Annotated in this window: 56 protein-coding genes and 1 pseudogene (1 of these 57 only partly in view); 16 read left to right on the forward strand and 41 right to left on the reverse strand. The window is 73.3% G+C overall.

All coding sequences use genetic code 11. The features are described from left to right. Window positions 1-752, forward strand: a 752-nt coding sequence (locus tag AKI01S_RS51660) for a hypothetical protein (RefSeq protein ID WP_169813949.1), incomplete at its 5' end; no start/stop codon positions are given. A gap of 33 nt (window positions 753-785) precedes the next feature. Here the strand turns inward: AKI01S_RS51660 and AKI01S_RS11975 are convergent. From AKI01S_RS11975 to AKI01S_RS12010, 8 genes are all read right to left on the reverse strand, one after another. Beyond that, window positions 786-1,436 (reverse strand): bifunctional DNA primase/polymerase, encoded by a 651-nt coding sequence (locus AKI01S_RS11975; RefSeq protein ID WP_067815146.1) that lies wholly within the window; start codon window positions 1,434-1,436, stop codon window positions 786-788. A gap of 215 nt (window positions 1,437-1,651) precedes the next feature. Next, window positions 1,652-2,641, reverse strand: coding sequence for a porphobilinogen synthase (gene hemB / locus AKI01S_RS11980; RefSeq protein ID WP_067815149.1), 990 nt, complete (start codon window positions 2,639-2,641; stop codon window positions 1,652-1,654). Between the two features lie 31 nt (window positions 2,642-2,672). Beyond that, the gene (locus AKI01S_RS11985) at window positions 2,673-4,247 is read right to left on the reverse strand and encodes a bifunctional uroporphyrinogen-III C-methyltransferase/uroporphyrinogen-III synthase (RefSeq protein WP_067815319.1); all 1,575 of its coding nucleotides are present in this window, start codon (window positions 4,245-4,247) and stop codon (window positions 2,673-2,675) included. A gap of 115 nt (window positions 4,248-4,362) precedes the next feature. After that, window positions 4,363-5,310, reverse strand: coding sequence for a hydroxymethylbilane synthase (gene hemC / locus AKI01S_RS11990; RefSeq protein ID WP_067815152.1), 948 nt, complete (start codon window positions 5,308-5,310; stop codon window positions 4,363-4,365). Continuing rightward, window positions 5,307-6,650: a glutamyl-tRNA reductase gene (locus tag AKI01S_RS11995; protein WP_067815155.1), complete on the reverse strand. Its 1,344-nt coding sequence runs from the start codon at window positions 6,648-6,650 to the stop codon at window positions 5,307-5,309. The genes hemC and AKI01S_RS11995 overlap by 4 nt, the downstream gene beginning before the upstream one ends. Before the next feature lie 118 nt (window positions 6,651-6,768). After that, window positions 6,769-7,512: a redox-sensing transcriptional repressor Rex gene (locus tag AKI01S_RS12000; protein WP_067815158.1), complete on the reverse strand. Its 744-nt coding sequence runs from the start codon at window positions 7,510-7,512 to the stop codon at window positions 6,769-6,771. 324 nt (window positions 7,513-7,836) lie between these two features. Continuing rightward, the gene (locus AKI01S_RS12005) at window positions 7,837-8,097 is read right to left on the reverse strand and encodes a glutaredoxin family protein (protein WP_067815161.1); all 261 of its coding nucleotides are present in this window, start codon (window positions 8,095-8,097) and stop codon (window positions 7,837-7,839) included. Further along, on the reverse strand, window positions 8,094-9,407 hold the full coding sequence (locus AKI01S_RS12010; RefSeq protein ID WP_067815164.1) for a putative quinol monooxygenase: 1,314 nt from the start codon (window positions 9,405-9,407) through the stop codon (window positions 8,094-8,096). Before AKI01S_RS12010 ends, AKI01S_RS12005 begins: the two co-directional genes overlap by 4 nt. Before the next feature lie 289 nt (window positions 9,408-9,696). Between AKI01S_RS12010 and AKI01S_RS12015 the strand changes: the two genes are divergently transcribed. Together AKI01S_RS12015 and AKI01S_RS12020 are read left to right on the forward strand one after the other, a co-directional pair. Continuing rightward, entirely contained in the window at window positions 9,697-10,329 is a 633-nt protein-coding gene (locus tag AKI01S_RS12015) for a sigma-70 family RNA polymerase sigma factor (RefSeq protein WP_067815166.1), read from the forward strand. A gap of 291 nt (window positions 10,330-10,620) precedes the next feature. Beyond that, entirely contained in the window at window positions 10,621-11,493 is an 873-nt protein-coding gene (locus tag AKI01S_RS12020) for an HAD family hydrolase (RefSeq protein WP_083999423.1), read from the forward strand. Between the two features lie 13 nt (window positions 11,494-11,506). On the opposite strand, the gene AKI01S_RS12025 is transcribed toward AKI01S_RS12020, so the two are convergent. The 6 genes from AKI01S_RS12025 to AKI01S_RS12045 all read right to left on the reverse strand — a co-directional run bounded on the left by AKI01S_RS12025 (window position 11,507) and on the right by AKI01S_RS12045 (window position 17,092). Next, window positions 11,507-12,436: a lysophospholipid acyltransferase family protein gene (locus AKI01S_RS12025; protein WP_067815169.1), complete on the reverse strand. Its 930-nt coding sequence runs from the start codon at window positions 12,434-12,436 to the stop codon at window positions 11,507-11,509. 11 nt (window positions 12,437-12,447) lie between these two features. Further along, window positions 12,448-13,464, reverse strand: a complete 1,017-nt coding sequence (locus AKI01S_RS12030; RefSeq protein ID WP_067815172.1) for an NAD-dependent epimerase/dehydratase family protein — start codon at window positions 13,462-13,464, stop codon at window positions 12,448-12,450. 47 nt (window positions 13,465-13,511) lie between these two features. Continuing rightward, complete coding sequence (locus AKI01S_RS49085; protein ID WP_018654693.1) at window positions 13,512-13,610, reverse strand: 30S ribosomal protein bS22; 99 nt, start codon at window positions 13,608-13,610, stop codon at window positions 13,512-13,514. Window positions 13,611-14,480: 870 nt separating this feature from the next. Then, a complete protein-coding gene (locus AKI01S_RS12035) occupies window positions 14,481-14,684 on the reverse strand; it encodes a helix-turn-helix domain-containing protein (protein ID WP_026414196.1) in 204 nt (67 codons plus the stop codon). Between the two features lie 348 nt (window positions 14,685-15,032). Next, window positions 15,033-15,875, reverse strand: a complete 843-nt coding sequence (locus tag AKI01S_RS12040; protein WP_067815174.1) for a phosphatase — start codon at window positions 15,873-15,875, stop codon at window positions 15,033-15,035. Then, the gene (locus AKI01S_RS12045; protein WP_067815176.1) at window positions 15,875-17,092 is read right to left on the reverse strand and encodes an acetoin utilization protein AcuC; all 1,218 of its coding nucleotides are present in this window, start codon (window positions 17,090-17,092) and stop codon (window positions 15,875-15,877) included. The genes AKI01S_RS12040 and AKI01S_RS12045 overlap by 1 nt, the downstream gene beginning before the upstream one ends. A gap of 239 nt (window positions 17,093-17,331) precedes the next feature. Between AKI01S_RS12045 and AKI01S_RS12050 the strand changes: the two genes are divergently transcribed. Then, a complete protein-coding gene (locus tag AKI01S_RS12050; protein ID WP_245681587.1) occupies window positions 17,332-18,372 on the forward strand; it encodes an alpha/beta hydrolase in 1,041 nt (346 codons plus the stop codon). A gap of 76 nt (window positions 18,373-18,448) precedes the next feature. On the opposite strand, the gene AKI01S_RS12055 is transcribed toward AKI01S_RS12050, so the two are convergent. From AKI01S_RS12055 to AKI01S_RS12075, 5 genes are all read right to left on the reverse strand, one after another. Beyond that, window positions 18,449-18,925: a hypothetical protein gene (locus tag AKI01S_RS12055; RefSeq protein ID WP_067815182.1), complete on the reverse strand. Its 477-nt coding sequence runs from the start codon at window positions 18,923-18,925 to the stop codon at window positions 18,449-18,451. 45 nt (window positions 18,926-18,970) lie between these two features. Continuing rightward, entirely contained in the window at window positions 18,971-20,158 is a 1,188-nt protein-coding gene (locus AKI01S_RS12060; protein ID WP_067815187.1) for an ABC transporter permease, read from the reverse strand. Next, window positions 20,155-21,456 carry an ABC transporter ATP-binding protein gene (locus AKI01S_RS54655; RefSeq protein WP_083999404.1) on the reverse strand — a complete coding sequence of 434 codons (1,302 nt, stop codon included), beginning with the start codon at window positions 21,454-21,456 and terminating at the stop codon, window positions 20,155-20,157. The genes AKI01S_RS12060 and AKI01S_RS54655 overlap by 4 nt, the downstream gene beginning before the upstream one ends. Then, window positions 21,453-22,811 carry an efflux RND transporter periplasmic adaptor subunit gene (locus tag AKI01S_RS12070; RefSeq protein WP_157419790.1) on the reverse strand — a complete coding sequence of 453 codons (1,359 nt, stop codon included), beginning with the start codon at window positions 22,809-22,811 and terminating at the stop codon, window positions 21,453-21,455. Before AKI01S_RS12070 ends, AKI01S_RS54655 begins: the two co-directional genes overlap by 4 nt. Before the next feature lie 80 nt (window positions 22,812-22,891). Next, window positions 22,892-23,293 (reverse strand): hypothetical protein, encoded by a 402-nt coding sequence (locus AKI01S_RS12075; protein WP_174567374.1) that lies wholly within the window; start codon window positions 23,291-23,293, stop codon window positions 22,892-22,894. Window positions 23,294-23,856: 563 nt separating this feature from the next. Here AKI01S_RS12075 and AKI01S_RS12080 point away from each other — a divergent pair. Further along, window positions 23,857-24,762: an NADP-dependent oxidoreductase gene (locus AKI01S_RS12080; RefSeq protein WP_067815197.1), complete on the forward strand. Its 906-nt coding sequence runs from the start codon at window positions 23,857-23,859 to the stop codon at window positions 24,760-24,762. Window positions 24,763-24,967: 205 nt separating this feature from the next. Here the strand turns inward: AKI01S_RS12080 and proC are convergent, their stop codons facing one another. The 6 genes from proC to AKI01S_RS54230 all read right to left on the reverse strand — a co-directional run bounded on the left by proC (window position 24,968) and on the right by AKI01S_RS54230 (window position 30,009). Next, window positions 24,968-25,762: a pyrroline-5-carboxylate reductase gene (gene proC / locus AKI01S_RS12085; protein ID WP_067815201.1), complete on the reverse strand. Its 795-nt coding sequence runs from the start codon at window positions 25,760-25,762 to the stop codon at window positions 24,968-24,970. A 71-nt stretch (window positions 25,763-25,833) separates the two neighbouring features. Next, window positions 25,834-26,754 (reverse strand): proline dehydrogenase family protein, encoded by a 921-nt coding sequence (locus AKI01S_RS12090; RefSeq protein ID WP_067815204.1) that lies wholly within the window; start codon window positions 26,752-26,754, stop codon window positions 25,834-25,836. A gap of 92 nt (window positions 26,755-26,846) precedes the next feature. Next, complete coding sequence (locus tag AKI01S_RS12095) at window positions 26,847-27,974, reverse strand: LCP family protein (protein ID WP_083999405.1); 1,128 nt, start codon at window positions 27,972-27,974, stop codon at window positions 26,847-26,849. A 208-nt stretch (window positions 27,975-28,182) separates the two neighbouring features. Next, window positions 28,183-28,917: an ABC transporter permease gene (locus AKI01S_RS12100; protein WP_067815207.1), complete on the reverse strand. Its 735-nt coding sequence runs from the start codon at window positions 28,915-28,917 to the stop codon at window positions 28,183-28,185. Window positions 28,918-28,972: 55 nt separating this feature from the next. Continuing rightward, window positions 28,973-29,704 (reverse strand): ABC transporter ATP-binding protein, encoded by a 732-nt coding sequence (locus tag AKI01S_RS12105; RefSeq protein WP_218009649.1) that lies wholly within the window; start codon window positions 29,702-29,704, stop codon window positions 28,973-28,975. A 170-nt stretch (window positions 29,705-29,874) separates the two neighbouring features. Beyond that, window positions 29,875-30,009 (reverse strand): hypothetical protein, encoded by a 135-nt coding sequence (locus AKI01S_RS54230; RefSeq protein WP_281186070.1) that lies wholly within the window; start codon window positions 30,007-30,009, stop codon window positions 29,875-29,877. 323 nt (window positions 30,010-30,332) lie between these two features. On the opposite strand from AKI01S_RS54230, the gene AKI01S_RS50420 reads away from it, so the two are divergent. Continuing rightward, on the forward strand, window positions 30,333-31,079 hold the full coding sequence (locus AKI01S_RS50420) for a chymotrypsin family serine protease (protein ID WP_174567375.1): 747 nt from the start codon (window positions 30,333-30,335) through the stop codon (window positions 31,077-31,079). A 138-nt stretch (window positions 31,080-31,217) separates the two neighbouring features. On the opposite strand, the gene AKI01S_RS12115 is transcribed toward AKI01S_RS50420, so the two are convergent. Both AKI01S_RS12115 and AKI01S_RS12120 read right to left on the reverse strand, forming a co-directional pair. After that, entirely contained in the window at window positions 31,218-32,027 is an 810-nt protein-coding gene (locus AKI01S_RS12115; protein ID WP_245681588.1) for a TetR/AcrR family transcriptional regulator, read from the reverse strand. After that, window positions 32,024-32,908, reverse strand: a complete 885-nt coding sequence (locus AKI01S_RS12120; protein WP_067815214.1) for a sugar phosphate isomerase/epimerase family protein — start codon at window positions 32,906-32,908, stop codon at window positions 32,024-32,026. Before AKI01S_RS12120 ends, AKI01S_RS12115 begins: the two co-directional genes overlap by 4 nt. 262 nt (window positions 32,909-33,170) lie before the next feature. On the opposite strand from AKI01S_RS12120, the gene AKI01S_RS12125 reads away from it, so the two are divergent. Next, on the forward strand, window positions 33,171-33,788 hold the full coding sequence (locus AKI01S_RS12125; protein ID WP_245681593.1) for a class I SAM-dependent methyltransferase: 618 nt from the start codon (window positions 33,171-33,173) through the stop codon (window positions 33,786-33,788). 138 nt (window positions 33,789-33,926) lie between these two features. Further along, complete coding sequence (locus tag AKI01S_RS12130) at window positions 33,927-35,003, forward strand: alpha/beta fold hydrolase (RefSeq protein ID WP_067815219.1); 1,077 nt, start codon at window positions 33,927-33,929, stop codon at window positions 35,001-35,003. Here AKI01S_RS12130 and AKI01S_RS12135 read toward each other — a convergent pair. After that, window positions 35,000-35,932, reverse strand: coding sequence for an SGNH/GDSL hydrolase family protein (locus tag AKI01S_RS12135; protein ID WP_218009650.1), 933 nt, complete (start codon window positions 35,930-35,932; stop codon window positions 35,000-35,002). The genes AKI01S_RS12130 and AKI01S_RS12135 overlap by 4 nt on opposite strands. Window positions 35,933-36,143: 211 nt before the next feature. On the opposite strand from AKI01S_RS12135, the gene radA reads away from it, so the two are divergent. Continuing rightward, complete coding sequence (gene radA / locus AKI01S_RS12140) at window positions 36,144-37,610, forward strand: DNA repair protein RadA (protein WP_067815221.1); 1,467 nt, start codon at window positions 36,144-36,146, stop codon at window positions 37,608-37,610. 104 nt (window positions 37,611-37,714) lie between these two features. After that, complete coding sequence (gene disA, locus AKI01S_RS12145) at window positions 37,715-38,797, forward strand: DNA integrity scanning diadenylate cyclase DisA (protein ID WP_067815223.1); 1,083 nt, start codon at window positions 37,715-37,717, stop codon at window positions 38,795-38,797. Between the two features lie 44 nt (window positions 38,798-38,841). On the opposite strand, the gene AKI01S_RS12150 is transcribed toward disA, so the two are convergent. Then, complete coding sequence (locus AKI01S_RS12150) at window positions 38,842-39,489, reverse strand: hypothetical protein (protein ID WP_067815224.1); 648 nt, start codon at window positions 39,487-39,489, stop codon at window positions 38,842-38,844. 70 nt (window positions 39,490-39,559) lie between these two features. Between AKI01S_RS12150 and AKI01S_RS12155 the strand changes: the two genes are divergently transcribed. Continuing rightward, the gene (locus tag AKI01S_RS12155; RefSeq protein ID WP_245681590.1) at window positions 39,560-40,456 is read left to right on the forward strand and encodes an iron-sulfur binding domain-containing protein; all 897 of its coding nucleotides are present in this window, start codon (window positions 39,560-39,562) and stop codon (window positions 40,454-40,456) included. A gap of 23 nt (window positions 40,457-40,479) precedes the next feature. Here the strand turns inward: AKI01S_RS12155 and AKI01S_RS12160 are convergent, their stop codons facing one another. Then, on the reverse strand, window positions 40,480-41,685 hold the full coding sequence (locus AKI01S_RS12160; protein WP_067815228.1) for an MFS transporter: 1,206 nt from the start codon (window positions 41,683-41,685) through the stop codon (window positions 40,480-40,482). 74 nt (window positions 41,686-41,759) lie between these two features. On the opposite strand from AKI01S_RS12160, the gene AKI01S_RS12165 reads away from it, so the two are divergent. Next, entirely contained in the window at window positions 41,760-42,806 is a 1,047-nt protein-coding gene (locus AKI01S_RS12165; RefSeq protein ID WP_067815230.1) for an ROK family transcriptional regulator, read from the forward strand. Here AKI01S_RS12165 and AKI01S_RS12170 read toward each other — a convergent pair. Beyond that, complete coding sequence (locus AKI01S_RS12170; RefSeq protein WP_067815233.1) at window positions 42,797-43,504, reverse strand: B3/B4 domain-containing protein; 708 nt, start codon at window positions 43,502-43,504, stop codon at window positions 42,797-42,799. The two genes, AKI01S_RS12165 and AKI01S_RS12170, sit on opposite strands and share 10 nt — an antisense overlap. A gap of 185 nt (window positions 43,505-43,689) precedes the next feature. Here AKI01S_RS12170 and AKI01S_RS12175 point away from each other — a divergent pair, with 185 nt between their 5' ends. Together AKI01S_RS12175 and add are read left to right on the forward strand one after the other, a co-directional pair. Then, window positions 43,690-44,292 (forward strand): Uma2 family endonuclease, encoded by a 603-nt coding sequence (locus AKI01S_RS12175; RefSeq protein ID WP_067815236.1) that lies wholly within the window; start codon window positions 43,690-43,692, stop codon window positions 44,290-44,292. Window positions 44,293-44,342: 50 nt separating this feature from the next. Beyond that, entirely contained in the window at window positions 44,343-45,314 is a 972-nt protein-coding gene (add, locus tag AKI01S_RS12180) for an adenosine deaminase (RefSeq protein ID WP_067815238.1), read from the forward strand. Here add and AKI01S_RS12185 read toward each other — a convergent pair. After that, complete coding sequence (locus tag AKI01S_RS12185) at window positions 45,311-45,985, reverse strand: ArsR family transcriptional regulator (RefSeq protein WP_157419791.1); 675 nt, start codon at window positions 45,983-45,985, stop codon at window positions 45,311-45,313. The two genes, add and AKI01S_RS12185, sit on opposite strands and share 4 nt — an antisense overlap. Window positions 45,986-46,059: 74 nt before the next feature. Here AKI01S_RS12185 and AKI01S_RS12190 point away from each other — a divergent pair, with 74 nt between their 5' ends. Next, window positions 46,060-46,416: a hypothetical protein gene (locus AKI01S_RS12190; protein WP_067815241.1), complete on the forward strand. Its 357-nt coding sequence runs from the start codon at window positions 46,060-46,062 to the stop codon at window positions 46,414-46,416. Here AKI01S_RS12190 and AKI01S_RS12195 read toward each other — a convergent pair. Together AKI01S_RS12195 and AKI01S_RS12200 are read right to left on the reverse strand one after the other, a co-directional pair. Further along, window positions 46,401-47,216: an N-acetylmuramoyl-L-alanine amidase gene (locus AKI01S_RS12195; protein ID WP_067815244.1), complete on the reverse strand. Its 816-nt coding sequence runs from the start codon at window positions 47,214-47,216 to the stop codon at window positions 46,401-46,403. The genes AKI01S_RS12190 and AKI01S_RS12195 overlap by 16 nt on opposite strands. Before the next feature lie 60 nt (window positions 47,217-47,276). Next, a complete protein-coding gene (locus AKI01S_RS12200; protein ID WP_067815247.1) occupies window positions 47,277-47,753 on the reverse strand; it encodes a DUF2000 domain-containing protein in 477 nt (158 codons plus the stop codon). Window positions 47,754-47,873: 120 nt separating this feature from the next. On the opposite strand from AKI01S_RS12200, the gene AKI01S_RS12205 reads away from it, so the two are divergent. Next, entirely contained in the window at window positions 47,874-48,392 is a 519-nt protein-coding gene (locus tag AKI01S_RS12205; RefSeq protein ID WP_067815339.1) for an Lrp/AsnC family transcriptional regulator, read from the forward strand. On the opposite strand, the gene AKI01S_RS12210 is transcribed toward AKI01S_RS12205, so the two are convergent. The 7 genes and pseudogenes from AKI01S_RS12210 to AKI01S_RS12245 form a co-directional block, all read right to left on the reverse strand. Next, window positions 48,349-49,716: an alkaline phosphatase family protein gene (locus tag AKI01S_RS12210; RefSeq protein WP_157419792.1), complete on the reverse strand. Its 1,368-nt coding sequence runs from the start codon at window positions 49,714-49,716 to the stop codon at window positions 48,349-48,351. The genes AKI01S_RS12205 and AKI01S_RS12210 overlap by 44 nt on opposite strands. Next, window positions 49,713-50,840 carry a metabolite traffic protein EboE gene (gene eboE, locus AKI01S_RS12215; protein ID WP_067815250.1) on the reverse strand — a complete coding sequence of 376 codons (1,128 nt, stop codon included), beginning with the start codon at window positions 50,838-50,840 and terminating at the stop codon, window positions 49,713-49,715. The genes AKI01S_RS12210 and eboE overlap by 4 nt, the downstream gene beginning before the upstream one ends. Window position 50,841: 1 nt before the next feature. Continuing rightward, window positions 50,842-51,687, reverse strand: coding sequence for a TatD family hydrolase (locus AKI01S_RS12220; protein WP_067815253.1), 846 nt, complete (start codon window positions 51,685-51,687; stop codon window positions 50,842-50,844). Continuing rightward, window positions 51,688-52,305, reverse strand: a complete 618-nt coding sequence (locus AKI01S_RS12225) for an EboA domain-containing protein (RefSeq protein WP_169813950.1) — start codon at window positions 52,303-52,305, stop codon at window positions 51,688-51,690. Next, complete coding sequence (locus AKI01S_RS12230) at window positions 52,295-53,155, reverse strand: sugar phosphate isomerase/epimerase family protein (RefSeq protein ID WP_067815256.1); 861 nt, start codon at window positions 53,153-53,155, stop codon at window positions 52,295-52,297. The genes AKI01S_RS12225 and AKI01S_RS12230 overlap by 11 nt, the downstream gene beginning before the upstream one ends. A gap of 767 nt (window positions 53,156-53,922) precedes the next feature. Next, window positions 53,923-54,468: pseudogene (locus AKI01S_RS49100) on the reverse strand (UbiA family prenyltransferase); the annotation flags it as partial. Further along, window positions 54,465-55,281 carry the 3' portion of an inositol-3-phosphate synthase gene (locus tag AKI01S_RS12245; protein WP_067815263.1) on the reverse strand. Its footprint extends 326 nt past the window's final position, so only the last 817 of its 1,143 coding nucleotides appear in the window; its start codon lies off the right edge, out of view; the stop codon is at window positions 54,465-54,467. The pseudogene AKI01S_RS49100 and the gene AKI01S_RS12245, both read right to left, overlap by 4 nt.

Here is a 55,281-nt window from a genome sequence, read left to right on the forward strand (position 1 = left end):
GCGGGCGCCGGGGCCGCGTCCTGGTCGCGGCCGCCGCCGTGCTGCTGGTCGGCGGCGGCGTCGCCGGGGCCGCGACGCTGCTGAACGGGGACAAGAAGGGCGACGGCGTCGCCACCCGCCCCGCCACCAGCGGCGTCCCGGAGCCGGTGCGCACGCCGGCCGTCCCGCCGGAGGCGACGGCGCTGGCCCAGCAGATCGAGCAGGCGACCGCCGGCACCCCGAGCGTGTCGTTCGCGCTGAACGGCTCGGGCCTGGGCGGCCCGCTCAGGGCCAACGGCATGCTGGCGTCGGCCGCCGGGGCGCCCGGCTCCTACGCGATGTCGCTGGCGGGCGCGCGCGACACCCGGAAGTCCGCGCGGACCGTCCTGGTGCAGGACACCCTGTACCTGAAGATGGGCAAGCGGTGGCGGCAGGTGCCGGTCGCGGGCCAGCAGCGCGGTTACGCCGCGCTGGCGTCGCAGGTCCGGGCGGCCACGGCCCCGGCGCACGTGCTGACCCTGCTGAAGTCGGCCACCACGTTCGGCAAGGGCAAGATCGTCTACCACGGGACGGCCCCGGTCGGCGCGGTGCCCGCGCTGGGCGACCTCGCCCGGCAGACGGGGGCCCAGCAGGTGGAGTTCGTGATCAAATTGGACCGTGCGAACCGCCCCTCGGCCGTGAAGCTCACCATGGGGGCCAAGCCCCGCACCCGGACGCTGTTCACGAACTACTCGGGCTGGGGCAGGAAGACGGTCACGGCGCCGCGCGGCTGAGAGGGCCGCGCGGCCTCGGGGGGCCGCGGGGGCCTAGAGGGTCTCGCAGCTGTCCGCGAGGACTTCCAGGAGGCGCAGGGGGTCGGGCAGGGGGCTTCCGTCCGGCGGGAGCACCCAGACGACCTCGCGGCCGTACGGGAGCACCGAGGGCGGCGCCACCACGTAGCTGTCACGGCAGTGCCACCGCATGCCGGGGGTCTCGGTGACGGTCTCCGGGGAGCAGTCCAGATGGCAGGACCACCACTCGTCCTCGTCCACCGGGGCTCCCCGGGTGGCGACGAAGAACAGGTGGCGTTCGTCGCCGATCGCGGCGACCGGGCCCACCGGGAGGCCCTCGGCGCGGATGCGGTCCAGGGCGGCGGCCCCGGCCGCGGCGGGGACGTCGAAGACGTCGAACACGCGGCCCGTCGGCAGGATGATGTTGGCCTGGGGGCGCTTGGCCCACATGCCGTCCAGCACGTCGGTGTCGACGCTGGCCTGGATCGCCCAGGCCGCCGAGACCGGATGGGCGGCCGGGTCGGGACAGCCGATCCGGTCGCACGAACACGCCCGGTCGGTGCCGGCCCTCGCGCCGGGAGTGGCGGGCCAGCCGAGCGCCGCGTACGCGTGGACGGCCGTGACCATGCGGTCGCGTACCGCGCGTTCGCGGCCCTGCCGCTTCCTGTTCCCCGAGACCGTCAGCATCAGCGCCCCCCTTGGCCCAAGGTGGAAACCGGTCCCGTCACGTGCGCGCCTGCCCTGGGCGAGGAGACCGTGGACGGGCCGGTGGAAAACAGTTCCTTGATAGATGATGATGCCGCCGCGAACCCGCGATGGACACGGCACCCCCCGGAAACGGTCCCAAATGACTAGGGGGAACCGTCCTCCGGCAATAGATCACCGTCACCCGCCGGACAGCCTCACCGGGAGGACAGGCGGCGGGCGACCTCCGTCGCCCAGTAGGTGAGGATCAGGTTCGCGCCCGCGCGGCGGATCGCGACCAGGGACTCGTCGATGGTGCGCTCGCGGTCGATCCAGCCCTTCTCGGCCGCCGCCTCGATCATCGCGTACTCGCCGCTGACCTGGTAGGCCGCGACCGGGACGTCCACCGCGTCGCGGACGCGCCGCACGATGTCCAGATAGGCCCCGGCGGGCTTGACCATGACCATGTCGGCGCCCTCGTCGAGGTCGGCGAGGACCTCGCGCAGCGACTCGTCGGCGTTGGCCGGGTCCTGCTGGTGGGTGGCGCGGTCGCCGAACGTGGGGGCGCACTCGGCGGCGTCGCGGAACGGCCCGTAGTACGCCGAGGCGTACTTGGCGGAGTAGGCCAGGATCGGCAGGTCGGTGAAGCCCGCGCCGTCCAGCGCCGCGCGGATCGCCGCGACCTGGCCGTCCATCATGCCGCTGGGCGCGACGACGTGCGTTCCGGCCTCGGCCTGGGCCACCGCCAGCGAGGCGTAGCGCTCCAGCGTCGCGTCGTTGTCGATCTCGCCGTCCGCGGTCACGATGCCGCAGTGGCCGTGGTCGGTGAACTCGTCCAGGCACAGGTCGGTCATGATCACGGTCGAGTCGCCGAGCTCGGCGGTCAGCTCGCGCAGGGCCCGCTGGACGATGCCGTCGGGGTCGTCGCCGGCGGAGCCGACGGCGTCCTTGACGGCCGGGACGCCGAACAGGATCAGGCCGCCCACGCCCGCCTCGACGGCCTCGTGCGCGGTCTTGCGGAGGCTGTCGAGGGTGTGCTGGTGGACGCCGGGCATGGAGGCGACCGGCTGCGGCTCGGCGAGGCCCTCCTTGACGAACAGCGGCAGGATCAGGTCGGCCGGGGCCAGCCGGGTCTCGGCGACCAGCCGCCGCAGGGCGGGGGTGCGGCGCAGCCGCCGCGGCCGTGCCACGGGGAACTGGGCGGACATGGGAGTCTCCTCGGTGCTGCCGGTACGGGTGCTACTTGCGGCGGCGGGCGCCCCGGCGCATCTGGCTGGGCTTGCGCAGCGGGTCTCCGGCCTCGATCTGCGCGGCCCGCCGCTTCGCACCGTACTCGGCCAGCGCCTCCGCCAGTGCCGAAACCGACGGCTTCTCGGCCATCACGTCGACACGCAGTCCATACTCCTCGGCCGTCTTGGCGGTCTGCGGCCCGATGACCGCGATGACCGTCACATTGTGCGGCTTGCCCGCGATGCCGATGAGGTTCTTCACGGTCGACGACGAGGTGAACAGCACCGCGTCGAACCCGCCGCCCTTGATCGCCTCGCGGATCGGGGCGGGCGGCGGCGCGGCCCGCACGGTCCGGTAGGCGGTGACGTCCTCGCACTCCCAGCCCAGGTCGGTGAGGCGGGCGATGAGGGTGTCGGTGGCGATGTCGGCGCGCGGCAGCAGCACCCGGTTGATCGGGTCCAGGTCCTCGTCGTAGGGCGGCCACACCTCGGCCAGGCCCTCGCTGGACTGCTGCCCGGCCGGGACCAGGTCGGGCTGCACGCCGAACTCGACCAGCGCGCGGGCGGTCTGCTCGCCGACGGCGGCGACCTTCAGCCCGGCGAACGCGCGGGCGTCCAGCCCGTAGTCGGTGAACTTCTCGCGGATGGCGCGCACGGCGTTGGTGGAGGTGAACACGACCCACTCGTAGCGGCCGGTCACCAGGCCCTTGACGGCGCGTTCCATCTGCTGCGGGGTGCGCGGCGGCTCCACCGAGATGGTGGGGACCTCGTCGGGGACGGCCCCGTAGGCGCGCAGCTGCTCCGACAGATCGGCGGCCTGCTCCTTGGTGCGCGGCACCAGGACCCGCCAGCCGAACAGCGGCTTGGTCTCGAACCAGGCGAGCCGGTCGCGCCAGTTCACCACGTCGCCCACGATGATCAGGGCGGGGGCCTCCATGCCCTTGGTGTCGGCGGCCAGCCGCTTGAGGTCGGAGACGACGGTCTCCTGCTCGGTGGTGGTGCCGAGGCTCGTCATGGCGGCCGGGGTGGAGTCGGGGCGGCCGACGGCGATCAGGCTCTTGGCGACCTCGGCGACGGCGTGCTCGGCGCCGGTGATGACCAGGGTCGCGTCGGGGCCGGCGAACCGCTCCCACTCCACGCCGCCCGCGGCGGCGTCGATGACCCGCACCTCGCGGTGCCGGTCGTCGGTCAGCGGGATGCCCGCGTAGCCGGGCACCGCGGTGATCGATGACAGGCCCGGCACGACCTCGAACGGCAGCCCGGACCCCGCGATCTCCGCGCCCTCGGTGGGCAGCGCGCCCAGCGTCCCGGGGTCGCCGGGGACGAGCCGGACCACGCGGCGGCCCGCCCTGGCCTCCCGGACCGCGAGCCCGGCGGGGTCGTCGGTCTCGGCGACGTCGACGATCTCGGCGCCGTCGCGGACATGGGCGAGGATCTCGGCGGACACGGCGGCGCGGTCCACGATGACCAGGTCGGCACGGTCCAGCACGGCGGCGGCGCGCAGCGTCAGCAGCCCGGGGTCGCCGGGGCCGGTCCCGACCAGCGAGACCACTCCGGTCTCCGCCTCGGTCGGCACGGGCGACACCGTGGGGGCGGCACCGGCGGACTTCCCGGACGTCCTGCCGGACCTGCCGGCGGACCGGGCGGCCTTGGCGGCGGGCCGCCCGGCGGCCCGGTCGGTGCCCTGGGCCGCGTTCTGGCTAGCGGGGCTCAATGTCGCGCTCCCCCATCAACTGGTCGGCCCCCTCGGCGAGCATCCGCCGCGCGAGGTCGCGCCCGATCTGCTCGGCCTGGTCCGGGTGGCCGCTTGCGGACAGCCGGATCTCGCGGCTCCCGTCGTGCGCCACGACGGAGGCGGTGAGATGCAGCTTCTGTTCTACTTCGGCAGCGTATGCTCCCACGGGCGCGGAGCAACCCGCCTCCAGCACCGCCAGGACGGTCCGTTCGGCGGTGACCGCCGCGCGGGTCGCCCGGTCGTCCACCGCGCCGAGCAGCGCGATCAGGTCCGTCCGGTCGGAGCGGCACTCCAGCGCCAGCGAGCCCTGGCCCGGGGCGGGCAGCATCCGGTCGGGCCCGAAGACCTCGGCGACCGCGTCCAGCCGACCGATACGTTTCAACCCCGCGTACGCCAGCACCACCGCGTCGAGCTCGCCGTCGGCGACCTTGCGCAGCCGGGTGTCGGCGTTGCCGCGGATCGGCACCACCTCCAGGTCCGGGCGCATCGCCCTCAGCTGCGCGACCCGGCGCGGCGAACCGGTCCCGACGCGGGCGCCGGTCGGCAGGTCGGCCAGCTTGGCCGGGCCGCACAGGGCGTCGCTGGGATCGTCGCGCGGCGGCGTGGCGGCCAGCGTGATCCCCTCGCCGGGGCTGGTGGGCAGGTCCTTCAGCGAGTGCACGGCGAAGTCCACCTCACCGGACAGCAGCCGGTCCCGCAGGGCGTTGACGAAGACCCCCGTGCCCCCGATCTGCGCGAGCAGTGCCTTGGAGACATCACCTTCGGTGGTTACCCCGACCAGCTCCACCGCATACCCCGTACGCTGCGACAATGCGTCGGCGACCAGTTGCGACTGGGTCGTCGCCATCAGGCTCTTGCGGGTGCCGAGCCGCAGCGGGCGGGCGGGGTCGGGTACGCGGCTGGGTGTGGTCATGGGTTGCTGTGTCCTTCGGCGGATGGTGAGCTGGCGCCGGGCAGGTCCGCGCGGGTGACGGCCTCCGGCGCCTTCGGGTCGAGGTCGAACAGTTCGCGCAGCGCGTCGGCGTAGGCGTCGCCGCCGGGCGCGGCGGCCAGTTCCTTGACCCGGACGGTCGGGGCGTGCAGGAGCTTGTCCACCACCCGCCGGACGGTCTGGGTGATCTCCCTGCGGGCGCGGTCGTCGAGTTCGGGCAGGCGGCCGGTGAGGCGGGCCAGTTCGGCCTCCACCACCTCGGCGGCCTTGGAGCGCAGCGCCACCACGGTCGGCGCGACGGCCGCGGCGCGGGCCGCGCCCAGGAACGCGGTGACCTCCTCGGCGACGATCGCCTGCACGGCCCGTTCGGCCTCGGGGCCGATCGCGTGCGCGGCCTCCTGCGCGGTGCGCAGGTCGTCCAGGTTCGCCAGCCGCACGCCGGGCAGCTCGCGGACGCCGGGGTCGATGTCGTGCGGCAGCGCCAGGTCCAGCAGGAACCGGCGCCGGTCCCCGGCGGCGTCGGCCGCCGCGACCTGCTCGGCGGTCAGCACCAGGCCGGTCGCGCCGGTGCACGAGATCACAAGGTCGGCCTCGGCGAGCGCGGCGTCCAGCTCGTCGAGCCGGATCGCGCGGGCCGGGACCGCCAGGGAGGCGGCCAGGCGTTCGGCGCGGTCGAAGGTGCGGTTGGCGACGACGACCTCGCGGGCCCCGGCGCGGCTCAGCGTCGCGGCGGCCAGGCCGCTCATCGACCCCGCGCCGACGACGAGGGCGCGCACGTCCGCCACCGGGCCGAGGTAGCCGGCGGCGATGTCCAGGCCGACGCTGACCAGCGACAGCCCGGCCTTGTCGATGCCGGTCTCGGCGTGCGCGCGCTTGCCGACGCGCAGCGCCTGCTGGAGCACCTCGTGCAGCTCGCGGCCGAGGGTGTGCTCGTCCTGGCCGAGCCGGAACGCGGTGCGGATCTGCCCGAGGATCTGCCCCTCGCCGACGACCATCGACTCCAGCCCGCACGCCACCGCGAACGCGTGCTGGACCGCGCGCTCCTCGTAGTGGACGTACAGGTGCCGGGACAGGTCGTCCAGCGGGACGCCCGAGTGCAGCGCCAGCAGCTCGGTGATCGCGGTGACGCCGCCGTGGAACTTGTCGACGACCGCGTAGACCTCGACGCGGTTGCAGGTCGACAGGATCGTGGCCTCGGCGACGTTCGGGGCGTCGTGCACCGCGTGCAGGAGCTTGCGCAGGTCGTCGCCGGACGCCGAGACCCGCTCCAGCAGGGGCACCGGGGCGCTGCGGTGGCTGAGGCCCACCACCAGGATGCTCATCGCGCGCCTCCCGACCGCCGAGGGGACGCCGGGCGGGCGGCGCGGGGCCCGAGCCCGTCGCCGCGCCTGCTCGCCACCGAGTCCCTCGCCCGCCCGTCCATCCGCTCGCCGTTCCCGTTCACGCTTCCACCGCCTCGACATAGCCCGAGGCTCTCCCGTTCCCCGAGACGCCGCCGGCCATCGGGTCGTAACCGTCGGGCCCGCCGGCCTTGCGCTGCTCGTGGAACGCGAGGATCTGTAGTTCGATCGACAGGTCGACCTTACGCACGTCGACCCCCTCCGGCACCGTCAGCACGACCGGTGCGAAGTTCAGCACGCTGGTCACCCCGGCCGCCACCACCCGGTCGCACACGGTCTGGGCGGCGGCCGCGGGGGTGGCGATCACGACGATGGACACGCCGCGCTCGGCGATGATCTCCTCCAGCCGGTCGATGTGCTCGACCGTCATGCCGGAGATCTCCTGACCGATGACGGACTCGTCGGCGTCCAGCAGGCCCGCCACGCGGAATCCGCGGGAGGCGAACCCGCCGTAACCGGCCAGCGCCCGGCCCAGGTTACCGACCCCGATGATTGCCACGACCCAATCCTGGGTCAGGCCGAGTTCACGGGAGATCTGGTAGACGAGGTACTCCACCTCGTAGCCGACGCCCCGGGTGCCGTAGGAACCGAGGTGCGACAGGTCCTTGCGGAGCTTGGCGGAGTTGACGCCGGCGGCGGCGGCCAGCTCCTCGGAGGAGACCGTCGCCACACCCCGGTCCTGGAGCGCGTGCAGGGCCCGCAGGTACACCGGCAGGCGGGCGACGGTTGCTTCGGGGATGCCGCGCTCGGCGCGGTCGCGAGTGCGGTTCTGTCGAGATGTCACGGCCTGCTCTTCGGGGGCTCGACGCTGGGGACGGGGCCCGAAAACTACCCCTGACCGAGGCCGACTGGTCTCCCGGTCTCCCCCGGATTCGGTACGAGCCGGGGCCTCGTCGCCCAGGGCTGTCCACCAGATTAAGCCTTTGTGAATAGGCGCACAAAGTCACCCCCCGGTTGCGCATGTCGCCCAATGATCGGGAACGACAAGGAAACCGCAGGTCAGAGGGGTTCAACGGGGGTCCGGCGCGCTCCGGGCGGGCCGCCCGCGACGCCGGGGATGTGACTGACGAGACATTCGCGCTTTTCCGTCTCGGCCGCTACCGGCCGTTCACCGTGACCTGCGCAGTTCCTCGACGGCGGCGCGCAGCCGGGCCTCGTCCACCCGCCAGAAGTCGTGCTGGACACCGTTGATCAGCGTGACCGGGATCTGCTCCCAGTACTCGCGGTGCAGCTCCTCCGACCGGGTGATGTCGCGTTCCTCCCAGGCCACGCCCAGGTCGGCGGCGACCCGCTCGATGACCGCCCGCGCGTCGTCGCACAGGTGGCAGCCGGGCTTGCCGAGCAGCGTGATGGTGACGGGTCCGCTCACGGGCGCCCTCCCGCCGGCGGGGCGAGGGGGGTGCCGCCGGTGGACGAGGCCGGGGCCGAGGGGCCCGGGATCCCGGGGAGCTTGGCCGCGCCGAGCCGGAGCTCGATGACGTTGGTGGCCAGCACGTGCGTGCGGGACTCGGCCATGAACCGCTGGAGGTGCTGCTGGCGGCGGTGCGCGGCGAACGCGGCCTCGTCGCGGAACAGCCAGTAGAAGATCCGCTGCGTGGGCGCGCCGACCACCTCGTGGCAGGCGAAGATCAGCGTGTCGGGCTCGGCGGCGCGGGCCGCCCGCACCAGGTCGGCCGCCAGCCGGTCGAACGCCTCCTCGCGGCCGTCCAGCAGCGTGTAGACCGTGATCTGGCCGCAGGCCGCCGACAGGTCGGCCCCGGCCGGGGCGGGCAGCGGGGTCTCGCCGGTCGGGGGGCGCCGCCCGTCCACGGTGGTCGGCGGGGCGGGCTCGGCGGGGAAGCGCAGCTCCTCGGACTGGGGCTCGGGGAAGCGCAGCTCGCCGCGCTTGGCGCGCTTGCCGACCGGAGCCGGAGCCGGAGCCGGGGCGGGGGCGGGGGCGGGGGCGGGGGCGGGGGCAGGCCGGGGCGGCTCGGGCTGCCGCTGCGGGCCGGTGTAGCCCTGCTCCTCGTAGCCGGTGGCGGGCTCGTCCTCGTAGCCGTCGTCGGCGTAGCCCTCCTCGTCGTAGACGGGGATGGTCCGCATCGCGCCGTACCAGACCAGCCCGGCCGCGCCGCCGAGCGCCACGACCGCGACGAACCCGGGCAGCAGGCCGCGGGTGCCGCCGACCACCAGCGCCCCGGCCAGGGCGACCAGCGCGATCGGGATCAGCAGGTCGGCCGCCTCGCGGTCCTGCTTGCTCGCCAGCACCGCGGTGACCGCCGCGCACGCCACCAGGGCGAGCACCGCGACCACGTGGATTCCGTCGATCAGCAGCAGCGGGATCGCGTCGTAGGTGTCGCCCGGCTTGGGAAGGGCCTTGGTGAAGGCGCTCCTCTTGAACGGGTCCAGCGCCAGGATCACCATGGCGACCACGGTGTAGGACACCGAGAACAGCCAGGCGGCGAACCGCACCTGGACCGGACGGGCGATCAGCTCCACCATGCCCAGCGCCAGCCACAGCGGCGCGACCAGCGCGGCCCCGACCTCCGCCACGCGGAACAGCAGGCCGTTGAACCCCAGGAAGAAGCCCGCGGTCAGCGCGAGCAGCGCCAGGGACAGCCCGACCAGGGTCACCGACCACGCGATCAGGTAGAGGAGCCGTTCCTTGGAGGCGCGCTGAACCAGCAACCCGGTGGCCATTAAGGCACCAAGGGTCGCCACGAGCGCGATTAGAGCTTCCATCGCGCCCCATGGTGCCCGATGCGAGCCGTTGAGGGGTAACCGCTCCCCGGCGACCGGCCGGAACGGGCCGGACGGGGCCGGGCGGGAGCGGGCGGGAGCGGGCGGGAGCGGGCGGGGTCGCCGCCGACGGATCGTTCGTGCGGGCGGTTCCCGGACATACGAGGCGTCACACCATTGCCTGTCGTGGCCGCCGGTACCTAGAGTGGCAATTCACGTCGGAGGTCGCTTACGCCCCGAGGAGAACTGCATGAGCAGCTTGACCCTCGATGTCCCGGTAGCGGCGGTCCCGCGGCCCGCCCGACCGGGTGACACCCCGCTCTCCCGACCCGGCGACGCGATGAAGTCCCTGGTCCTGCGCGCCCGCGAGGGCGACGCCGAGGCGTTCGGCGCCCTCTACGACAACTACGTGGACCTCGTCTACCGGTACGTCTACTACCGGGTCGGCTCGCACGCGCTGGCCGAGGACCTGACCAGCGAGACGTTCCTGCGGGCCCTGCGCCGGATCGGCGACTTCCACTGGCAGGGCAAGGACTTCGGGGCCTGGCTCGTCACCATCGCCCGCAACCTGGTCACCGACCACTTCAAGTCCGGCCGCCACCGCCTGGAGATCTGCACGGCCGAGCTGCTGGAGCCCGACCTCCCCCAGGAGGGCCCCGAGCGCGCCGTGCTGGACGCGATGACCCGGCGCACGCTGCTGACGGCCGTCCGACGCCTGGGCTCCGAGCAGCAGGAGTGCGTGGTGCTGCGCTTCCTGCACGGGCTGTCGGTGGCGGAGACGGCGCTGATCATGGGCAAGAAGACCGGCGCGATCAAGGCGTTGCAGTACCGCGCGGTGCGGTCGCTGGCCCGGATGCTGCCGGACGATCCGCGCGTTCCCTAGGGGCGGCCGTAACCCGGGGTCCGGGTCGCTCGTTGTCGGGGCACCACCGCTTCACCGGGGGGACCGATATGAGGAGGGCCCGTCTCAGCGGGCGGCGCGGGATACGGCGGACCCGTCATTCCCTGACCGGCATGCGCGCCGGCCTGCCCGCCCCCGACCCGCGTTTCCGCGCCCGGCTGCGCGAACGCCTGGTCGCCGAGATGACCGTTCACCGGAACGCCGAAAGTGAGGACCGTCCCATTCAAGGACGAACACCGGGGCCCGACACCCGTGCTGGCTAAGCTCGGCACCATGCGGCTTTTCTGGCAGCGCGGCAAAGAAGAGGACCCGGTCAGCGCGGGCGAGGCGGCGGCCGCGGCGGCGGCGGAGCCCGAGCCGCTGCCCGACCCGGACCCGACGGCGGCGGCGTTCTTCGACGTGGACAACACGATGATGCGCGGCGCGTCGATCTACTACTTCGCGCGCGGCCTGGCCTCGCGCAAGCTGTTCACGATGCGGGACCTGGCGATGTTCGCCTGGGGGCAGGCGGCGTTCCGGCTGCGCGGCACCGAGAACGCCGAGCACATCGGCAGCGCCAAGGAGATGGCGCTGGCGTTCGTCGCCGGCCAGAAGGTCGACGACCTGGTCCGCCTCTCCGAGGAGATCTACGACGAGGTGATGGCCGACCGCATCTGGCACGGCACCCGCCGCCTCGCGTTGCAGCACCTGGACGCCGGCCAGCAGGTGTGGCTGGTCACCGCCACCCCCGTCGAGGTGGCCCGCACGATCGCCCACCGGCTGGGCCTGACCGGCGCGCTCGGCACGGTCGCCGAGACCTCCGGCGGCGTCTACACCGGCCGCCTGGTCGGCAACCTGCTGCACGGCCAGGCCAAGGCCGAGGCGATCCGCGCGCTGGCCCAGCGCGAGGGCCTGGACCTGTCCCGCTGCTCGGCCTACAGCGACTCGGTCAACGACCTGCCGATGCTGACCGCGGTCGGCTACCCCCACGCGGTCAACCCCGACCCGGCCCTCCGCGAGCACGCCAGGCAGAGCGGGTGGCCGGTGCACGACTTCCGCACCGGCCGCAAGGTGACGATGGTGGCCCTCCCGGCGGCGGCCGGGATGGGGGCGCTGGCGGGCGGCGTGGCCGCCGGGATCGCCCTGCGGCGGCACTACCGCTCCTAGCGGCCCCGGGGGCCTAGAAGAACGCGGGGCCCCGGCGCAGCAGCGTGTCGTAGAGCATCTGCTGGACCGTCTCGCGGACGTGGTCGGTGAGGTTGAAGACCGTCATCGGGTCGTCGGCGGCCTCGGGCCCGTAGTCGTCCAGCGGCATCGGCTCCCCGAACGCGATCATCCACTTGGACGGCAGCGGGAGCAGCCCCGCCGGGCCCAGCCACGGGAACGTCGGGGTCACCGGAAAGTACGGCACGCCGAGCAGCCGGGCCAGCGGCCGCAGATCGGCGATCTTGGGATAGATCTCCTCGGCGCCGACGATGGCGCACGGGATGATCGGCACGTTCGCGCGCAGCGCCGTCTCCACGAACCCGCCGCGCCCGAACCGCTGCAACTGGTAGCGCTCGCCGAACGGCTTGCCGACGCCCTTGAAGCCCTCGGGGAACACCCCGACCAGCTCGTCCTTGGCCAGCAGCCGCGCCGCGTCGGCGGGCGAGGCCAGCGTGTGCCCCGCCTTGCGCGACAGGTGCCCCAGCACCGGCACCTGGTAGATCAGGTCGGCGCCGAGCAGCCGCAGGTCGCGTTCCAGGTGGTCGTGCACCGCGACCGACAGCATGATCCCGTCGAGGGGGACGGTCCCGGAGTGGTTGGCGACGATGAGCGCGCCGCCCTTCCGCGGGACGTGCTCGGTCCCGGCCAGCTCCACCCGGAACCACCGCTCGTAGAGCACCCGGGCGGCGGGCAGCAGGACGTTGCGGTTGAGCTCGGGGTCGAAGCCGAACTCGTCGACCTCGTACTCGCCGGCCAGCCGCCGGCGCAGGAACGCGAGCCCGGCGGCGACCCTGCGCTCCAGCGGGTGGCGCTCGGCCGGCTCCTCGTCCTGGCGGGCGGCGTTCAACGGGATGACCCGCGCCCCCCGCTCGGCGGGCTGTTCGTCATGAAGCTGCGCGTTCACTGTGCCTCCCGCTACTCGCGGCCCAACACCGTGGTCAGTCGGTCCAGCAGGGCCATGGGAACGGTGCGTCCCAGTCCCCGCGCGGACACGAAGTCGGCGAACGCCGCCTCCGAGCCGTACTTGGGCCGCCAGGCCAGCTCGTTCACCAGCGCGGTGGTGTCGACGACACGGCCGTAGGTGAGCAGGCGCTGGAGCTCGGGCGAGAACCCCGACATCCCCGCGAACCGGCGCCCGGCGTCGCCCAGCGCGGCGAACGACGGCGCCGGGACCGGCACGAACGAGCGCCCGGCCCGGCGCAACGCCTGCGAGAGCAGCAGGACGCCGTCGCCCGCCACGTTGAAGCACCCCGGATGGTCCTCCACGGTCATCCGGCGCAGCACCTCGATGCCGTCGTCCTCGTGCACGAACTGCAGCCGGGGATCGAACCCCAGCACCGTCGGCACGACGGGCATGCGCAGGTACCGGGTCAGCGGGGAGTCCACGCCCGGTCCCAGGAAGTTGACGAAGCGCAGCACCGAGACCGTCAGGTCCGACCGGCGGCGTTGCAGGCCCCGCACGTAGCCCTCGACCTCGACCGCGTCCTTGGCGTAGCCGGAGGTGGGCGGCTCGACGGGCTCGTCGCGTTCGGCGAACACCGCCGGATCCATGGGCGAGGACCCGTAGACGGCGGCCGAGGACCGCACGACGAGTTTGCGCATGTCCGGCGACCGCTGGCACGCGGCCAGCAGCTGCATCGTGCCGATGACGTTGAGTTCCTTCACCCGCGACCGGGGACCGGACGGGGCCGTCACCAGGTTGAGGTGGACGACGGTGTCGACCTCGGCGGAGGAGATGACCTTCGCGATGCTCGGTGTGCGGATGTCGACGCGGACGAACTCGGTGCGGCCGAGCGACGTCGTGGGTGGGACCGTGTCCACGCCGATGACCCGCTCGATACGCGGGTCGGCTTGGAGGGTGTTGGCGACCCGCGCCCCCAGGAAACGGGAGACTCCCGTCACGAGGACGACACGGGCCGCAGTGGAGGGCATAGAGGACACTGTGCGCCCCACCCCTTACGGCTCGGTGGCCTGCGTGTTTACTTCTTGTTGCGGCGCTGGATGCGCGTCTTCTTCAGCAGCTTGCGGTGCTTCTTCTTGGCCATCCGCTTACGACGCTTCTTGATGACGGAGCCCACGAGACCTCGCTCGGCAAATCGGGTGTCTTACAGGAGAAGGACATGCCGCAGCCGAGCATCGACTCGGTTGACGTGCACAGTCCGCTGCCCAAGGGTACCGCTGAGCCGACGCCGTTCGGTCCGCGGAGTGATCCGCACCGTTCCCATGTCGCCCGCCGTACCCTCAACGCCCCTTGACACTCCCCCGAATTTCCGGGAAACGAACCCCCAAAAGATGACTGACAGGTCACACCTGGTCGCCGCCGCAGGCCACCGCCCGCGGCCGCCTGTCCGGATGCGGCACGGCCGGAACGGGCCCGGCGACGGGGTCCGGTGGTACAAGCGGACGAGCTCCCGTCCCGGTCCGCGGATCAGGGAGCGGGGGTCGGCGCCGTGCGCCCCCTCGGCCGACCCTCCGGGTCGGCGGCGAACGGCATGGCCGCGTCCCTCACGCGTGTCTCCCCCGGCGGACGGCCCCTTGATCGCACAGGAGCGTGGACCGTCCGTGCCTACCCGCAACGCCACGGGAGGTCGGTCCGGGAGTCATGGCACCGGGCCGTCCTCGGGTCAGGCGGGTCGGGTCCGGCGGGTCGCCGTCGCGAGCCGCCGCCGCACCGTCATGGCGCGCAGAGCCATGTGCCCGGTGTCGGGGCACCGGGGAGACGCCTGTCGCCCCCGATCCCCCGGACACCGGGTCCGGCGGGTTGTCTGCCGTTTTTCTCGCCCGCAACGTCCCCGTGGGGACGCCGTTAGTTCCCCTGTAGCCGTTTCCCGGCCGCCGGCGTGGACCTCGCGGTCCCTGCCGGCGCCCCCTGCGCGGCCGGGTTCGGAGTGGGGCGGGTCATGGCCCGTTCCCCGCTCCGGGAACGTCCCCGCGTTCGCGGGGAGCGCTCACCCGGCCTCGATGAACGCGTCGCGCAGGTAGTCGTGTACGGCCTGTTCGGGGACCCGGAACGAACGTCCCACGCGGATCGCGGGCAGTTCTCCCGAGTGGACGAGGCGGTAGACGGTCATCTTGGACACCCGCATCACCGCCGCCACTTCGGCCACGGTCAGGAATCTGACCTCGCTCAGAGGTCGCTCGCCTGAGCTCATCGGACGCCCTCTTCCACACGTGCCGCGCACCGGCCCTTTGGGTGACTTTGATCACGCACGTGTACTTCCCCCAGCGTAAATCGTGTACCGACAGTCGCAAGAGGGGAGTTCCGGCCATTTCCGTATCCAGCCTGTCCCGGAGGCCACACTGTTATCACGTACGGAGCGTTGACCTGACGGGACGGACCGTGGCGTGACGATGAGTTGTAAGGCCGGAACACGCGATGACCTGCGACTCACGCGGGAGCGGCGGACGTGTGCCAACCCATCAGCCCCGTTACGGCCGTCGCGTCACACGCTGTGACGCCTGTGGGGTCGCTCCAGTGAGATTCTCAGGGGGCCCGGGGGTCACCCCAGACCGGCACGTGCCAGGAGGTAGGCCGTCAAAGGGGCGTAATGGTGCGGCGATACGCCGTCGTCGAGGGGCACCACGACCTCGATCTTGCCCTCGGCGGCCCCTACGAACAGCGCCGGGTCGTTACAGTCCGCGAAACCGACCGCGTCGATGCCCGCCTGTCCGGCCGCACCGGCCCAGCCATGGTCGGCGATGGCCAGATCCGGCCATTCTCTGGAATTCGCCTCATCGGTGTACTCCGGAGGGGTCCCAGGAGCGTCGGTCCCGTTCAGGGCGTCGAGCATGGTGTTCATCGGGGCCGCGTCGTGAGTGTGGTGGGTACGGCCGTCGTCGCCCTCCAGCATCGCCACGCCGCCGTCGGCGTAGACCAGCCGCCGCGCCTCGCGGCCATGGGAGGTCTCGACCTGGTACTCCCAGCCCGCCGCCGGGGTCAGCACGCGGCAGCCCGCCTCGGTCAGTGCCCGCGACAGCGCCTGGTAGACCGGGGTGAGCGTGGCCGGGTGACCGGTGGCGATCACGACGTTCTCGCGGCGGCGCGCGGCCAGGCCGACGCGGGCGGCCATCGCCTCCAGCGCGTCGATCGTCAGCTCCGGGTCGATGGTGTCGTCGCCGTACAGGTGCATCGGGTCGGCGCTCACGCCGCACCGCTCGACCATGATCTCCAGGATGTCGCGCTCGGTGTAGGAACGCTTGAACTCCAGGCCGAACTGGTAGTACGGGTCGCCGTTGGCCATGCGGCGGTAGTGCAGCAGATTGTTCTGCCGGGGCGTGGCGACGTCCCCGGCGATCATCGTGCGGAGCAGGTGGGCGCGCAGCTCCTCGCGGGTCGGCGCCATCACAGGTCCGTCATCGGGTCCAGGCCGTGTTCCGGGAACACCGCCCGCCGGGTCGCCAGCACCGCCTGGTCCACCGGGTTGGCCGGGTCGAAGCCCGTCTCCCATGTGCGCACCTCCACCTCGGTCGTTCCATCGGTCATGCGGCGCGGCGCGACCTCGTCGGTGCGCTGCCGGACGAACTCGCGCCACGGGTCGGGGGTGGGCGTCTCGGGAGCGATCGGCAGGCCCGCGGCCTCGGCGATCAGATGCGTCCAGGCGCGCGGGACGACCTGCACCAGCTCGTAGCCGCCGCCCCCGGTGGCCAGCCAGCGCCCCCCGGCGACCTCGTGGGCGAGCCCGTGCAGCCGCCGGTAGGCGGTGCGCTGGCCGTCGAGGGTGAGGATCAGGTGGGCGAGCGGGTCGAGCGCGTGCACGTCGGCGCCGTGCTGGGTGACCAGGACCTGCGGCGCGAACGCGCGCAGCAGCGGCGGCACGACCGCCTCGAACGCGCGCAGCCAGGCGGCGTCGCCGGTGCCGGGCGGGAGGGCGACGTTCACGGCCGTGCCCTCGGCTCCGCTCCCGCCGGTCTCGCTGGGGAAGCCCGTGCCGGGGAAAAGCGTGCGCGGCGTCTCGTGCAGGCTGACCGTCATGACGCGGGGGTCGTCGTAGAACAGGGCCTGCACGCCGTCGCCGTGGTGGACGTCCACGTCCACGTACGCGACGCGTTCGGCGCCGTTGTCCAGCAGCCAGGCGATGGCGAGGGCGGCGTCGTTGTAGACGCAGAAGCCGCTGGCGGCCCCGGCCATCGCGTGGTGCAGGCCGCCCGAGACGTTGACGGCGTGCTCGGCGCCGCCCTCCCAGACGGCCCGCGCCCCGGCGACCGACGCGCCCGCGATCAGCGCGGAGGCGTCGTGCATGCCGAGGAAGACGGGGTTGTCCGCGGTGCCGATGCCGCGGCCCGGCTCGGGCAGGCCGGTCGCGCCCGCGTGCCGGACGGCGGCGATGTAGGACTCCTCGTGCACGCGGGCGAGGAGCTTGTCGTCGGCGGGCTCGAACGCCGTCACGCGCACGTTCGGCCGGTCGAACAGGCCGTACTCGCGCGCCAGCGCGATGGTCAGCTCGACCCGCACGGGGTTCATGGGGTGGCCGGGACCGAAGTCGTAGCCGGTGAGCCGGTCGTCCCAGAGGACCTGGAGACCGCAGTTCGCCGGGGGCGCGGGCTGCGCGGCACTGCTCATGGCCTCACGGTATCGCCCCCGCCGATCCCCCTGTCCAAGTGGCATAGATCACCGCGTTCCGCTACCCAGCGTGCGCGCCCCCGCACGTTAGCCGTTTTGCTCCCGTTCCAATCGGACGGCTTCGACACAAAGTTGTGACGTGAACCACCCTCGTCGAGTGGGCATCTCATTAACACAAAGGAAACAGAGCAAATGGGGCTGAGATGGACACACGCCCACCCGGTCCGCAGCCGGCGGAGGTGACCCCTCTGCCGCTGCCCGCGCCTCCCACCCCCGAGGCCGACCCCCGGAAACCCCACGAACGTCGCCCGAGCGCCCGCAGCCTCCTGGTCACCGGCGCGTTGCGGCTGGGCGCACGCCCGTTCATCCATCTGGTCCCCGGCCACGCGCGCACCCTGCGCACCGCCCGCACCACCGTGGACGCGGCCTCGCTGCTGATGCGCCCCACCTCCCGGGTCCACATCCGGCCACTGGTCGACCCCCGCGTCGAGACGGACCGCGCGGAACGCCCGGTCGCCGGCGAATGGGTCGTGACCCGCGAGGGCGAGCGGACGGCGAGCGGCGCGATCCTCTACCTGCACGGCGGCGCGTACGTGGTGTGCTCGCCGCGCACCCACCGTCCGATCACGTCCCGCCTGGCCCTGGACACGGGCCTGCCGGTGCTGGTCCCGCGGTACCGGCTGGCGCCCGAGAACCCGTTCCCGGCCCCGCTGGAGGACGCGGTGGCGGCCTACCGCTGGCTGCTGGACCGCGGCGTCCCGGCGTCCGGGATCGTGATCGCGGGCGACTCCGCCGGAGGCCACCTGGCCGCCGCGCTGACCGGCGAGATCCTGCGCACCGGCCTGCCGCGTCCCGCCGGGACGGTGCTGTTCTCCCCCTGGGTGGACCTGACCTGCGAGATGTCCACGCGCGCCCAGCGCCGCGCCCGCGACCCCTACATCTCCGCCTACGCGGCCCGCCGGGTCGCCCGCCTCGTAGTGGGGCCAGCCGGATTCGACGACCCGCGGCTGGCCCTGCTCGCCTCCCCCTGGACCGACGCGCCCCCGATCCTCATCCAGGTCGGCGGCGCGGAGGTCCTGCGTCCGGAGGCCGAGGCCCTGGCGGAGGCGCTGACCAGGGCGGGCAACGACTGCGAACTCCAGGTCTGGAAGGGCCAGATGCACGTCTTCCAGATCCTCAACCGCGTTCTCCCGGAGGCGAGCGCGGCCATGCGCGAGACCGCCCGGTTCGTGCGCCGGGTGGTCGCGGCCGGGACCACGGCCACCGAGGCCGTCGCCTGACCGGAGGCCCCTCGCGTCCCCGCCCGGCCCGGAGCCGCGGGGGCGCGAGGGGCCTCGCCACGTGCCCCGGCGGGCCTCAGCGGCCCGTACGGGCGGAGGGCCGGGCGTCCTGGTCCGGCTTCGCCTCCCGGATGGCCTCGATCTTCGCGTCGAGGTCGCGGTCGCCCTCGAAGACGTGGTCGCGCGGGGCGGTGAGCAGGCGTACGCGGCCATCGGTCAGCAGCAGCGCGACCCGGCGCATGCCCCATCTGCGGGACGCTCGGACGTCCGCCACCCGGCCCCAGGGGATGCTCTCGGCCAGCAGGTAACCGCGCAGTTCGAGACCGGACGTGGAGACGACCGTGGCGCGCCGCCGCTCCAGGAAGTACATCGTGACCAGGTACGCCACGAGCAGCGCCTCGAACGCGAGCACGCCCGGGGATCCGTCGCTCGTCAGGTCGTGAGCTCCCACCCCCGCGACGATCGCGGCCAGGAACAGCCAGCCTCCCGCCTGCCAGAAGCCGGAGACGAAGGTCAGGAGCCGTCGGTCCGGAGAAACAGCTTGATCGATCACGATACGTAAAACGTCGGTACGGAGTGCGATAATTCCTGGTAGAGGTCACTCGGCGCGGAGCGCCACCACCGGGTCCAGGCGCCCCGCGCGGCGGGCGGGGGCCACCCCGAAGAAGACACCGACCGCCGCCGAGACCGCGAACGCCAGCGCCGGGGACCACCACGCGATCGTCGCGGGGACCGGCGAGACGGCCGAGATCGCCAGGGCCGCCCCCACGCCCAGGACGATGCCCGCCGCGCCTCCCAGCGACGTCAGCAGGACCGCCTCCAGCAGGAACTGGGACAGGATGTCGCGCTGGCGGGCGCCCAGCGCCTTGCGCAGGCCGATCTCGCGGGTGCGTTCCCGGACGCTGACCAGCATGATGTTCGAGACGCCCACCCCGCCCACCAGCAGGGAGATCGCCGCGATGGCGGCCAGGACGCCGGTGAGGGCGCCGAGGACCGTGCCGATCGTGCCCAGCAGCTGGGTCTGGGTGATCGCCGAGAACTCCTCGCCCCGGTACCTGCGCTGCAGGGCGTCCACCACCGTCTTCCGCAGCGCGGGAACGGCCTCCTGGGTAGGAGCGCGGACGGCCAGGAAGTCCACGCGGTCCACGCCGAACAGGCGCTGGGCGGCGGTCACCGGGATGTGGACCTCGGCGTCGCGGGTCTGGCCGAACGTCTGCCCGACCTCCTCGAACACCCCGACGACCCGGAAGCGCGCGCCACCCGCCACGGTGATCTGGCGGCCGACCGGGTCGGCGTCCCCGAACAGGCGGTGCGCGACCTCCGAGCCGAGCACCACCACGCGGCGGCGCGTCTCCACGTCGGTGCGGCTGAGGTAGCGGCCGCGGCGGAGGGGGCGGTCGAAGACGTTGCGGAGGTTCTCGTTGGCCCCGACGATGCTGGAGTAGAGCTGCCGGTGGCCCGCCCGGATCGTCTCGCCGGAGTTCAGGGCCACGGCGATGGCGCTCTCGTCGCCGGTGATCCGGCCCAGATAGGCCACGTCGTCCAGGCGCAGCCGGCTGATCGACGGGGCCGCGCCCAGCGACAGCTGACCCGGCGCCACGAAGATGATGTTGGAGCCCAGACCCTCGATCTCGCGTTGCACCAGGTCACGAGCGCCGGACCCGATCGCCACCAGCACCACCACGGCGGCGACGCCGATCACCACGCCGAGCATCGTCAGCGCGCTGCGCAGGCGGTTGACGCGCAGCGCATCGACCGCGACACGAAACGACTCCCCCGCCCTCACACCCCCTCACAAGGACCACCGTCGCCCCGAGGGGCATCGCCCCCCATAGAAGCCCCCCTTCCCGGAAGGACATCACCTCCCACCGACCCGCCCCCTCCCGGCGGGCCGTCACCTCCCGACAAGGCGTCGCCTCCCGGCAAGGCGTTGCCTCCCGGCGAGCCGTCACCCCCCGGCGGGCCGTCACCTCCCGGCGGGCCGTCACCTCCCGGCGGGCCGTCACCTCCCGACAAGGCGTCGCCTCCCGGCAAGGCGTTGCCTCCCGGCGAGCCGTCACCTTCCGGCGGACCGTCACCGCCCGGCAGGACATCGCCTCCCGGCAGGGCGTGGCCTTCCGGCGGGCTGTCACCTTCCGGCGAACCGTCACCGCCCGGCAGGCCGTCACCTTCCGGCAGGGCGCCACTTCCCGGCAGGGCGTTGCCTCCCGACGAGCCGTCACCCCCCGGCAAGGCGTTGCCTCCCGGCAGACCGTCGCCTTTCGGCGGGGCGTTGCCTCCCGGCGAGCCGTCATCTCCCGACGGGGCCTCGCCTCCCGACGAGTCGTCACCCCCCGGCAGGGCGTTGCCTCCCGGCGGGGCGTTGCCTCCCGGCGGGGCGGCGCCCCGGGGTGGGGTGGTGTTGCGTTCGTCGCGTTCGATCATGCCGTCGCGTAGGTGGACGCGGCGGTGGGCGCGGGCGGCGACGTCGAGCTCGTGGGTGACCAGGACGATCGCCACGCCGCGGTCGCGGTTGAGGCGTTCCAGCAGTGCCATCACGTCGTCGCCGGTGCGGGTGTCGAGGTTGCCGGTGGGTTCGTCGGCCAGCACCACGCCGGGGTCGCCGACCAGGGCGCGGGCGATGGCGACGCGCTGCTGCTCGCCGCCCGACAGCTGGCCGGGCCGGTGGTCCAGGCGGTGGGACAGGCCGACGGTCGCCAGGGCCTCGGCGGCGCGGCGGCGGCGTTCGGCGCGCGGAACGCCCCGGTAGACCAGCGGCAGCGCCACGTTGTCGCGGGCGCTGGTGCGGCCGAGCAGGTGGAACGACTGGAACACGAAACCGACGCGGGCGTTGCGCAGCTCGGCCAGCTCGGTGTCGGAGAGGCGGGCCACGTCGCGGCCCCCGACCCGGAGGACGCCGGTGGTGGGGCGGTCCAGGCAGCCGAGCAGGTGCATCAGGGTGGACTTGCCGGAGCCGGAGGGGCCGACGACCGCCACGTACTCGCCCTCGTCGATCCGCAGGCTCACCCCGCGCAACGCGGTGACCTCGGTGTCACCCGCGCGATAGGTGCGGGTGACGTCCACGGCCTCCAGCGCTGGCGTCACGTGGCGAGTTCCTGGCCCTGCCGCACGGCGTCGGCGCCGCGGACGACGATCCGCTCGCCCTCGCGCAGCCCCCGGGTGACCTCCACCGTCGTGTCGCCCTGCGCCCCGAGGCGGACGGTCCGGCGCTGCGCCCGGCCTCCGGCGACCACCCAGACGACCGAGTCGCGTCCGCTGTTGACGACGGCGGCGGACGGGACCGTCAGCACGTCCCGCGCCTCGCGCACCCGCAGGTCGACGACGGCGCTCATCCCGGGTTTGGGCCAGGGCGCGCGGCCGCCGCCGGGGAGGGCGCCGCGTTCGAGGGAGAGGGTGACCTTGTAGGTGACGCCGCCGCCGCTGGCCTGCTGCGGCGTCGCGCCGACCCCCGTGACGGCGGCGGTGTAGGCGCCGCCGGGGACGGCGTCGAGTTCGACGTCCGCCCGCACGCCGTCGTCGACCTGGAGCACGTCGGTCTCGTCCACGTCGGCCGTCAGCGTCAGCTTCGAGATGTCGGTGACGGTGACGACCGCGTCGCCCGCGGAGACGGGCGCGCCGGTGGCGACGGCGGAGGCGTCCTTGGCCGCGCCGCCGCCGAGGCCGCCGAGCGCGGCCAGGCCGTTGGTCCCGCCCGGCCGGCCGAGCTGCTGGGGCAGGCGGTCCAGCAGGCCGCCCAGGTCGGGTGCGCCGCCCGCCGGGCCGCCGAGGCTCACCACCCCGTCGAACGGCGCCCGGATCGTCAGGGCGCGGACGGTGCGTTCGGCGGCGCGGACGGCGGCGCGGGTCTGCACGCGCTGCGCCGCGGTGATGGAGGAGATCGCCGTGCCGACGCTGCCGAGCCCGGCGTTCAGCCTGGCCACGGCGGCGCGGGCGGCGGCGGAGGCGGTCCGGTACTCGCCCTCGGCCTTGGCGATCCCGGCCAGCGCGTGCGCGCGGTGCCTCGGGTCGGGGATCTTCGCGGCGACGTCGCGGGCGAAGTCGAACCCGTTCCTGGCCGTCCGGTCGATCCCGCGCTGGAACGCCGTCAGGTCGATCCCGGACGGCGGTGCCCCGCCGGAGGAGGCGCCGTCGGCGGCACGGGCCTGGGCGAGCTGCTCCCGCGCCGCCGGTGAGTCGATCCTGACGAGGACGTCGCCCTCCTCGACGCGGTCGCCGTCGGCGACGTACAGCCGCCCGATCGTCCCCTCGGCGGGCGAGCGGACGGTGGCGGTGGCCCGGGCCGCGACCGTCGCGGGGGCCTCGACCACCTCGGTCACGTCCCCCCGCGTCACCGTCCCGGTCCGGAACCGGTCGGGCTCACGGCCGCCGCTGCACGAGCCGACCGCCCCGGCGGCCAGCGCCGCGGCCATCACCAGGGGGAGCAGGCGCCCGGTAGCCACGAGGGCATAGTAAGAACGCGGTTACCGGGCGGACAGTCCTCACGAGCGGCCTCATCAGGCCACCCACGGGAACGCCCTCGTCACACCGGTGACCGCTCCCCCTCGCGTTCCCGCTCCGGGTCCCGCGTGGTGAGGAACCCGACCAGCGCGGCGAGCGCGGCCACGCCCTCCCCCACCGCACTGATCGTCTTCTCGGCGTACCAGACCGGCTCGTGCATGTTCGGCAGGGGGCCGAGCGCCCCGACGTCGACGAAGTAGTAGAGCACCACCGCTCCCAGCGCGCTCCCCGCCACCAGGAACGCCACCGCGTACGTCCAGCGGCGCGGCATCCCCAGCACCAGCACGGCCACCGCCGCCGCCAGCGCCGCCTGCACGTAGAACAGCCAGTCACCGCGGATCGAGCCGCCTTCGACGAAACGCATCTCCGGCGCGAACACCCAGTGGACGACGGCGTCAGCGACGAGCCCGAGGGCCACGAGCACGCGAAGCAGAATCCCCATACCCGTTACACGTACCAAACCCGCCCGCGGCTCAAAGCCCCCTCCCCGAACCCAGAAGCCCCCGTTCCACCAGCCCTGACGCACCCGCCACCTGGGCACGCGCCCCGAGTCCAACCCCCGTCCTCCGGCACGCATGCCACCCCGGCATACACCACAAAGCCGCCTGCTCACCGTCCGGCACCCTCCCCCCGCGCTGGCAGGCGCCACCGAGCCTGGCCGCCTTTTCGCTCCGTCCTCGCCGAGGGCGTTTCTGGTGGATCTTCGGGGTGGCGTCCCGCCGTCCTCCCGGCCCTTGTGAAGGCCGTTCAGGCGTCGTTCGTAGGGGCGGCTCAGGGTTCGGCGGAAACGCGGCCTGGTGCTGACAGCCCTCTGGATCCAGCGGTGGACGGGGTCGGCCGGAGGACGTCCCGGTGTTTCACGGTGATGTCGGTGGCCTGATTCTTTCGCAGGTTGGCGATGCGGCCACTGGTGTGGGGCCGAGCGGGCGGATGACGATCAAGGTGCGTTGTCGTCCAGTGAGCTCGCGTGCGGAGAGGGCACCAGTGATGCGTGCGGTGCGGATCGACCGGTTCGGCGGTCCCGAGGTGTTGAACGTGGTGGAGGTCCCCGACGTCGAGGCGGGGCCGGAGGAGGTGCTGGTCCGCGTCGTCGCCTCCGGCGTCAATCCCGTCGATGGCAAGACCCGCGAAGGCGCCATCGGGGAGGGGACGCCGCCGCTGCCGATGACCCTCGGCTGGGACGTGGCGGGCGTCGTGGTCGATCCCGGGTCCAGTGGCCTCGGTGCCGGCGAGCGGGTGATCGCCATGTCGCACCAGTTGGGGTCCGGCCGGGGGACCTGGGCCGACCTGGTGGCGCTGCCCGCGGGCGCGGTGGCGGCCGCGCCGACCGCGCTCGGCCTGGTCGACGCGGCCACCGTGCCGCTGGCGGGGCTGACGGCTTTGCAGACGCTGGACTGGCTCGGGATCACCGGTGGCGAGCGGCTGCTCGTCACCGGGGCCGCGGGCGCGGTCGGCGTGCTGGCGTTGCAGATCGCCCGGTCCCGGGGCGCGCGCGTGGACGCGCTGGTGTCCCGGCCGGAGCAGGTGCAGGTCGTGCGCGGTCACGGTGCCGAACAGGTCGTCATGGAGCCGATCGCGCTGGAGGAGCGCCGCTACGACGCGGTCTTCGACACCTTCGGGGCGTTCGCGACCGACGCCGTGGCCGACGGCGGTCGGTACGCCTCGATCGCCACCCAGCGGGGCCCGGTCCCCGACCTGTCCGGGCGAGGCGTGCGGACCACGGTGAACCAGGTCCGCGAGGACGGGGCCGGGCTCGCCGACCTGGTCGAACTCATCGACCGGGGAGCGCTGCGGCCGCATGTGGAGGCCGTCTTCGGGCTGCACCAGGTGCGGGCGGCCGCCGAACGGTTCGCCCGCGGCGGCCTGAACGGCAGGATCGTGCTGAGCCTGTGACCGCGATCCGGCCGGGCCCCGGCAGCGGCGGGCACCCGCGCTGAGCCTCGCGCTCGGCCGCGGGTCAGCCGCCCGCCTGTTCACGGCCCCGGCGAATCCGTCGCTCGCAGGTGTCGGCATGATCGAGCCGGGCCGCCGCACGGGCGGGTCGTCGCGCGGTGGAGACGAGGGCCGAGGTTCGGGACCGGTGTCGAGTGGGCCCGGGTCAGCCGCCCGCCAGTTCGCGGCCTCGGTTGCGGGCGGCTTCGATGGCCTCCAGGACGGCGGCGCGGACGCCGTGCTTCTCCAGTTCGCGGATGGCGGCGATCGTGGTGCCGCCCGGGGAGGTCACCGCCTCGCGGAGCAGGACCGGGTGCTCGCCGGAGTCGCGGAGCATCACGGCGGCACCCACGGCCGACTGGATGACCATCTCCAGGGCCGCGGCGCGGGGCATGCCGAGCAGGATGCCCGCGTCCACCATGGCCTCGACCAGGTAGTAGAAGTACGCGGGGCCGCTGCCGGACAGGGCCGTCGCGGCGTCCTGGAGGGACTCGGGGATGCGGAGGACCTTGCCGACCGGGGTGAGGAGCTCCTCGGCGAGCTTCAGGTGCTCCTCACCGGCGTGCGAACCGGCGGAGATGACGCTCATGGCCTCGTCGACCAGCACGGGCGTGTTCGACATGACCCGGACCACCGGGACGTTCTCGGGCAGGTGCTCCTCGATGAACGCGCTGGTGATGCCGGCGGCCATCGAGATCACGAGGGTCCCGGCGGGGATCCGGGGGCCGATCTCCTCCAGCAGCACGCCCATGTCCTGGGGCTTGACCGCCAGCACCAGGGTGGACGCCCTGCGGGCGGCCTCGACGTTGGTGACGATCTCGATCCCGTAGCGCTCGCGCAGCAGCGCGGCGCGTTCCTCGCGGCGCGCGGTGGCCATCAGCTCCGAGGGTCGCCGTCCGGCGCGCAGCACGCCCGACAGCAGGGCCTCGCCCATCTTTCCGGCACCCAGAATCGCGATCATTTGCACACCTCAGCCAGGGTCAGGAACGCGGACCACCCTAGCGCCCGGACCCGGGACGGCTCCGGAGCGTCTCAGCTCCTGGACGCCACGGAGCGGAGGAAGAACGCCAGATTGGCAGGGCGTTCGGCCAGGCGCCGCATGAAATAGCCGTACCACTCCGAGCCGTAGGCGACGTAGACGCGGACCTGGTCGCCCTGCTCGGCCAGGCGGCGCTGCTCCTGCGGGCGGATGCCGTAGAGCATCTGGTACTCGAACGTGTCCGGGTCGCGGTCGTGCAGGACCGCCAGGGCCCCGGCGATCTCGATCAGCCGGGGGTCGTGGGTGGCGAGCATCGGGTAGCCCCGGCCCGCCATCAGGACCTTCATGCAGCGGACATAGGACTTGTCGACCTCGTCCTCGTCGCCGAACGCGACCGACTCGGGCGCGGCGTAGGCGCCCTTGCACAGGCGGACGCGGGACCCCTCGTAGGCCAGGTCGGCGCAGTACTCCTCGGCGCGCCGCAGGTAGGACTGGATGACCGCGCCGACGTCGGGGAAGTCGCCGCGCAGCTCGTGCAGGATGCGCAGCGTGGACTCGACGGTGGTGTGATCCTCCATGTCGAGGGTGACGGTCGTGCCCGCGGAACGGGCGGCGGTGCAGACGCGGCGCGCGTTGTCCAGCGCCAGGCGCTCGTCGAGGGCCTGGCCGACGGCGGTGAGCTTCAGCGACACCTCGGCGCGGGAGCCGAGGCCGTGGTCGGCCAGGCGCTTGAGGAGCTCGGTGTAGTGCTCGACGATCTGCTCGGCCATCCGTTCGCTGCTGGTGTCCTCCCCGAGCACGTCCAGGGTGACCAGCAGGTTCTCGGCGGTGAGCCGTTCGGTGACGGCGAGGGCGTCGTCGATGGTCTCGCCGGCGATGAAGCGCCGCACCACCTGGCGGGTCCCGGGCGCGGTCTCAACGATCTTCCGGACGCCGCCGCTGCGCGAGGCGACCAGGAGGGCCTGACGTAGCACTGCAACCACTCCTCACCCGGCGGACCACCCTGTCCGACCGTTTCCAGGTTAATGCCCGGAACGGCGAGTTTGATCTCTCGGGGAGGCGATCGTCAGGAGACCTGGCCGACGCGGTTCACGCCGCCGTGCCGACGGACGTACTCGGCGACCTCGGCGGAGCGGATCGCCTCGAACAGCAGCTTGTCCTTGGCGGGGTCCGGCAGGACGACGCTCTGCCGGCCGCGCGCGGCCGGGCCCTTGTTCGGCACGGTCATGAACTGCACGTCGCCGGGGCGGACGCCGCGCAGGCTGAGCGCCAGCGAGCGGAGCTTCCCGGCGTCGACCGAGTCGTCCACGCTGATCGACCTGGTGAACGCCGACAGGAACCGGTCCAGCTTGAGCGGGTTGGAGACGGTCCCGCCGTCGGCGGCCTTCTTGGCCAGCGCGGCCAGGAACGCCTGCTGCCGCTTGATCCGGTCGAAGTCGCCGTTGGGCAGGTTGTAGCGCTGGCGGACGAAGCGCAGCGCGTCCTCGCCGTTGAGCTTCTGCCGGCCGGCCGGCCAGTTCTGCTTGCGGGCCGGGTCGTAGACGCTCTCCTTGATGTCGACCTCGACGCCGCCGAGCGCGTCGGTCATCGTCTTGAAGCCGGTGAAGTCGATCGCGCCGAAGTGGTCGATGCGGACGTCGGTGAGGTTCTCGACCGTCTCGATCAGCAGCCGGGGGCCGCCGTAGGAGAACGCGGCGTTGATCTTCTGGGTGCCGTGGCCGGGGATCTCGACCCACAGGTCGCGCGGGAACGAGATCACGTACGCCTTGCTGCGGTCGGCGGGCAGGTGCAGCAGCATCAGCGTGTCGGACCGCTGCTGGCCCGGCTTCCACAGGTCCTCGCCGTCCTTGCCGGTGGTGGCGGCCTTGACCCGGGTGTCGGAGCCGACCAGCAGCCAGTTCTCGGTGCCGACGGCGCTCGGGCCGGGCCGCTTGCCGGTCGGCATGGTCGAGGGCAGCCGGTCGATGTTGCCGTTGTAGGAGGACTGCCGCTGCCAGACCAGCCCCGCCAGACCCCCGACGAGCAGCAGCAGGAACACGCCGATGGCCAGCAGCACGCGCGGCCAGCGCCGCTTCCTCGGCTTCGGCGCGCGGTCGGTCGGCCGGTCCCCGTCCTCGGGGGCGTCGGGGCCGAACAGATCCATGCCGGCGGCGGGCCGCGCCTGGTCTGCCTCAGCGGAGTCTCGGGGGGTCATGGCGCGGAGATTATCAGCCTGATTCACCCCAGAAGCCCCGGTAGCATTCCGCGGCCCGTTTCCTCGTTCCCCGGGCACGCCCTTCGAGGGAGGCCCTCCGGGTCCGGGTGGACGCGGCTCCGCGTTCGCCCGTCAGGTCACCGGTCGTCGCGCGCGCCCTGCCCGGCGGGTGGCTCTCTGTTCAGGTGTCAAGAAGCGGGTCGCGCGCTCAGGGAGTGCGGCGGCGGAGGGTGGCGGCGCCGAGGACGAGGGCCAGCAGGACGCAGCCGGTGATGATCAGGACGTCGCGGGCCAGCCCGCCGCTGAACGTCGCCTCCCGGCTCACCCGCTGCATGGCGTCCACCGCGTAGGACAGCGGCATCACGTTGGAGATCGCCTCCAGCCAGCCCGCCATCCGGTCGCGCGGCGTGATCAGCCCGCACAGCAGCACCTGCGGCAGCACGAACGCGGGCATGAACTGCACCGCCTGGAACTCGGTGCGGGCGAACGCGCTGGCCAGCAGCCCGAGCGCCATGCCCAGCAGCGCGCCCAGCACCGAGACCAGCACCAGCGAGCCGATCGACCCGGCCAGGTCCAGGCCGAGCCAGGTCAGCGAGATCGTCAGCACCACCGCGATCTGGGCGCAGGCGACCAGCCCGAACGCCAGCGCGTAGCCGAGCAGCAGGTCGAGCTTGCCGAGCGGCGTGGTCATGAGGCGTTCCAGGGTGCCGCCGGTGCGTTCGCGCAGCGTGCCGACGCTGGCCACCACGAACATGATCACGAACGGGAACAGGCCGAGCAGCAGCGGGCCGATCCGGTCGAACATCCCCGGCGTGTCGAAGACGTAGCGCAGCAGGATCATCAGCAGGCTCGGCACGCCGACCAGGAGCCCCAGGGTGCGGTGGTCGTGCCGGAGCTGCGCCAGGATGCGCCGCGCCGTGGCAAGCGTGATCGTCAGGCTCATGGCCGTCTCCTCTCCCTCGGTGCGCCGTGGACGGCGCGGTGTGCCACCGGCCCGGTCATGAGGGACTCGCCGTGGTCTCGGTGATGACGCGGAGGAAGGCGTCCTCCAGGTCGGTCGCGCCGGTGCGGGCGCGCAGGGACTCGGGCGAGCCGTCGGCCAGGATGCTCCCCTCGCGCATCAGCAGCAGCCGGTCGGTGCGCCCGGCCTCGTCCATGACGTGGCTGGACACGACGAGGGTGACGCCGCGGGCGGCCAGTTCGTGGAACAGCTCCCACAGCTCCTGCCGGAGCACCGGGTCGAGGCCGACCGTCGGCTCGTCCAGGACGAGGAGCTCGGGGGAGCCGAGCAGGGCGACCGCGAGGTTGAGGCGGTTGAGCTGGCCGCCCGACAGGGTCGCGGCGACCTGGTCGCGGTGGCGGCCGAGGCCGACCTCGTCGGTGACGCGGGCGACGTCGCTCCTGGGCGCGCCGAGGACGGCGGCGAAATAGCGCAGGTTCTCGCTGACGGACAGGTCGGTGTAGACAGCGGGTTTCTGGGTGGAGTAGCCGACGCGGCGGCGCAGCCCCGGGGACCCGGCGGGCTCGCCGAGGACGGTCACCGTTCCGCTCGCGACGATCTGCACGCCGACCAGCGCGCGCATCAACGTGGTCTTGCCGCATCCGCTCGGGCCGAGCAGGCCGATGACGGAGCTGCGCGGCACCTCGAACGTGACACCGTGCAGCACCTCCCGGCCCCCGCGCACGACGCGCAGGTCCTGCACACTGAGCGCGGCCTCGTTTTTCATCATGTGTTGAATTTAAGTCGCCAGGGGCTCCCGGTCAACCCCCTCGAAGCCCCGAAGACCACCATGGCCAGCCCGAAAACCCGTCCGAGACCGAAACTTTGCAGGCTCCGTGTCGTAGTGGCCTCTGATTGGCGTGGAGCGCCAGGTGGGTGGGCCTTTGCGGGGATGTCGCGTTAGTGCTGGGCGCGGTACGGCGAGGCCACCGAAGGTGGTCTCCCCGCGTTCTCGCCCGAGGAGATCGTGAGCTCGGCGGCGATCTCAGGCACTGCGACGCCCTCGACGCGCAGTGCCAGGGCGAAGGTGAACATGTCGCCGCCGACCGCCTTGGGACGGCCGCGGTCGACCGGCCCTCCAGGGTCTTGTCGCGGATGTGGTCATGGTCCATCCACGCTGACCGCCAGGGCCGCGAACAACAGCGCACCCAGTCCGCCTGGGGTCCAGTTCCACCTTCACATTCCTGGTCGTGCCTCCCAGCGCATTAAGCGATCGCCCATCAAGCGTCAAGGACCTCCGTCTCTTTAAAAAACATCATCGTCTGCTTGAATGGGCGCGTCTTGTTCCCCCCAAGGAGTGAGTGAAAATGCCCAGCTTCATGCGCAAGGCCGGTGTCCTGACCGCGACGATGGCGGCGATGGCGGCCGCGCTGATCGCTCCCGCGACCTCCGCGGCCCCTGCGGCCCAGGCCGACACCCGCTACCCGATCGGCGGTGGCACCGGGATCTTCCAGCAGTTCGTGCAGACGCCGTCGGGAGCGAAGATCAAGAGCTGTACGTTGACGGCGGTCGGCTATGACAACGCCGGCAACCTGGTGGGACTGACCAACGCGCACTGCTTCGTCGACGACGCGGGAAACAAGGTGCACGGCGACAAGGTCTACCTCGACAGGTCTCCGCACGGCACCTTCTTCGCCCCCGCCCCGTTGCCCAGCAGCCTTGAGTTCCTCGAGGTCGGCGTGATCGGCGAGGTGACCTACATCAGCGAGGGCAACGGTTACTACACCGGCGGTGTGGCGGGCCCCGACTACGCCGTGATCAAGTTCGACCCGACCAAGGTGGCCCCGACGAACACGGTCAACAGCCCGTCGGGCTCGGTGACCATCACCTCACTCGGCCCCCGCCCCGCCGTCGGCACCCGCCTGTGCAAGATGGGCCACCGGACCGGAAAGACCTGCGGCAACGTCACCGGCCACGGCCCGGCCGGCATCGGCCGCTTCATCAGCGTCATCGCCACCAACGGCGGCGACTCCGGCGGCCCCGTCGTCGACGGGACCACCCTCGTCGGCAACCTCTGGGGCTTCCCCGGCCACACCTCGATCGAGTTCATCATCGGCGACATGAACGCCCGAGGCGGTGTGGGCGCAGGCTTCCACCTCGCCTGACCTGCCGCCCCCGGCCCGGCGGCGCCCGCCCCCGCGGTGGGCACCGCCCGCCGTCGTGGTTCCTGGATCGCCACGTGCCGACGCGGGCCTCGCGGAGTTCGCCGCGGTGCGGGGAAAGGGACGCCCGGAACGAGGGCGTCAGCCCAGGTAGCGCTGGAGGGTCGGGCCCAGCAGCTCCACCAGCTCGTCCTCGGTCAGGGAGGCGATCGGCTCGACCTTCAGGACGTAGCGCAGCATCGCCACGCCGATCATCTGGCCGACGGCGGCGTTCACGCGTTCCAGCGGGATGCCGCGCAGCTCGCTGGCGCGGGCGAACAGCGCCGACGAGACGAACTCGCGCATCATCGCGGCGGCCTTCTCGTTGGTCATGGCCGACCGCAGCATCGCCAGGATCGGCGCGCGCCCCTCGGGGTCGTCCCAGATCCGGTGGAAGACGCGGACCATCGTCTCGCCGAGCTCCTCGCGCGGAGCGCTCATGACCACCGGCATCAGCTCGGCCGGGTCGATCGGGAAGCGCATGGCGGCGATGAACACGCCCTCCTTGCTCCCGTAGAAGTGGTGCACGAGGGCGGGGTCCACCCCGGCGGCGCGGGCAATGGCGCGCAGCGACGCCCCGTCGTAGCCCTTCTCCGCGAACAGCCCGCGGGCGGCGGCCAGGATCTCCTCGCGGGTCTCGGTGGGCCCGGGGCGGCGGCCCCGGCCCGGCGGGCGGCCGCGCCGCCGCCCGCCCTCGACCCTGGCGTCGACCTTGGCACCGACGTCCAGCGCCCCGGACGGTGCTTCGGACGGTGCCTCGCCGACCTCGACGTCCACCTTCGCGCCGACGTCCACCTTCGCGCCGGAGCCCGTCTTCGTGCCGGGATCCGTCTCCGCGCCCGCGTCCGTCCCGGCCGACGCGTCCTGGTCGCCGGTCCCGGCGGGCGGGTCGGGATGCGTCGTCTCCGTCACGGCGCGCCCTTGCGGGAGACCTCGCCGCCGGCGGTGACCTCCCAGGTGCGGTCGGCGGCGGCCAGGTGCAGGCGGGCGAACGCCAGGGACTCGGCGAGCGCCTCGACGCGGTCCTCGCGGGAGTCGGAGCGGCGGGTGTTGACCTCCAGGACGATGTGGCCGCGGAAGGCGCGTTCGGCCAGGCGCTCCAGGAGGGGGCCGCAGGGCTGGTTGCCGCGGCCGGGGACCAGGTGCTCGTCCTTGTTGGTGATGCCGACGCCGTCGGCCAGGTGGATGTGGCGGAGCCGGTCGCCGAGCTGGTCGGCCATCTCCAGGGCGTCGGACTTGGACACGGCGGTGTGCGACAGGTCCAGGGTCACGAACGGGAAGTCCTGGTCGACGGGGTTCCAGTCGGGCAGGTACATGCCCGCCTCGGCGCCGCGCGCCTTGAGGGGGAACATGTTCTCCACGCAGAACCGGACGTCGGTTTCGTCCTGCATGCGGGCCAGGCCCTCGACGAACTCGCGGGCGTACTCGCGCTGCCAGCGGAACGGCGGGTGCACCACGACGACCTCGGCCCCGAGCTCCTCGGCGACCTCCTTGGAGCGGACCAGCTTGCCCCACGGGTCGCGGCCCCAGACGCGCTGGGTGAGCAGCAGGCAGGGCGCGTGGATCGACTTGATCGGTACCTGGTGGTAGTCCGACAGGCGGCGCAGCACGTTGAGGTCCTGCGAGGAGGCGTCGGTGGACACCATGACCTCGACGCCGTCGTAGCCGAGAAGGGCCGCGATCTCGAACGCGGCGGGCACCTTCTCCGGGTAGACCGAGGCGGTGGACAGCGTGATGGGAGCGTCCGGAACGCGGATCGCTGGTGGAACGGCGCCGTTGTGCTGCGGGGTCAAGGCTCCCTCGCGGTGGTCGCTCGGCAGTGTCGGGGCGCTCGCCGCCCGGCGGGCCCGCGATGGTCGTTCCCGCTACGGCGGCGCTACGCAACGGAAAGCCTATGCGCCCGCGACGGCGAAGAAACCCTCACCCCCGAGTGATCCTCATTTCTTGACGTGGGCGATGACTACTCTCTGTTCCGTGGTCGAGATCGCGCCCGGAGCCGTGCCCAGCCCCAACATCTGGAACTCCCCCCAGGTCTATGAGATCGAGAATCGCGCCGTGGACCCCGACGGCGTCCTCGAACCGGCGATGTGGGCGCTGCGCCCGTGGGACGGCGCGACGGTGCTGGATCTGGGGTGCGGCACCGGCTTCCACCTGCCGGCGTTCGCGCGGAAGGCCGCGCGTGTGGTGGGTGTGGAGCCGCACGCGGGGCTGGCTGCGGCCGCGCGGCGGCGGACCGCGGGGCTACCGAACGTCACCGTTCGTGTCGGCGCGGCGCAGGCGCTTCCGCTTCCGGACAGTTCGGTGGACGTCGTGCACGTGCGGTGGGCGTACTTCTTCGGGCCGGGCTGCGAGCCGGGGCTGGCCGAGCTGGACCGGGTGCTGCGGCGCGGCGGGGCGGCGTTCGTGATCGACAACGACGCCACGCGGTCGACGTTCGGACGGTGGTTCCGGCGCGGGCTGCCGTCGTACGACCCGGCGGCGGTAGAGCGGTTCTGGGCGCGGCAGGGGTTCCGGCGCGAACCGTTGACGATCAGGTGGGCGTTCGGGAGCCGGGCGGACTTCGCGGCCGTGCTGAGGATCGAGTTCCCCGAGGCGCTGGCCGAGGAGTTCCTGGCCGAGGAGCCGGGGCTGGAGATCGACTACGCGGTCAACCTGTGGTGGCGGTACTACTGACGGAAATGACTGGTGGGTCACATCCGTGGGGACCCACTGGCCACTACTGGACTCCCTATACAACAATTGTCCGACTCATGGCTTTTGCGCCGTGCCGGGCGGGGCCCGGCACGGCACCCGCGACAGGGGAGGTCGGACATGGGACGTGCCGCCAGGACGAGCCGCAACATCCTCGCCGTGACCGCGCTCGGCGCGGGCACCGGGGCCGCGCTGGGCGGGGCCGGGCTGCTCGCCCAGCGGCGCGCCGTGCGGCGGCTCCGGCTGCGGCCCGACCCCTACGCGGGCGAGCCGTTCGGCGCGCTGCGCGGGCGTCCGGTGGCGGTGCGCGCCGACGACGGCACCCGCCTGTACGCCGAGATCGACGACGCGGACCGCACCGACCTGGCGGTGGTGTTCTCGCACGGCTGGACCCTGACCCAGGACTCCTGGCACTTCCAGCGCCGGGCGCTGCGGGGGCTGGGCCGGCTGGTGTTCTGGGACCAGCGCGGGCACGGGCGCTCCGACGGCGGGGCGCGCGACGAGTACGGGCTGCCGCGCCTGGCGCACGACCTGAAGGCCGTGATCGACCAGACCGTGCCCGAGGACACGCCGGTGGTGCTGGTCGGGCACTCGATGGGCGGCATGACGACCATGCGGTTCGCCGACGAGTACCCCGAGCTGATCGGCCGCAAGGTGGTCGCGGTCGGGCTGCTGTGCACCTCCTCCGGCGGGCTCGGGCAGGCCACGCTGGGGCTCCCGGCGGCGCTGGCGCGGGTCACCCAGCGGGTGGTGCCGCGCGCGCTGCGGGCCGTCGGGGCGGGCGCGACGGCGATCGAACGGGTGCGCCACCTGGGCCGGACCGGGACGATGCTGTTCGAGGACCTGGTGGCGTTCGGGCCGGACGCCAGCCCGGCGGCGGTCGCGTTCGCCGAGCAGATGGCGGCCGAGACCCGGATGGACGCGCTGATCGACTTCTTCCACTCGATGATCACTCATGAGGTGATCAGCGACTGCGCCACGCTCGGCGAGGTGGACACGCTGGTCATCGGCGCGGAGAACGACATGCTCACCCCCGTCGCGCACAGCGCGAAGATCGCCGACTGCGTGCCGTCGGCCCGGCTGGAGGTCATCCCGGTGTCGGGGCACATGGCGATGCTGGAGCGGCCGAGCGTCGTCTCGGACCATCTCGGCGACCTGATCGAACGCGCCCGCAAGTCGCTGGAGGCCCCGGCCTAGACGTCGCGGGAGGCGTTCAGCGCCTTCACGACCCGGTCGGCGACCTCGCGCATCCCGGCGGCGTTCGGGTGGATGGGCGCGGCCGGCGAGGTGAGGACGATGCCCTCGACCCACTTGCGGTCGGAGGCGGCGCACATGTCGTGGCCGAGCCCGTTCTCGTAGGCGTCGACGAACGTGGCGCCGCTCGCCTTCGCCTGCTCGGCGAGCATGGCGTTCAGGCGGCGCTCGACGCCGTCCAGGAACGCCAGGTCGCCCTGCGCGATCGGCACCACCGGCCAGCAGCCGGGGCGCTCGGGCACCAGCCGCAGGTAGCCCACGACCAGCACCTTCGCCTGCGGGGCCCGGGTGCGGATCCCGTTCAGGACGGCGGCGACCTTCGGCGTGGTCTCCTTGATCCGCTGGTCGATCGTGGTGCCGTAGCGGGCGGTGCACGGCGCGCCGAGGGGGTTGGTCGCGCTCGCCAGGCCGCAGCCGATCGAGATCTCGCCGAAGCCGATGTCGTTGCCGCCGATCCCCACGGTGACCAGCGAGGTGTCGGCGGTGACGGCGCTGAGCTGGGGCGGGTTGACGCCGAGCGGGGTGCGCTGCGAGGCGGTCATGTCGGTCGTCTTCGCGCCGCTGCAACTGACGTCGGTCAGCCTGGCCTTGACGCGCTCAGCGACCAGGGACGGATAGTTGCGGTTGGAACGCATGCAGCCCGCCGGGGTGCCGTGCTGCTTCGGGATGAGCGGACCCGCGGTGAACGAGTCGCCGAGCGCCACATAGCGCTCCCCCTCCCAGCGCGCCGCCGTACCGCCCGCCGACACCGTGCCGCCCACCGACACCGCGCCGCCCGCGGCCGCCGCGCTGCCCGCGACCGCCGCGTTGCCCGCGACCGCCGAGGCCGCCAACGTCAACGACGCCGCCCCGAGCCCCAGAACCTTCTTCACCCGCATGACCATCGGTCCTCTCCGCCGGAGCCGCGCCGCGCACAGGGCCTTCCCTGAGCAGACAACCGGTACCGACGCTTGGTCAACATAGGTGTCCAAAGCTGGCCGTCACCACTCGAACACCAGAAGTAACGCAGGTTTTGCCTGGTCGCCACGGTTCCTCGGTTCCGGGCGGCGCGAACTGTCGGTGGCGCGGCCTACCCTTCCGGTCATGGCGAAGGCGAAGACGGCGCGGGCGGCCTACCGGTGCACCGAGTGCGGGTGGCAGACCTCCAAGTGGGTCGGCCGCTGCGGTGAGTGCCAGACCTGGGGCACGATCATCGAGGGGTCCAGCGCCACCCCCGCCCGGGTGGTGTCGGCCGGGCCGGTCAGCGCGCCCGCGCGCCCGATCGGCAAGGTCGACGTGCGGTCCGCCAAGACCCGCCCCACCGGCCTGGACGAGCTGGACCGGGTGCTGGGCGGCGGGATCGTGCCCGGGGCCGTGCTGCTGCTGGCGGGCGAGCCCGGCATCGGCAAGTCGACGCTGCTGCTGGAGGTCGCCGCCCTCGCCTCGACGCCCGAGGGCGCCCGGCCGGGGGAGACCGACGGCGCCGACGGCGCCGCCGGCACCGGAGAGCGGCGGCCCGTGCTGTACGTGACCGGTGAGGAGTCGGCCGAGCAGGTGCGGCTGCGGGCCGACCGGATCGGGGCGATCACGGACGACCTGTACCTGGCCGCCGAGACCGAGCTGTCGGCCGTCCTCGGCCATGTCGACGCCGTCGAGCCGAAGCTGATGGTCGTCGACTCCATCCAGACGATCGGGACCTCCGAGGTGGACGGCGCGCCCGGCGGCGTCACCCAGATCCGCGAGGTCGCCGCCAACCTCATCCGCGTCGCCAAGGAACGCGGCATCACCGTCGTGCTGGTCGGCCACGTCACCAAGGAGGGCGCGATCGCCGGTCCGCGCCTGCTGGAGCACCTGGTGGACGTCGTCCTGTACTTCGAGGGCGACCGGCACAGCCGGCTCCGCATGATCCGCGCGGTGAAGAACCGGTACGGCCCCACCGACGAGCTGGGCTGCTTCGACCTGTCGGAGGTCGGGATCGTCGGCGTGTCCGACCCCAGCGGGCTGTTCCTGACGCGGCGGGACGAGCCCGTTCCGGGGACCTGCATCACGGTGACGCTGGAGGGGCGCCGCCCGCTGGTCGCCGAGATCCAGGCGCTGGTCGCCAAGTCGTTCCTGCCGTCGCCGCGCCGGGCCTCGTCCGGACTGGACAACTCGCGGGTGGCGATGGTGCTGGCCGTGCTCGCCCAGCGCTGCAAGATCTCGATGCACGAGCAGGACGTGTACGTCTCCACCGTCGGCGGGGTGCGGCTGTCGGAGACGTCGGTGGACCTGGCGCTCGCGCTGGCCGTGGCGGGCTCGACGGTCGAGCAGTCGCTGTCGTCCAGCCTGATCGCGGTCGGCGAGGTCGGGCTGGCCGGCGAGGTGCGGGTCGTGCCGGGCGTCCAGCGCCGCCTGGCCGAGGCGACCCGGCTGGGCTTCAGGTACGCGGTCGTCCCGCGCGGCTCGCTCGAACTGGGCAGCGGCTCGCCGCTCAAGCGCGCCGACCCCCAGCTGATGAGCTACGAGGGCATGAAGGTGATGGAGGTGGACAGCCTGACCCAGGCGTTGCAGGTGGCCTTTACGGCCCCCTGACACGCCGTTCGCCACAGTGGTGCCGCCCGTTCGCGGCCGGTGCCCGGACCCGCGGGCGGGGCTCGTCGGTAAACTGACGCCGTCCAGCGACCTCCGGGGGCCAGGTGCCAGTACACAACAAGGGTCATGACGAACGACGCCGAGCCACGCTCGCCGCGGTGGCCCCCGGCACCCAGATCCGTGACGGTCTGGAACGCATTCTGCGGGGGCACACCGGAGCGCTGATCGTGCTGGGCTACGACCAGCAGGTCGAGGAGATCTGCTCGGGCGGGTTCGAGCTCGACGTGGAGTTCTCGGCCACCCGACTGCGCGAGTTGGCGAAGATGGACGGCGCGATCGTCCTCGACACCTCGCTCACCCGCATCGTGCGGGCCGCCGTCCACCTGGTGCCCGACTCCACCATCCCCACCGAGGAGTCCGGCACCCGCCACCGCACCGCCGAACGGGTGGCCCGCCAGACGCCCTACCCGGTGATCTCGGTGAGCCAGTCCATGCGGATCATCGCCCTCTACCTGGACGGCATCCGCTACGTCCTGGAGGACTCGGCGGCGATCCTGTCCAAGGCCAACCAGGCCCTCGCGACGCTCGAACGCTACAAGCTGCGCCTCGACGAGGTGTCGGGCACGCTGTCGGCGCTGGAGATCGAGGACCTGGTCACCGTCCGCGACGTGGCGGCCGTGGTGCAGCGCCTGGAGATGGTGCGGCGCATCGCCGACGAGATCGAGGGCTATGTCGTCGAGCTCGGCACCGACGGGCGTCTGCTGTCGCTCCAGCTCGACGAGCTGGTGTCGGGCGTGGACGTGGACCGCGAGCTGATCGTCCGCGACTACCCGTCCGCCGACCCGCGCACCGGCGTCGTGGAGAACGTCCTGACCGCGCTCGACGCCCTGTCGGCCAACGAGCTGCTGGACCTGTCCACGGTCGCCGAGGTGATGGGGTTCGCGGGGCCGGACGCCCTGGACCTGCCGGTCAGCCCGAAGGGGTTCCGCCTGCTGGCGAAGGTCCCGCGCCTGCCGGGCCTGGTCGTGGAGCGCCTGGTCGAGCACTTCGGCGGCCTGCAGAAGCTGCTGGCGGCCAGCATCGACGATCTCCAGGCGGTCGGCGGCGTCGGGGAGTCGCGGGCGCGCAGCGTTCGCGAGGGGCTGTCCCGCCTGGCCGAGTCCTCGATCCTGGAACGCTACGTCTGACGCGGGCGTCCCGCACGGGCGTCCCGGCACGGGCGCCCGGCGGGTCACCGCAGGGCGAAGACCTGCTTCTTCACCTTCAGGTCGCCGACCTTGACCTTCGCGATGTAGGTGCCGGGGCGGGCCTTGGGGCGCTCGCCGCGGCACCCGCCGGTGCCGCGCAGCCGGTCCCAGGTGATCATTCCCACATGGGGGATGCCGCGGCGCAGCATCCGGATCGCGCTCCCGTCGCCGCCCTCGCAGGCCGACCGTGTCCAGATCCGGTCGCTGCCCGAGGTGATCCGCATGTCCAGGGCGCGGGGGCCCACGTCGAACGTGCAGGCCCGGTCGCCGGTGTTGACGACCGTGTACCGGAACTGCGGCTTCTCGCCCCGGCCGTAGACCTCCCTGGTCATGGCCATGTCGATCACGACGTCGGCGGGTTCGCAGGCGTCGCCGTCCCGCTTCTCCGGCTCGGCGGTGACCTTGGCGGTCGCGGTCACCGTCACGGTCGGCATCGCCGTCGGCATCACGGGGGCGGGCGTCGCGGCGGCGGCCGCGTTCTGCACGGGCTGCCGCGTCTCGTCGCCGCCCGCGCTGCACGCCCAGACCACCAGCCCGATGGTGCCGAACAGCCCGCCGAACACCATGATGCGCCGTCGCCAGTACTGATCGAGCCCCGGCCTCTCGTGGTCACGTCCGGTGTCACCAGCCATACGGGCAGTATGCAGATCGCGCGGGGCCTTCCCGGAACGACCCGCCGCGCCTTGACCGTGGCATGCCACAATGACGATCCGTATGCCGAACCCGCAGCCCGAGACGATCACCGGTCCGATCCTGGACTGGTACGCCGAACACGCCCGCGACCTGCCCTGGCGCGCCCCCGACGCGACGCCCTGGGGCATCCTGGTCAGCGAGATCATGCTCCAGCAGACGCCCGTGGTGCGCGTCCTGCCGGTCTGGCACGAGTGGATGAGGCGCTGGCCGACGCCCGCCGCGCTGGCCGCCGAGCCGTCCGGGGAGGCGGTCCGGGCCTGGGGACGGCTCGGCTACCCGCGCCGGGCCCTGCGGCTGCACGGCGCGGCCCAGGCGATCGTCGAACGTCATGGCGGCGAGGTCCCCGACTCCCATGAGGACCTTCTGGCGCTGCCGGGCATCGGGGCCTACACGGCGGCGGCGGTGGCGAGCTTCGCGTTCCGGCAGCGGCACGCGGTGCTGGACACGAACGTCCGGCGCGTCCTGGCCCGGCTGGTGTCGGCGCAGGAGTACCCGCCGAAGGCGCCGACCAGGGCCGAGGTGAAGGTGGCCGAGTCCCTCCTCCCCCTGGATCCGCCGACCGCGGCGCGGTGGTCGGTGGCGGTGATGGAGCTGGGGGCGCTGGTCTGCACGGCGCGTTCGCCGCGCTGCGTGGACTGCCCGGTGCTGGACCGCTGCGAATGGCAGCTGGCGGGCCGCCCGGCCTACGACGGCCCTCCGCGCAGGGGCCAGACCTACACCGGAACGGACCGCCAGTGCCGGGGCCGCCTGCTGGCCGTGCTCCGCGAGGCCCACGGGCCGGTGGAGAAGGCGGCGCTCGACGTCGTGTGGTCCGACGCCGTGCAGCGGGAACGCGCCCTGGACGGCCTGATCGCCGATGGGCTGGTGGACCCGCTGGACGACGGGCGCTACGCGCTGCCGTCGTAGCCGCCCACCTCACCCCGCCCACCTCACCTCGCGCGCCGGGCGGGCGCCTCGGACGGGCTCGACGGCTCCGGCGCCGGAGACCGGGTGAGCGTGCCGGACGGGGCCGTGCGGGGGCGGAGGGCCCCGGCCCGGACGGTCATCAGGCCGACCACCGCGGTGATCACGACGAAGGCGGCGGGGTAGGAGACCGTGCCCGCCAGCCAGCCGGTGACGGCCGGGGCCGCCAGGCCGGAGAGGTAGGTGATCGTGGTCATGCTCGCGACGCCCTCGCCCGGGGACGCGCTCGCGTTGCCCGCCGCCGTGATGACCAGGGGGACGACCACCGCGACGCCCACGCCGATCAGCGCGAAGGCGGGGACGCTCAGCAGGGTCGTGCGGGACGTCACGACCACGATGCCGCCCGCGACGGCCAGGACGCCGCCGTACCGGACCGTGGCGACCGGGCCGAACCGGCGGACCAGGCGGTCGCCCGCCAGCCGCGCGGTCGCCATGCACAGCATGAAGAACGTGTAGCTGGCGGCGGCGGGGCCGGGGCCCGCGCCGGTGACCTCGATGAGGTAGACGGCGGTCCAGTTCGCCGACGCCCCCTCGGCGAACGTCGCGCAGAACCCGACCAGGCCGAGCGCCGCCACCGCCCGCGTCGGCAACGCGAAGCGCCGCGGCGCCGGGGCGTCCGGGGCGGTCGTGTCGGCGAGCAGGAACGGGCCGGCCGCCACTCCCACGAGCAGCAGCGTCACCGCCATCGCCCCCAGGTGGAGGCGGGCGTCGGTGCCGGTCTGGGCGGCGAGCGCGCCGATGCCGCCGCCCGCCAGGCTGCCCACGCACCACAGGCCGTGCAGGCCGGACATGACGGGGCGCTCCAGGGCGCGTTCGACCACGACGGCGTGGGCGTTCATCACCACGTCCAGCATCCCGATCAGCACGCCGTACAGCAGGAACAGCGGGACCAGCGCCAGGGGCGACGGGGCGAGGGCGGGCAGCGCGAAGACGGCGGCCCACAGGACCAGCATCAGGCGGGTGGCCGTGCGGGTGCCGAGCCGGTGGGCCACGCGCCCGGCCAGGGGCATGCCGACGAACGCCCCGATCGTCGGGCACAGCAGGACGAGGCCGAGCAGCGTGGGGCCCAGGTCGAAGCGGTCCTGGAACCAGGGGATGCGGGTGGCCACGCTCCCCGCCCCGGCCCCGTGGAGAACGAACACGGCGGAGATGGCGACGCGATGCTTGTTCATAGGCCCGCTAAATTAACAGGAAGGCTCCCTGATGAAAAGATTCATCAGGGACCCTGCCTGATTAATATGGTCCCGTGAAGCCCGCCACCCCGACCCTGGCCCGCGCGATCAACGACCGTCGCGCCCTCGACCTGCTGCTGGAGCACGGCCCGCTGACCGCGCCGCAGTTGCGCACCCTCACCGGCCTGTCCCGGCCGACGGTCTCCGACCTGATCGAACGGCTGAGCGCGGACGGCCTGATCGAGGTGGCCGGGGAGACGGGCGCCGAACGCCGCGGCCCCAACGCCCGCGTCTACGACCTCGTCCCCGGCCGGGCCCACGTGGCGGGCGTGGACATCCGCCGCCACGCCGTGCACGCCACCGTGGCGGACATCACGGGCCGGACGGTCGCCACCGCCACCCGTCCCCTGCCCGACTCCGGCGGGCCCGGCGGCGCCCCCTCCGTCGATCTGGTCGGGGTGATCGCCGACGCGGTGGCCGAGGCCGCGGGCGGGCGCGAACCGCACACCGTCGTGGTCGCGGTGCCCGGCGTCGTCGATCCGCGCACCCAGGAGGCCCTCGCCGCCGGCGTTCCCGGGTGGCGGGCGGACCTGGTGCGGGCCCTCGAAGCGCGGCTCGGCACCCGGGTCGTCGGGGACAACGAGGTCAACCTCTCCGCCATCGCGGAGCATCGGACCGGGTCCGCGGTGGGGTGCGACGACTTCGCCCTGCTGTGGCTGGACGACGGCATCGGCGCGGCGCTCGTGCTGGGCGGGCGGCTGCGGCGGGGCGCCTCGGGGGGCGCCGGTGAGGTCGGGCTGCTCGAACTCGGCGGCGGCGCGACGTTCTGCGACATGCTGGAGGCCGACCGGATCGTCGGGCTGGACGCCGGGGTCGTGGCCGACCTCATCACCGAGGCCGCGTTCGCGCTGGTCGCCGTGGTCGACCCCGGACTCGTCGTGCTCGGCGGCGCGACCGGCCGCGACGGCGGGGACGAGCTCGCCGACCTGGTGGCCGCGCGCCTCAACGCCCGTTCCCCCGCCCCCGCGCAGGTCCGCGCGAGCACCGTCGAGGGCAACACCGTCCTGCGGGGCGCGGTCCTGACCGGGCTGGACCTCGCCCGCGACGCCATCTACGGCTGAGCCGGGGCGAACTCCAGGCGCGGGTCCGCGGCGCTGAGCAGCGCCGTCACCGGGGTCCCCGGCCACACCTCGGCCAGCTCGGCGGCCACCGTCCCCAGCAGGGCCGGGACGTCCCCGGCCGCCGTCTCGTGCAGCGCCTCCGCCACGATCAGCACCTCGCCGGTGGTGCCGCGCACGGCGGACCGGCCGCTCTGCCGGTTGGTCCAGCGGCGGGCGTGGGCCCGGCCCGCCTCGTCTGCGAAGACCACCTCGCCGGGGGCCGGGTGCTCGATCTCGCCGCCGAACGTCAGGTACTCCTCGTCCCCGCGCGCCGGGCGCACCTCCAGGCCCCCGGCCACCTCGGCGACGTCGATCGCCGCGACGGGGATCGCGTACGCCAGGGAGATCGCGTTGCACAGGTCGATCAACGGGTGGATGCGCGGCAGCTCCCGTTCCCGCTTGAAGCGGCGCAGCAGCGCCTCGGACGCGCACCGGTACTGGGTCGGCTTGAGCCCCATCTTCGCGAACGTGCGCCGCCACGCCCGGATCTCCGGGAACTCGCTCTCCGGCCCCGCCGCCAGCCGTTCCTCCGCGACGGCGTAGAACTTCGCGACACGGGCCTCCACGTCGGCGCCCGCGCCGATCCCCGTGGTGAACGCCGCACCGGCCACCAGCTCCGGATACTCCGCCCAGATCTCCGGCGCGTGCTGAAAGTACATGCCACTCCCCGTCAACGGAACGAACCTCCCGCCCCACTCTGCCGCCGCATTGGCCCGGAGCACAGGTCCAATCACGGTCAGCCCGGGAAGGCCATTGCCCGCCGAGAAACCCTCGGACCTCCAAGGACCCTCCTGCGGAGGACCGCGCATCATAAAGTGACAGGGGGACGACTCAGGGAGCACTCATGACCGCAGAGCCTCTGCCCGAATGGCCTGATCCGCTGCCGGACTGGTTCCGGCCACCGCCGGAGGGCTGGACGGCGGACCATCTGGACGAGCTTCCGCCGGGGGCTCCGCGGATGGAACTCATCGATGGAGCCCTTATCGTGATGTCCCCCCAGACCGACTTCCACAGCGAAGTCATGCGCCGGTTGGCCAACGCGCTGGACGACGCCGCACCGGATTCGCTGCGCGTCCAGATCGCGATGACGGTGAAACTGGACCCACGTCAGCGTCCCGAGCCTGACATCGTCGTCGTCCAGCCTCAGCCGAACCCTGCTGGGAAGAGGCGCACCTACTACCTCCCCGACGAGGTGGTGCTGGTCGTGGAGATCGTTTCGGAGGAGTCGGCCGAGCGCGACCGTGAGACCAAGCCGCTCAAGTACGCCAAGGCCGGGATCAAGCACTTCTGGCGGGTCGAGGACGAGGACGGCAGGCCGGTGGTCCACGTGTTCGAGCTGGAGGAGGCCACCGGTTCCTATGTGGCGACGGGCATCTACCGCGACCGTGTCCCCGTGGAGGTGCCGTTCGCCATGGACATCGACGTGAAGCGGTTGGTCCGTCTGTAGCGGGACAAAATGGGTGGTCCGCGTGGCGCGGGATTGCCTACGGTTGGGCGGTGCGTGATCTGAGTGAGCTGCCCAAAGTCCATCTTCACGTCCACTTGGAGAGCACCGTCCGTTGGGAGACGCTGCGGGAGATCGGAGCGGCCAACGGGGTCGCCGTTCCCGAGCCGTCGGAGTCCCTTGGCGGGTTCGCCGGGTTCTTCCAGCAGAACGAGCTGGTGCGTTCCGTTCTGACGACGCCCGACGACTTCCGGCGCATCGCCTACGAGTTCTGCGAGGACGAGGCCGCCCAGGGCACCCGGTACGCGGAGGTGTCTTTCACCGCCGCCGCCCACGGGGAACGGCTCGGCGACCTCGGCATGCCCCTCGCGGCGGTCGTCGAGGGGTTGCGGCGGGGCGGGGAGGACTTCGGCGTCGAGTGCCGGCTGCTGCTGGACCACTCGCGGCGGCGGTCGGTGGAGCGGGCCTGGCGCACCCTCGACCTGGCGCGCGAGCACGGGGACGAGGTCGTCGCGGTCGGGCTGGCCGGGGACGAGGCGTTCCCCGGGGACCCGTTCGTGGAGGTGTTCGCGGCGGCCCGGGACGCGGGGCTGCACATCGTCCACCACGCCGGGGAGGCGGAGGGGCCCGCCAGCATCCGGCAGGCGCTCGACGGCGGGCGCACCGAGCGCCTCGGGCACGGCATCCGCGTCCTCGACGACCCCGACCTGGTCGCCGAGGTCCGCGAACGCCGCATCCCGCTGGAGGTGTGCCCGTCGTCCAACGTCGCGCTCGGGTTCGCCCCGAGCCTGGCCGACCATCCGCTGCCCCGGCTGCGCGAGGCGGGCCTGCTGGTGACGGTCAACACCGACATCCCGCAGATGACCGGCGCGCCGCTGGCCGCCGAGTACGCGCGGGTGCGCGACGCGTTCGGCTACGACGACGCGGTGCTGGCGGAGCTGGCGCGCAACGGCGTGGAGGCGTCGTTCGCGCCGCCGGGCACCAAGGAGCGCCTGCGCGCCGAGATCGACGCCTGGCTGGGCTAGCGCACCCGCACCAGGGAGCCCGCCCGGATCTGCCGCAGGAACGGGTCGGTGTCGTCCCGCCACTCGCCCGCCGTCCGGACCACCGGGTGGACGGGCAGGCCGAGCCGCGCGGCGGACTCCTGGGCGGCGTCGAACGCGGCCCGGGGGTCCACCGCGCCGACCACCAGCACCTCCACGTCGCCGGGCGGCTCCCCGGCGACGCCGGAGTAGCGTTCCGCCCAGGCGCCGAACAGGTGGATCTCGGCCGCTCCGGGCAGGGCGCCGAACTCCTCGGCCACCACGGCCTTCGGCCCGAACGTGTGCATCACCAGCTGCGCGAGCGGCTCGTGCAGCGGGGTGGCGGTGTTGCGGGAGGCGAGGCGTCCGGCGGCGGTACGGCGCAGGGTGAGCAGGTCGGCGCGGGCGAGGCGGTCCACCTCGCGGACGACCGAGCCGAGGTCGGTGCGGAGCATGACCGCCAGGTCGAGCATGGTGTGCTCGCGGTCGGGGCCGAGCAGCAGCCGGGCCAGCAGCTCGCCCTGGAGTCGGGAACGGAAGATCGGCAGTTGCGGGGGCGCGTCCGCCCGCAGGTCGCGCATGAAGAGCTGCGCCAGCTGGGAGTCCAGGGGGCGACGGGAGGAATGTCCGCCGCGCCGGAAATCCGCGGCCGAGCCCAGCACGTTCGATCTCATGTTCGAAACAGTAGGCGGCGGGTCCGACAGAATTCGCTGGCCGGACGCGCCGCGGTGCTCCTACCGTCGGGGGCATGAAGCGCCTGACCCCGCAGGAGAAGAAACGCCTCAGTTACCAGAAGGACCGCCGCAACCGGTACGGCGAGAACGACAAGTCCTCCCGCAAGAACATCCCGCGCAACCGCGCCCTCAAGCACCGCGCCGCACGGCATCGCGTCGCCCAGGAGCTCACCGTCATGCGCGGCGGCCTCGACGAGGACCGTCTCGAACGCCGCCTGAACCGCCGCCCCGCCGTCCTTTGGCGCAAGTACCGCGACGCCCCGCTCGGCGAGGCCGTGGAGTGGCGGCTCGACCGGCGGGTCGAACGTTCCAACGCCGCGCCCGGGCAGGCCGAGGCGCGCATCCGCCGCCTCCGTCAGCGGCGCAGGTAGGTGTTCAGCCCGGCGGCGAGCGCGTCGGCGGCGCGCTGGCGCCAGGCGGCGCTGCGCATCTTCGCCGCGTCCGTCCTGTTGCGCATGTTGCCGCACTCGATGAAGACCTTCGGGACCTTCGACATGTTCAGCCCGCCGAGGTCCTTGCGCACGTCGATGCCGTTACGGCCGATGTAGTCGGCGTAGGGCTGACCCGTTCCCTTACGGAAGGCGTGGCGGACGTCGTAGGCGAGCCGCTGCGACGGCTTCACGATCGGGCCGGTGTAGCCCTTCACGTAGCCCGGTGTGATGACGTGGAATCCGCGGCGGCCGCTGGGCGCGCCGTCGGCGTGGACGGAGAGGGCGACGTCGGCGCGCAGCCGGTTGGCGATGGCGGCGCGTTCGTCGATGCACGGGCCGACGCCCTTGTTGTTCGGGCGGGTCAGCACGACCTTGGCGCCCTTGGCGCGCAGCGCCCTCGCCAGGCGGGTCGCCACGTCGAACGTGTACGCGGCCTCGGTGTAGCCGGAGCCGGTGGACGTTCCGGTGGTGTCGCACGCCTTGCGGAACGGCCCGGCCTTCACCTTCCGGTTGATGATCTTCGGGTGCCGGTGGTTGAGCCCGTTGTGCCCCGGATCGATGACGATCACCTTTCCGGCCAGCGATCCGGCCAGGGCGGCGACGGGGGTGGCGGCGGGCGCGCCCCGCGCCGCGGAACGGGCCGGGGCGTCCTCCCCGGCCACCACGGCCCCCGCCGTCACCGCGGCCGTCGCCGACGACACCACCACCGCTGCGGCGCACAGGCCGCGTCGAGCCACCATGGCACCGCACGCTACCGGTGAACCGGCGCGCCGTTGAACGCCCCGCCCGCTTCCGGCCAGTCACCGCAGCAGCGGGAAGCGGCCGGTGAGCCGGTCCACGGCGGCGCGGGGCCCGGCGATGCCGAGGGCCAGGTAGTTCAGGTCGGCTCCGTCGGTGCGGGCGAGTTCGGCCAGGTAGTCGGCGTAGACGCGGACGCGCTGGGCGACGTCGGCCATGTCGGTCACCACCAGTTCGGGTTCGGCGCGGGCGTCCTCGCGGAGCGCGCCCAGCACGGGCCCGGTGGCCGCCAGGACGGTGCAGCCGAGCCAGGGCAGCCCGGGGTGGTCGTCGCCGGAGGCGTCGGCGCCGCCCGCTCCGACCAGGCCGGGGACGCCGCGTCCCATCGCGGCCCCCAGGCAGGCGGCGGCGTTGACCTGGAGCCCGGCGGGCAGGTTCCGGTCGACCAGGATCACCCATTTGACCGGGGACCGCTTGGTGGGCAGCTCCGGGGTCGGGTCCAGGGACCGAGCCCAGTCGGGCAGGGTGGCGACGCTCATGGCACACCTCTCAGGAAAGCTCCGAATCTTCTCCAAGAGAGTGGCGATGCCGCCGTTCTAGAATCAATTGAGAAAGCTGGATTCCGAAGATAATTCGGCGGCATGGCCGGGGAGGGCTCCGTGGACGAACTTGATTCGGCGATCGTGCGGGCGTTGCAGGAGGACGGCAGGCAGACCAACCGGGACCTGGCCGAACGCCTCGGCATCGCCCCCTCCACCTGCCTGGAACGCGTCCGCGCGCTGCGCGACCGGGGCGTCATCACCGGCTTCCACGCCGAGGTGGACCTGGCCGCGCTGGGACGCCCGGTGCAGGCGCTGATCAACGTGCGGCTGCACCCCAAGACCCGGGAGGCGGTGAACGCGTTCCGCGACCACGTCACCGCGCTGCCGGAGACGATCGCGGTGTTCGTGGTGTCGGGCGGGGACGACTTCATCGTGCAGGTCGCCGTGCGCGACCCCGGCGACCTGCGCGACTTCGTGCTGGACCACGTGGCGCGGCACCGGCACATCGCCGACGTGCGGACCTCCCTGGTCTACGACCACATCCGCAAGACCGCCGTGGAGGTGCCGCCCGACCGGGCCGGGGGCGGGCGGGTCACGCCGCGTCCAGCCCGGCGAGGGAGAGCAGCAGGGACTTGACGTCGGTGGCGGCGTAGGCGTCGCGGTCGAGGGGGCGCGAGCACAGCAGCACGGGCCCGTCCGCCGGGTCGGCGGGGAGTCGCCCGTGGCTGCCCCGCACCGGGGACGGGTCCAGCGGGACGACGTCCATCGTGTACCGGAGGCCCAGCTCCTTGCGGGCCAGCGCCCTGGCCGCCCGCAGTCTCACGAACCGGTCGCCGGGGTCGAGGAACAGTTCCGCCGGGTCGTATCCGGGCTTGCGGTGGATGTCCACCAGCCGCGCGAAGTCCGGGGCCCGCGCGTCGTCGAGCCAGTAGTAGTACGTGAACCACGCGTCCGGCTCCGCCACCGCGACCAGCTCGCCCGAGCGTTCGTGGTCGAGCCCGTGCGCGGCCTTGCCGCCGGCGTCCAGCACCTCGGCGACGCCCGGCAGCCCCGCCAGCAGGTCCCGCGCCTTCGCCAGGTCGGCGGGGTCGCGCACGTACACGTGGGCGATCTGGTGGTCGGCCACGGCGAACGCCCGCGACGTCCACGGGTCCAGGTACTCCATCCCCGCCTGCCGGTACACCTCCAGCAGCCCGGCCCGCCGCAGCGCCCGGTTGACGTCCACGGGCCGCGACACCGGCGTGATCCCGTACTCCGACAGCGCCACGACGGTCGCGCCGAGCCCCGGCGCGTCGTCCAGCAGCGGCCGCAACGTGTCGTCCACCGCCCGCGCCGCCGCGACCGCCTCCGGCCCGTCCGGGCCGAAACGTTGCAGGTCGTAGTCCAAATGCGGGATGTAGACGAGGGTCAGGTCGGGCCGTTCGCGGAACAGCAGCCGCCGGGACGCCTCCACGATCCACCGGCTGGACGCGATGCCCGCCTTCGGCCCCCAGTACGAGAACAGCGGGAAGCGTCCCAGCTCCCGGGTCAGCTCCACGCGCAGCTCGGGCGGATTTGTGTAGCAGTCGGGGGACTTGCGGCCGTCGGCGTGGTAGATCGGGCGCGGGGTGACGTTCCAGTCCACGTCGGCGCCCATGGCGTACCACCAGCAGACGTTGGCGACGGTGTAGCCGGGGTGGGCGCGGCGCGCGTCGTCCCACAGCTTGGCGCCGCCGACCAGGCGGTTGTGCTGCCGCCACAGCAGCACCTCGCCGAGGTCGCGGAAGTACCAGCCGTTGCCGACGACGCCGTGGTCGCGCGGCGGCGCGCCGGTCAGGAACGTGGACTGCGCCGAGCACGTGACGGCGGGCAGGACGGTGCCGAGCGTCGCGCGGGACCGCAGGGCCCCGGCCAGGTTCGGCATGTGGTCCAGCAGGCGCGGGGTCAGGCCGACGACGTCGATGACGACCAGGCGGTTCACGCGTGCTCCCGCTTCAGTCCGAGGGCGGTGAGGCGGTCGGCGGTCCAGGCGAGCTCGGCGGCGATGCCGTCGGCGAGGGCGTCCGGGCCGTCCGGCGGGTCGGGCAGGACCTCCCAGGTGTAGGTCTCGACCTCGACGTGCGGGGTGAGGGCGCGTTCCCCGCCGAACAGCGCCGCGAGGGTGTCCTCCAGGACGTGCCGGGTGGACCGCAGCGGGGGCTCGGGGGCGGCGTGCAGCGGGACGTGGAAGTGGACCCGCCAGGGCTCGTCGGCGGGCAGGCGGTCCAGCGCGGCGTCCAGGTCGTCGGCCGCCGCTCCCCCGCCCGCGCGCGTCTGGTGCAGGAAGCGCGGCTCGGCGAACGCGCGCAGGGCCTCGCGGTCCGCGCCCCCGTCCAGCTCCAGCGCGCACGACGCCTGGAGCTTCACGATCGGCGAACCGGCCGCCACCAGCCGTTCCACCGCCTCGGCGGGGTCCTCGAACGCGACCGCCAGATGGCAGGCGTCCAGGCAGACCCCCTGGCCCGCCAGGTGCCGCACGGCCTGCCCGGTCGTCTCCACCACGCAGCCCGGCTCCGGCTCGAACCCCACCCGGATCGTCTTCCCGGTGGCCCCGGCCAGGCCCGCCAGCTCCCGGTTGAGGCGGTCACGGCGCCGGTCGGCCATCGCGACCTGCTGCGGCGTCCAGGGCGCCCGCCAGGCCAGCGGGAGGGTGGAGACGCTGCCGCCGTCCACGTCCTCGGGCAGCAGCAACGTCAGGACGCGTGCCAGGTCGAGCGTGTAGCGGACCCGTTCGGGCGTCGTCCAGTCCGGGTGGTAGACGCCGTGCTTCACCACCGCGTCCTGGAAGCCCTCGTAGGGGAAGCCGTTCAGGGTGACGACCTCCAGGCCGTTGTGGTCCAGCGCCTTGCGCAGACGCACCAGCTCGGCCCGGTCGGTGACGAGCGTGTCGGCGACGCGTCGCGCCAGCCAGAGGCCCACTCCCAGGCGGGGGACGCCCAGGCGTTCGCGCACCGGCCGCGCGTAACGCGAAAGCTGCGCGATGACGCCGTCGAGGTCTTCGGCCGGGTGGACGTTGGTGCAGTAGGCGAGGTGGACGAGGGACCCGTCGGGGTGCCGGAACCGCATCTCACCCGCCCCGCCTGACGGTGTTACCGGCGTACTCGGCGTCCGGTTCCCCCTCCGACAGCTCCAGCCGCCCGCTCTGCGCGTAGAACCCGACGGGGTTGCGCCACAGCACCCTGTCCACGTCGTCCTCGCCGAACCCGGCCTCCAGCATGGCCACCCCCACCTTCGCGGTCTTGAGCGGGTCACTGCGTCCCCAGTCGGCGGCGGAATTCACCACCATCCGGTCGGTACCGTACTTCTGGAGCAACGCCACCATCCGGCGCTCGTCCATCTTCGTGTCGGGATAGACCGAGAAACCGAGCCAGCAGCCCGATTCCAGGACCATTTCCACCGTCAGCTCGTTCAGGTGGTCGATGAGGACGTGTTCCGGGGGCAGGCCCGATTCCTTCACCACGTCCAGGCTGCGGCGCGTTCCGGCGACCTTGTCGCGGTGCGGGGTGTGGACGAGCGCGGGCAGGCCGAATTCCTTGGCCGCCTCCAGTTGCGCCCGGAAGGCCTCGTCCTCGTCAGGGGTCATGGAGTCGTAGCCCACCTCCCCTACGGCGACGACGCCGTCCTTGGCGAGATAACGGGGAAGCAGGTCCAGCACCCCGCGGCAGCGCGGATCGTTGGCCTCCTTGGGATTCAGCGCGATCGTGCAGTGGTGCCGTATACCGAACTGCGACGCCCGGTACGGCTCCCATCCCAGCAGCGAGTCGAAATAGTCGGCGAACGTGTCCGGTGAGGTGCGCGGCTGCCCCAGCCAGAAAGCGGGCTCCACCACGGCCCGGACGCCCGCGTCGCGCATGCGCTCGTAATCGTCGGTGGTGCGTGAGGTCATGTGGATGTGCGGGTCGAAGATGCGCATCTAGAACTCCCGTTCTCCGGCCAGGCGGAGGATCCGTTCGACGTCGGGCGGGACGTCGCGCCCGGCGGCGCGGCGTTCGCGGGCGTGGTCGGCGGCCATGCGGGCGAGCTCGCCGTCGGCGCGGTCGGCCAGGCCCGCGACCGACGTCACGGGAACGCCGACGAACACGCACTTCAGAACGGCCTGCCGGTAGGCGTCGTCGTCGAGCCGGGCCGCCGCGTAGGGTCCGGCGGCGGCCTCGATGAGGCGGGTGTCGTTGGTGCGCAGCGCGTCCCGCACGATCGGCAGCCCGGCCTCCCCGAGGGCGCGGTGGTGGTCGAGCGGGTCGAGGCCGCGCAGCACGGCGAGGCGTTCGGCGGTGTCGCCGTGGCGGTACAGGTCGAACGCCGCCCGCCCCAGCTCCTCGCCGCGCAGCGGCAGCGCGAGCAGCAGCCGGATCCGCGCCGCCTCCGCCACGGGGCGGCCGGTGGGCAGCGTTCCCCGCCCGCAGGCCCGCCGCGCCGCCGGGAACAGCCGCGCGACGGCGTCCGGGTCGGCGGCGCAGCGCGCCTCCGCGTCGGCCAGCCAGGCCCGGCCCGCCGCGTCGAGGGCCTCGTCCAGGATCCGGTCAGACGGCACGGGCGCTCTCCTTCCGGGCGCGGCGCAGGAACGCCAGGGAACGCTCGGCGACGGCGGGCGCGGCGTGGCCGTGCCGGGGCAGCTCGACCCCGACCAGCCCGCGGTAGCCGACCTCCGCCAGCGCGGCCAGCACGGGCGGGAAGTCGATCTCGCCCTCGCCGAACTCCAGATGCTCGTGCACGCCCCGGCGCATGTCCTCGATCTGGACGTTCACCAGGTGCGGCCCGGCGCGCCGCACGCAGTCGGGCACCGGCTCGGGCTCCAGGCAGCGGCAGTGCCCGACGTCCAGGGTCATCCCGAGGGCGGCCGGCCCGCCCAGCAGCGCCCGCAGGCGTTCGAACCCGGCGATGTCCCGCACGAACATCCCCGGCTCCGGCTCGAACCCCAGCGGCGTGCCGTACCGCTCGGCCTCCGCCAGCACCGGCTCGATCCCCTTGGCGAGGCGGTCCCAGGCGGCCTGCTCCGGCAGCCCCTCCGGCGCGGTCCCGCTCCAGAACGACACCGCCTCGGCGCCCAGGTCGGAGGCGACGCGCACCGCCCGGGCCAGCAGGTCGACCCGCCGCGCGGCCTCCTCGGGCGGGTCGAGCAGCGTCGGCCGGTGCTTGCGGCGCGGGTCCAGCACGTACCGTCCGCCGGTCTCGACCACGGCCCGCAGCCCCAACGCGTCCAGCCGCGCCGCCACCCGCCGCGTCCGCCGGGCCAGATCGGGCGCGTACGGGTCGAGATGCCCCGCGTCCAGGGTCAGTGCCACCCCGTCGTATCCGAGGTCCGCCAGCACGGCCAGGGCGTCGTCCAGACGGTGGTGGGCGAACCCGTTGGTCCCGTAGGCGAACCTCAGCCCGCCGCTCACGTCGGCGACACCTTCCGCGCCAGCGCCCGCGCCAGCGGATGGACGGCCGCCAGCGCCGCCGCCGGTCCGGGCCGTCGCCGCGCGACCAGCGCGGCCTGGAGCGGCACCAGCCCGAGGATCCCCGCCCCGACGGCGGCCCGCACCCGCCCGGCCCGGGGATCCCGGACCACGTGGATCTGGGCCCCACCGACGAGCACCGCATACCTCGCCGCGAGCCCCACGGCCAGCACCGCACGCGCGTTCCGCCCCCGGCCCCCGTCCAGAGCCGCACCGTCCCGCAGGCCCGCACCACCACGCCACACCGCACCACCACGCCACACCGCACCACCACGGAGACCCGCACCACCACGGAGAGCCACACCACCACGGAGACCCGCACCATCGTGTGGAGCCACATCACCGCGCCACGCCGCACCGTCGCGTGGAGCCACATCACCGCGTAGAGCCGCACCACCGCGTAGAGCCGCACCACCGCGTAGAGCCGCACCACCGCGTGGAGCCGCACCACCGCGTGGAGCCGCACCATCGGGTGGAGTCTCGCGGCTTGTCAGGGCCGTGCCGAAGTGGGGAGCGACGGCCGTCAGCAGGTCCAGCCCATGGGTGAGGGCAGTGGTGACACGCCGTCCGGCCCCGTTCGGAGCCGTGTCAACGTGAGGAGCGCCGGTCGTCGGCAAGGCCGCCCCGCCTCTGAGGGTGGTCGCGGTGTGATGTCTGGGACTGGTCGGGTTTGTGTCGTTGGGTGGGACTGTTCTGCGATGGAGGGCGCTGAGCGTCGCGAGGGCCGTCGCGGTGGCCGTGGTCACCAGGGCCGCCGCCGCGTCGGGGCGGCGGCCGCCGTGGACCTCGCCCCGGCTGAGGAGGGTGATCCCCAGCGTGTGGACGGCGACGGCCGCCACCGCCTCGGGGCGGGCGCCGCCCATGAGGACGTCCAGGCCGCGCGCCGTCGCCATCGCCGCCGGGCCCAGCGGGGTGTTCTTCAGCTTCAGGTCGTAGGCCCAGACGACGGCGGCCAGCGGGACGGCGACCCGCGCGCGGCCGTGGAGCGTGGCCAGCGCCACCCCGGCGCCGGTGAGGCCCGTGGCGACGCCCAGGGCCTGCCAGGGGCGCACCCGGCCCGACGGGATCGGGCGCTCGGGACGCTCCGCGGCGTCCAGGTCCCGGTCGGCGTAGTCGTTGAGCGCCATCCCCGCCCAGTACAGGCACACCGACGCCAGGGGCAGGACCGGGCCGCGCGTCCCTCCGGCGAGGGTGTCGCCGAGCACCGTCAACGCGGCCGGGGCCCGCACCAGCTCGGCGAGGTCGCGCCCGTTCACCGGGCCTCCCCCAGGCCGGCGGCCCAGCGCCTCAGCGTCTCGTACTGGAGCACCAGGCGGTGCTCACCGGAGCCGACCGGATCCTTGAAGAAGAAGCCCAGCTCGGGCAGGGGGCCCGCGCCGCCCGTCTCGTGGGACCGCGCCACCAGCCGCGCCAGGTCCAGCACGAGGGGGGCCGCCAGCGCCGAGTCGCACCCCTGCCACGTGAACTGGAGCGTCATCCCCACCCCGAGGAACCCCTCGAACCGCACGTGGTCCCAGGCGGTCTTCCACTCGCCCATCGCCGGGACGTGGTCGATGTGGGTCTCCCCCTCGACCGGCCGCCCGAGGATCTCCCGCAGGGCCCGGTCCTTGGAGGCGGTCTTGCTCGCCCGCGCCGCCGGGTCGGCGAGGGTGGCCCCGTCACCGCCGCCCAGCAGGTTGGTCCCCGACCAGGCCCGCACGTCCAGGGCCCGCGCCGCGAACATCGGGGCCAGCGCCGTCTTCACCAGCGTCTCGCCGGTCTTGGCGTCGCTTCCGGCGTAGGGCACCCCGCGCTCGCGGGCGAACCGTTCCAACGCGGGCAGCCGGATGCCGGGCGAGGGCGTGAAGTCGACGTATCCGCAGCCCGCGGTGATGGCCGCGTACGCGTAGAGCGAGCTGGGCGGCAGCGGCGTCCCCGTCCGCATCGCGTTCCGCAACGCCGCGAGGTCGTCGTGTTCGGCGCGCGGCTCGCGGGGAGACTCGGTGGAGGCGACGTTGACGACCACGACGCGGTCCAGCCCGTGCCGTTCGCGGAACGCCGTGACGTCCGCGGCGAGCCGCGCCGCCTCG

This window comes from Actinomadura kijaniata NBRC 14229 (assembly GCF_001552175.1).
Taxonomy (GTDB): Bacteria; Actinomycetota; Actinomycetes; order Streptosporangiales; family Streptosporangiaceae; genus Spirillospora; species Spirillospora kijaniata.

Bases quoted from the DNA above. Each gene is read 5' to 3' on its own strand.
- AKI01S_RS12195 (WP_067815244.1), bottom strand. From the start codon at position 47,216: ATGGTGGCTCGACGCGGCCTGTGCGCCGCAGCGGTGGTGGTGTCGTCG.
- AKI01S_RS12200 (WP_067815247.1), bottom strand. From the start codon at position 47,753: ATGAGCGTCGCCACCCTGCCCGACTGGGCTCGGTCCCTGGACCCGACC.
- radA (WP_067815221.1), top strand. From the start codon at position 36,144: ATGGCGAAGGCGAAGACGGCGCGGGCGGCCTACCGGTGCACCGAGTGC.
- AKI01S_RS11975 (WP_067815146.1), bottom strand. From the start codon at position 1,436: ATGCTGACGGTCTCGGGGAACAGGAAGCGGCAGGGCCGCGAACGCGCG.
- AKI01S_RS12220 (WP_067815253.1), bottom strand. From the start codon at position 51,687: ATGCGCATCTTCGACCCGCACATCCACATGACCTCACGCACCACCGAC.
- AKI01S_RS12030 (WP_067815172.1), bottom strand. From the start codon at position 13,464: ATGCCCTCCACTGCGGCCCGTGTCGTCCTCGTGACGGGAGTCTCCCGT.
- AKI01S_RS12045 (WP_067815176.1), bottom strand. From the start codon at position 17,092: ATGAGCAGTGCCGCGCAGCCCGCGCCCCCGGCGAACTGCGGTCTCCAG.
- AKI01S_RS12095 (WP_083999405.1), bottom strand. From the start codon at position 27,974: ATGACCCCCCGAGACTCCGCTGAGGCAGACCAGGCGCGGCCCGCCGCC.
- AKI01S_RS12035 (WP_026414196.1), bottom strand. From the start codon at position 14,684: ATGAGCTCAGGCGAGCGACCTCTGAGCGAGGTCAGATTCCTGACCGTG.
- AKI01S_RS12170 (WP_067815233.1), bottom strand. From the start codon at position 43,504: ATGTACTTTCAGCACGCGCCGGAGATCTGGGCGGAGTATCCGGAGCTG.
- AKI01S_RS12150 (WP_067815224.1), bottom strand. From the start codon at position 39,489: ATGGCTGGTGACACCGGACGTGACCACGAGAGGCCGGGGCTCGATCAG.
- AKI01S_RS12015 (WP_067815166.1), top strand. From the start codon at position 9,697: ATGAGCAGCTTGACCCTCGATGTCCCGGTAGCGGCGGTCCCGCGGCCC.
- AKI01S_RS12105 (WP_218009649.1), bottom strand. From the start codon at position 29,704: ATGATGAAAAACGAGGCCGCGCTCAGTGTGCAGGACCTGCGCGTCGTG.
- AKI01S_RS12010 (WP_067815164.1), bottom strand. From the start codon at position 9,407: ATGGCCACCGGGTTGCTGGTTCAGCGCGCCTCCAAGGAACGGCTCCTC.
- AKI01S_RS12185 (WP_157419791.1), bottom strand. From the start codon at position 45,985: ATGAGATCGAACGTGCTGGGCTCGGCCGCGGATTTCCGGCGCGGCGGA.
- AKI01S_RS12100 (WP_067815207.1), bottom strand. From the start codon at position 28,917: ATGAGCCTGACGATCACGCTTGCCACGGCGCGGCGCATCCTGGCGCAG.
- hemB (WP_067815149.1), bottom strand. From the start codon at position 2,641: ATGTCCGCCCAGTTCCCCGTGGCACGGCCGCGGCGGCTGCGCCGCACC.
- AKI01S_RS11995 (WP_067815155.1), bottom strand. From the start codon at position 6,650: ATGAGCATCCTGGTGGTGGGCCTCAGCCACCGCAGCGCCCCGGTGCCC.
- AKI01S_RS54230 (WP_281186070.1), bottom strand. From the start codon at position 30,009: ATGTTCACCTTCGCCCTGGCACTGCGCGTCGAGGGCGTCGCAGTGCCT.
- AKI01S_RS12020 (WP_083999423.1), top strand. From the start codon at position 10,621: ATGCGGCTTTTCTGGCAGCGCGGCAAAGAAGAGGACCCGGTCAGCGCG.
- AKI01S_RS12080 (WP_067815197.1), top strand. From the start codon at position 23,857: ATGCGTGCGGTGCGGATCGACCGGTTCGGCGGTCCCGAGGTGTTGAAC.
- AKI01S_RS12190 (WP_067815241.1), top strand. From the start codon at position 46,060: ATGAAGCGCCTGACCCCGCAGGAGAAGAAACGCCTCAGTTACCAGAAG.
- AKI01S_RS50420 (WP_174567375.1), top strand. From the start codon at position 30,333: ATGGCGGCCGCGCTGATCGCTCCCGCGACCTCCGCGGCCCCTGCGGCC.
- AKI01S_RS12130 (WP_067815219.1), top strand. From the start codon at position 33,927: ATGGGACGTGCCGCCAGGACGAGCCGCAACATCCTCGCCGTGACCGCG.
- AKI01S_RS12160 (WP_067815228.1), bottom strand. From the start codon at position 41,685: ATGAACAAGCATCGCGTCGCCATCTCCGCCGTGTTCGTTCTCCACGGG.
- proC (WP_067815201.1), bottom strand. From the start codon at position 25,762: ATGATCGCGATTCTGGGTGCCGGAAAGATGGGCGAGGCCCTGCTGTCG.
- eboE (WP_067815250.1), bottom strand. From the start codon at position 50,840: ATGCGGTTCCGGCACCCCGACGGGTCCCTCGTCCACCTCGCCTACTGC.
- AKI01S_RS12175 (WP_067815236.1), top strand. From the start codon at position 43,690: ATGACCGCAGAGCCTCTGCCCGAATGGCCTGATCCGCTGCCGGACTGG.
- AKI01S_RS12155 (WP_245681590.1), top strand. From the start codon at position 39,560: ATGACGATCCGTATGCCGAACCCGCAGCCCGAGACGATCACCGGTCCG.
- hemC (WP_067815152.1), bottom strand. From the start codon at position 5,310: ATGACCACACCCAGCCGCGTACCCGACCCCGCCCGCCCGCTGCGGCTC.
- AKI01S_RS12040 (WP_067815174.1), bottom strand. From the start codon at position 15,875: ATGGCGCCGACCCGCGAGGAGCTGCGCGCCCACCTGCTCCGCACGATG.